The organism is Pseudomonas sp. Leaf15 (assembly GCF_001421425.1).
In the GTDB taxonomy this organism is placed as follows: domain Bacteria; phylum Pseudomonadota; class Gammaproteobacteria; order Pseudomonadales; family Pseudomonadaceae; genus Aquipseudomonas; species Aquipseudomonas salomonii.
Genome location: NZ_LMKI01000023.1, coordinates 461,374 through 519,044, shown reverse-complemented (window position 1 = coordinate 519,044; position 57,671 = coordinate 461,374). Strand labels below are relative to the sequence as shown.

49 protein-coding genes (2 of these 49 only partly in view) are annotated in these 57,671 nt (G+C 60.2%); 34 read left to right on the top strand and 15 right to left on the bottom strand.

From position 1 onward, the window contains the following. The 4 genes in view from ASE80_RS18600 to ASE80_RS18585 are tightly spaced (each overlapping or abutting the next) and all read left to right on the top strand, a layout consistent with a single transcriptional unit that may run on beyond the window. A protein-coding gene (locus ASE80_RS18600; protein WP_056860232.1) for an AAA family ATPase crosses the window boundary here: on the top strand, window positions 1-785 show its 3' portion. 331 nt of this gene lie to the left of the window's left edge; only the last 785 of its 1,116 coding nucleotides appear in the window; its start codon lies off the left edge, out of view; its stop codon occupies window positions 783-785. After that, window positions 782-1,225, top strand: coding sequence for a bpX5 domain-containing protein (locus ASE80_RS18595; RefSeq protein ID WP_056860231.1), 444 nt, complete (start codon window positions 782-784; stop codon window positions 1,223-1,225). Before ASE80_RS18600 ends, ASE80_RS18595 begins: the two co-directional genes overlap by 4 nt. Next, window positions 1,212-3,017, top strand: coding sequence for a hypothetical protein (locus tag ASE80_RS18590; protein WP_056860230.1), 1,806 nt, complete (start codon window positions 1,212-1,214; stop codon window positions 3,015-3,017). The genes ASE80_RS18595 and ASE80_RS18590 overlap by 14 nt, the downstream gene beginning before the upstream one ends. Further along, window positions 3,010-5,910 (top strand): bpX6 domain-containing protein, encoded by a 2,901-nt coding sequence (locus ASE80_RS18585; protein WP_056860229.1) that lies wholly within the window; start codon window positions 3,010-3,012, stop codon window positions 5,908-5,910. The genes ASE80_RS18590 and ASE80_RS18585 overlap by 8 nt, the downstream gene beginning before the upstream one ends. Here ASE80_RS18585 and ASE80_RS18580 read toward each other — a convergent pair. After that, a complete protein-coding gene (locus ASE80_RS18580) occupies window positions 5,897-6,796 on the bottom strand; it encodes a LysR family transcriptional regulator (protein ID WP_056860228.1) in 900 nt (299 codons plus the stop codon). The two genes, ASE80_RS18585 and ASE80_RS18580, sit on opposite strands and share 14 nt — an antisense overlap. 253 nt (window positions 6,797-7,049) lie before the next feature. Between ASE80_RS18580 and ASE80_RS18575 the strand changes: the two genes are divergently transcribed. The 8 genes from ASE80_RS18575 (at window position 7,050) to dctM (ending at window position 15,755) form a co-directional block, all read left to right on the top strand. Next, window positions 7,050-7,868, top strand: a complete 819-nt coding sequence (locus ASE80_RS18575; protein ID WP_056860227.1) for an FAS1-like dehydratase domain-containing protein — start codon at window positions 7,050-7,052, stop codon at window positions 7,866-7,868. A 28-nt stretch (window positions 7,869-7,896) separates the two neighbouring features. Further along, complete coding sequence (locus ASE80_RS18570; RefSeq protein WP_056860226.1) at window positions 7,897-9,060, top strand: acyl-CoA dehydrogenase family protein; 1,164 nt, start codon at window positions 7,897-7,899, stop codon at window positions 9,058-9,060. A gap of 10 nt (window positions 9,061-9,070) precedes the next feature. Next, a complete protein-coding gene (locus ASE80_RS18565; protein WP_056860225.1) occupies window positions 9,071-10,420 on the top strand; it encodes an MmgE/PrpD family protein in 1,350 nt (449 codons plus the stop codon). A 9-nt stretch (window positions 10,421-10,429) separates the two neighbouring features. After that, a complete protein-coding gene (locus ASE80_RS18560) occupies window positions 10,430-11,623 on the top strand; it encodes a CaiB/BaiF CoA transferase family protein (RefSeq protein WP_056860224.1) in 1,194 nt (397 codons plus the stop codon). Between the two features lie 14 nt (window positions 11,624-11,637). Next, window positions 11,638-12,453 (top strand): HpcH/HpaI aldolase/citrate lyase family protein, encoded by an 816-nt coding sequence (locus ASE80_RS18555; RefSeq protein ID WP_056860223.1) that lies wholly within the window; start codon window positions 11,638-11,640, stop codon window positions 12,451-12,453. A gap of 240 nt (window positions 12,454-12,693) precedes the next feature. Next, the gene (locus ASE80_RS18550; RefSeq protein ID WP_056860222.1) at window positions 12,694-13,677 is read left to right on the top strand and encodes a TRAP transporter substrate-binding protein; all 984 of its coding nucleotides are present in this window, start codon (window positions 12,694-12,696) and stop codon (window positions 13,675-13,677) included. A 165-nt stretch (window positions 13,678-13,842) separates the two neighbouring features. Continuing rightward, on the top strand, window positions 13,843-14,475 hold the full coding sequence (locus tag ASE80_RS18545) for a TRAP transporter small permease (protein ID WP_056860221.1): 633 nt from the start codon (window positions 13,843-13,845) through the stop codon (window positions 14,473-14,475). Then, complete coding sequence (dctM, locus tag ASE80_RS18540; RefSeq protein WP_056860220.1) at window positions 14,475-15,755, top strand: C4-dicarboxylate TRAP transporter large permease protein DctM; 1,281 nt, start codon at window positions 14,475-14,477, stop codon at window positions 15,753-15,755. Before ASE80_RS18545 ends, dctM begins: the two co-directional genes overlap by 1 nt. A 348-nt stretch (window positions 15,756-16,103) precedes the next feature. Here dctM and ampC read toward each other — a convergent pair whose 3' ends face one another. Next, a complete protein-coding gene (ampC, locus tag ASE80_RS18535) occupies window positions 16,104-17,246 on the bottom strand; it encodes a class C beta-lactamase (protein WP_056860219.1) in 1,143 nt (380 codons plus the stop codon). 131 nt (window positions 17,247-17,377) lie between these two features. Between ampC and ASE80_RS18530 the strand changes: the two genes are divergently transcribed. The 14 genes from ASE80_RS18530 (at window position 17,378) to ASE80_RS18470 (ending at window position 38,485) form a co-directional block, all read left to right on the top strand. After that, the gene (locus ASE80_RS18530; protein WP_056860218.1) at window positions 17,378-18,256 is read left to right on the top strand and encodes a LysR family transcriptional regulator; all 879 of its coding nucleotides are present in this window, start codon (window positions 17,378-17,380) and stop codon (window positions 18,254-18,256) included. 74 nt (window positions 18,257-18,330) lie between these two features. Further along, window positions 18,331-19,515: a DUF2252 family protein gene (locus ASE80_RS18525; RefSeq protein ID WP_056860217.1), complete on the top strand. Its 1,185-nt coding sequence runs from the start codon at window positions 18,331-18,333 to the stop codon at window positions 19,513-19,515. Window positions 19,516-19,814: 299 nt separating this feature from the next. Then, on the top strand, window positions 19,815-21,527 hold the full coding sequence (locus tag ASE80_RS18520) for a ShlB/FhaC/HecB family hemolysin secretion/activation protein (RefSeq protein WP_056860216.1): 1,713 nt from the start codon (window positions 19,815-19,817) through the stop codon (window positions 21,525-21,527). 30 nt (window positions 21,528-21,557) lie between these two features. Next, window positions 21,558-31,808, top strand: coding sequence for a two-partner secretion domain-containing protein (locus tag ASE80_RS31670; RefSeq protein WP_082463648.1), 10,251 nt, complete (start codon window positions 21,558-21,560; stop codon window positions 31,806-31,808). 2 nt (window positions 31,809-31,810) lie between these two features. Beyond that, window positions 31,811-32,365 carry a hypothetical protein gene (locus ASE80_RS18510; RefSeq protein WP_056860215.1) on the top strand — a complete coding sequence of 185 codons (555 nt, stop codon included), beginning with the start codon at window positions 31,811-31,813 and terminating at the stop codon, window positions 32,363-32,365. A gap of 146 nt (window positions 32,366-32,511) precedes the next feature. Then, window positions 32,512-33,180, top strand: a complete 669-nt coding sequence (locus tag ASE80_RS31470) for a hypothetical protein (protein ID WP_236708848.1) — start codon at window positions 32,512-32,514, stop codon at window positions 33,178-33,180. 640 nt (window positions 33,181-33,820) lie between these two features. Next, window positions 33,821-34,168: a hypothetical protein gene (locus ASE80_RS18500; protein WP_056860342.1), complete on the top strand. Its 348-nt coding sequence runs from the start codon at window positions 33,821-33,823 to the stop codon at window positions 34,166-34,168. A 125-nt stretch (window positions 34,169-34,293) separates the two neighbouring features. Further along, on the top strand, window positions 34,294-34,680 hold the full coding sequence (locus tag ASE80_RS30270) for a hypothetical protein (protein ID WP_177336526.1): 387 nt from the start codon (window positions 34,294-34,296) through the stop codon (window positions 34,678-34,680). A 121-nt stretch (window positions 34,681-34,801) separates the two neighbouring features. Beyond that, on the top strand, window positions 34,802-35,158 hold the full coding sequence (locus tag ASE80_RS30265) for a hypothetical protein (protein ID WP_164488404.1): 357 nt from the start codon (window positions 34,802-34,804) through the stop codon (window positions 35,156-35,158). A gap of 327 nt (window positions 35,159-35,485) precedes the next feature. After that, window positions 35,486-35,773, top strand: a complete 288-nt coding sequence (locus ASE80_RS18490; RefSeq protein ID WP_056860212.1) for a hypothetical protein — start codon at window positions 35,486-35,488, stop codon at window positions 35,771-35,773. Window positions 35,774-35,926: 153 nt separating this feature from the next. Continuing rightward, on the top strand, window positions 35,927-36,430 hold the full coding sequence (locus tag ASE80_RS30260) for a pentapeptide repeat-containing protein (RefSeq protein ID WP_082463647.1): 504 nt from the start codon (window positions 35,927-35,929) through the stop codon (window positions 36,428-36,430). Window positions 36,431-36,793: 363 nt separating this feature from the next. Beyond that, window positions 36,794-37,186 (top strand): DUF2846 domain-containing protein, encoded by a 393-nt coding sequence (locus tag ASE80_RS18480; protein ID WP_026013838.1) that lies wholly within the window; start codon window positions 36,794-36,796, stop codon window positions 37,184-37,186. 75 nt (window positions 37,187-37,261) lie between these two features. Beyond that, entirely contained in the window at window positions 37,262-37,744 is a 483-nt protein-coding gene (locus tag ASE80_RS18475) for an RDD family protein (protein ID WP_056860210.1), read from the top strand. 165 nt (window positions 37,745-37,909) lie between these two features. Beyond that, the gene (locus tag ASE80_RS18470; protein ID WP_056860209.1) at window positions 37,910-38,485 is read left to right on the top strand and encodes a hypothetical protein; all 576 of its coding nucleotides are present in this window, start codon (window positions 37,910-37,912) and stop codon (window positions 38,483-38,485) included. A gap of 220 nt (window positions 38,486-38,705) precedes the next feature. On the opposite strand, the gene ASE80_RS18465 is transcribed toward ASE80_RS18470, so the two are convergent. The 4 genes from ASE80_RS18465 to ASE80_RS18450 all read right to left on the bottom strand — a co-directional run bounded on the left by ASE80_RS18465 (window position 38,706) and on the right by ASE80_RS18450 (window position 41,858). Beyond that, entirely contained in the window at window positions 38,706-38,999 is a 294-nt protein-coding gene (locus ASE80_RS18465) for a DUF6124 family protein (protein ID WP_056860208.1), read from the bottom strand. A 230-nt stretch (window positions 39,000-39,229) separates the two neighbouring features. Further along, the gene (locus ASE80_RS18460) at window positions 39,230-40,030 is read right to left on the bottom strand and encodes a crotonase/enoyl-CoA hydratase family protein (RefSeq protein ID WP_056860207.1); all 801 of its coding nucleotides are present in this window, start codon (window positions 40,028-40,030) and stop codon (window positions 39,230-39,232) included. Between the two features lie 401 nt (window positions 40,031-40,431). Beyond that, window positions 40,432-41,319, bottom strand: a complete 888-nt coding sequence (yghX, locus tag ASE80_RS18455; protein ID WP_056860206.1) for a YghX family hydrolase — start codon at window positions 41,317-41,319, stop codon at window positions 40,432-40,434. Window positions 41,320-41,363: 44 nt separating this feature from the next. Beyond that, window positions 41,364-41,858 carry a PaaI family thioesterase gene (locus tag ASE80_RS18450; protein WP_056860205.1) on the bottom strand — a complete coding sequence of 165 codons (495 nt, stop codon included), beginning with the start codon at window positions 41,856-41,858 and terminating at the stop codon, window positions 41,364-41,366. Window positions 41,859-41,982: 124 nt separating this feature from the next. Here ASE80_RS18450 and ASE80_RS18445 point away from each other — a divergent pair, with 124 nt between their 5' ends. Beyond that, window positions 41,983-42,552 carry a YceI family protein gene (locus tag ASE80_RS18445; RefSeq protein WP_056860204.1) on the top strand — a complete coding sequence of 190 codons (570 nt, stop codon included), beginning with the start codon at window positions 41,983-41,985 and terminating at the stop codon, window positions 42,550-42,552. Here ASE80_RS18445 and ASE80_RS18440 read toward each other — a convergent pair. Next, on the bottom strand, window positions 42,549-43,439 hold the full coding sequence (locus ASE80_RS18440; protein WP_056860203.1) for a DMT family transporter: 891 nt from the start codon (window positions 43,437-43,439) through the stop codon (window positions 42,549-42,551). The genes ASE80_RS18445 and ASE80_RS18440 overlap by 4 nt on opposite strands. An 88-nt stretch (window positions 43,440-43,527) precedes the next feature. On the opposite strand from ASE80_RS18440, the gene ASE80_RS18435 reads away from it, so the two are divergent. Continuing rightward, a complete protein-coding gene (locus ASE80_RS18435; protein ID WP_056860202.1) occupies window positions 43,528-44,853 on the top strand; it encodes an aminotransferase-like domain-containing protein in 1,326 nt (441 codons plus the stop codon). A gap of 16 nt (window positions 44,854-44,869) precedes the next feature. Here ASE80_RS18435 and ASE80_RS18430 read toward each other — a convergent pair whose 3' ends face one another. Then, window positions 44,870-45,301: a nuclear transport factor 2 family protein gene (locus tag ASE80_RS18430; RefSeq protein ID WP_056860201.1), complete on the bottom strand. Its 432-nt coding sequence runs from the start codon at window positions 45,299-45,301 to the stop codon at window positions 44,870-44,872. Between the two features lie 258 nt (window positions 45,302-45,559). Between ASE80_RS18430 and ASE80_RS18425 the strand changes: the two genes are divergently transcribed. From ASE80_RS18425 to ASE80_RS18415, 3 genes are read left to right on the top strand one after another with little or no spacing between them, the layout of a single operon-like run. Then, the gene (locus ASE80_RS18425) at window positions 45,560-45,778 is read left to right on the top strand and encodes a DUF6434 domain-containing protein (protein ID WP_056860200.1); all 219 of its coding nucleotides are present in this window, start codon (window positions 45,560-45,562) and stop codon (window positions 45,776-45,778) included. After that, a complete protein-coding gene (locus ASE80_RS18420) occupies window positions 45,775-46,245 on the top strand; it encodes a RidA family protein (RefSeq protein WP_056860199.1) in 471 nt (156 codons plus the stop codon). Before ASE80_RS18425 ends, ASE80_RS18420 begins: the two co-directional genes overlap by 4 nt. Window positions 46,246-46,252: 7 nt before the next feature. Next, the gene (locus ASE80_RS18415; protein ID WP_056860198.1) at window positions 46,253-46,990 is read left to right on the top strand and encodes a CPBP family intramembrane glutamic endopeptidase; all 738 of its coding nucleotides are present in this window, start codon (window positions 46,253-46,255) and stop codon (window positions 46,988-46,990) included. 141 nt (window positions 46,991-47,131) lie between these two features. Here ASE80_RS18415 and ASE80_RS18410 read toward each other — a convergent pair whose 3' ends face one another. Continuing rightward, on the bottom strand, window positions 47,132-48,832 hold the full coding sequence (locus tag ASE80_RS18410) for an amidase (RefSeq protein ID WP_082463645.1): 1,701 nt from the start codon (window positions 48,830-48,832) through the stop codon (window positions 47,132-47,134). 55 nt (window positions 48,833-48,887) lie between these two features. Then, window positions 48,888-49,670: a helix-turn-helix domain-containing protein gene (locus tag ASE80_RS18405; protein ID WP_056860196.1), complete on the bottom strand. Its 783-nt coding sequence runs from the start codon at window positions 49,668-49,670 to the stop codon at window positions 48,888-48,890. A gap of 83 nt (window positions 49,671-49,753) precedes the next feature. Here ASE80_RS18405 and ASE80_RS18400 point away from each other — a divergent pair, with 83 nt between their 5' ends. Next, complete coding sequence (locus ASE80_RS18400) at window positions 49,754-50,059, top strand: DUF2834 domain-containing protein (RefSeq protein WP_056860195.1); 306 nt, start codon at window positions 49,754-49,756, stop codon at window positions 50,057-50,059. Between the two features lie 245 nt (window positions 50,060-50,304). On the opposite strand, the gene ASE80_RS18395 is transcribed toward ASE80_RS18400, so the two are convergent. From ASE80_RS18395 to ASE80_RS18385, 3 genes are read right to left on the bottom strand one after another with little or no spacing between them, the layout of a single operon-like run. Beyond that, on the bottom strand, window positions 50,305-51,228 hold the full coding sequence (locus tag ASE80_RS18395) for a sugar ABC transporter substrate-binding protein (protein WP_056860194.1): 924 nt from the start codon (window positions 51,226-51,228) through the stop codon (window positions 50,305-50,307). A gap of 42 nt (window positions 51,229-51,270) precedes the next feature. Beyond that, window positions 51,271-52,395, bottom strand: coding sequence for a phytanoyl-CoA dioxygenase family protein (locus ASE80_RS18390; RefSeq protein WP_056860193.1), 1,125 nt, complete (start codon window positions 52,393-52,395; stop codon window positions 51,271-51,273). After that, window positions 52,395-53,240, bottom strand: coding sequence for an SDR family oxidoreductase (locus tag ASE80_RS18385; RefSeq protein ID WP_056860192.1), 846 nt, complete (start codon window positions 53,238-53,240; stop codon window positions 52,395-52,397). Before ASE80_RS18385 ends, ASE80_RS18390 begins: the two co-directional genes overlap by 1 nt. A gap of 123 nt (window positions 53,241-53,363) precedes the next feature. On the opposite strand from ASE80_RS18385, the gene ASE80_RS18380 reads away from it, so the two are divergent. Further along, on the top strand, window positions 53,364-54,389 hold the full coding sequence (locus ASE80_RS18380) for a LacI family DNA-binding transcriptional regulator (RefSeq protein WP_056860191.1): 1,026 nt from the start codon (window positions 53,364-53,366) through the stop codon (window positions 54,387-54,389). A 33-nt stretch (window positions 54,390-54,422) separates the two neighbouring features. Beyond that, window positions 54,423-55,427 (top strand): inositol 2-dehydrogenase, encoded by a 1,005-nt coding sequence (gene iolG / locus ASE80_RS18375; RefSeq protein WP_056860190.1) that lies wholly within the window; start codon window positions 54,423-54,425, stop codon window positions 55,425-55,427. On the opposite strand, the gene ASE80_RS18370 is transcribed toward iolG, so the two are convergent. Both ASE80_RS18370 and ASE80_RS18365 read right to left on the bottom strand, forming a co-directional pair. Further along, window positions 55,424-56,584 carry a GGDEF domain-containing protein gene (locus ASE80_RS18370; protein ID WP_017138959.1) on the bottom strand — a complete coding sequence of 387 codons (1,161 nt, stop codon included), beginning with the start codon at window positions 56,582-56,584 and terminating at the stop codon, window positions 55,424-55,426. The genes iolG and ASE80_RS18370 overlap by 4 nt on opposite strands. Before the next feature lie 110 nt (window positions 56,585-56,694). Next, a protein-coding gene (locus tag ASE80_RS18365; protein ID WP_056860189.1) for an MFS transporter crosses the window boundary here: on the bottom strand, window positions 56,695-57,671 show its 3' portion. It continues 235 nt past the right edge of the window; the window shows 977 of its 1,212 coding nt (coding positions 236-1,212); its start codon lies off the right edge, out of view — the gene reads right to left on this strand; it ends in the stop codon at window positions 56,695-56,697.

Below are 57,671 nucleotides of genomic sequence, written 5' to 3'. Positions count from 1 at the left end.
TTCTCGATGAAGTCTTCCTGGGCTCGACCGCCATCCTTAATACCTTGCTGGGCGTGCTCAACGAGCGCCGCTTTCGCCGTGGCCATACTCAAATCCAATGCCCGCTGCGGGTGTGTGTCGGCGCGGCCAACGGCTTGCCGGACGATGAAGCACTGGCGGCATTTGGCGACCGCTTCCTGTTGCACCTGTTTGTTGAGTCGGTGCCGGACAATCAACTGGAAGCCATGCTGGCGGGCGGTTGGCAGTCGGAGCAGCGGCCGGTGCAACAGTTGCTGGGGCTGGCCCAGTTGGACACGCTGAGCCAGGCCCTGAAAAACGTCGACCTGGGCGCGGTGCGTCCAGCCCTGGCCCAGGCGATTCGGCGCCTGCGCGACGCCGGCATACAGTTGTCGGACCGCCGTATCGTCAAGTCTCAACGGCTGATCGCGGCCGCCGCGTTGCTGGGCGGGCGACTGCAAGCCAGCGAGGCAGATCTGTGGCCGCTGCTGTATGTGCTGCCCACTAAAGAAACTCAGCAGCATGGCCGCGAGGTGCTGCGCGACCTGTTTGCCGCGTCCAGCAACAGCCACTTGTTCAGTGCGGTCGAAGAGGCCACCTTGCAACCGATGTCGCGCTTGAATCGCTTGCTGGAAACTGCGCAAGACTACCTGGCCCGCAGCGAGCCGCCCGACAGCCCGGCGCTCGAAGGGCTGCTGCGCGAGATCGACGCCAACTTCAATAGCGAGACAATGCCGGAACCCTTGCAGCAGGTACGCGGGCAACTGTCCCGAATGCTGACGCCATGAGTACCGGCAACTACGCCTGGACCTGGCGCCCAAGGCAGGTGCCTGCCGAGCCTCAAGCCGCCGTCGCATGGGGCGACGCCGCGCGCCGCTTGCATGCGCGCCTGCTGCTCGCAGATGAACAGGCTGCTCGCTTGCACGCTACCGCCAATGGCGATGTATTGGTCGTCACTGGGGTGGCGGCGGATTTGCCGTGGGTCGATGGCGTCGAATACGCCGCAGTACACCCCGGCGCACCTGGCGTATGGCTGCCCACCAGTTGGGAGCCGACAGTGCCGGTAGACCTGCTCGGCCAGACGCTGTCGGCACGTTTCAAGCGCTCGCCCTTATTGTTGTGGCGCGAACCGCACGCCGTCGTGCCGTTGGATCGCCTGTTGCCGGTCACGGTTGAACACCTTCAGCGCATCGCGACGCATTGGGGAGCCAACCATGCAACTGCCTGAAGCCCTGCAACCTTGGCGCCAGTGGCTGGAGTGGTTTGCGCCACAGCATCTGCCGCTGTTCGCCGACTTGCTTGGGCGCCTTAACCCGATGCTGGGGCCACTGCGCGGCAGGCAGCAAGGCGGCGTGCCTGAGCCGGATGGCGTGGGTGATCTGCAACGCCGTGGGCCTTACGAGCGTCTGCTTTCCAGCGAATGGCTGCTGGCCGATGAAGTGCCGGATGAGTTTATGCGCCGGGCTGTCGGCGGCGAGCATATGTTCCTGGCGCCGCAGTACCGCGCCCGTGAAGCCAACCGCCTGATTGTCGTGCTGTTCGACGCCGGCCCGTTGCAGTGGGGTGCGGCGCGGCTGGTGCATATCGCCTTGCTGATGCTGCTGGCCCGGCGTGCCGAGGAGGCAGGGGCGCAGTTGCGTTGGGGCATCTTGCAAGGCGAGCCGCTGCTGCATGAATTCGATAGCGCAGGGCAGCTCAAGCAGCTGCTCAAGGCGCGCACCTATGAAAATGTCGCCCCGGCGCACTGGAACGCCTGGCAGGAATGGCTGGCCACGCAGGGTGAGGCGTTGGGTGAGTGTTGGACAGTCGGGCAACGCTTGCCCAAGGACACGACCAAGACTTGTACGCACCGGGTTCAGGTGCAGCGCAGCCTGGATGGGCACAGCCTGTCATTCGAGTTGCAGGCCGGTTCTATGCGGCGCGTGCTGCTGCCTATGCCGGATGAGGCGCACGCGGTGCAACTGCTCAAAGGCCAGTTTGACGATGAAGTCCAGGCGCCGCCGCCGAATCTCGCACGTGCGGTGCCACGCGTAGCTTTGACTTTGCCGCCGGTAATCTCCAGCGCCGGTAACTATGTGGCGCTGCGCCTGCTCGATGAGGCGGGCATGGTGGTGATCAAGCTGCCGCACAAAAACCAGAAAAAGTCGCTGGAGGTTCGACGCCGTCTGTGGGGCAAGCATCAGCGCGTATTGAGCACCACCTTTCACCACCGCAGCCTCGGCGCTGTGTTGAGCGACAACGACAGCCTGACATTCTGGAACATTCCCGGTATGCCCACCGTCGACAAGCCCCCCCGTGAACAGCTGCAACTGCCACCGGGTACCGCGACGTTCCTGCCGAGTGTCTGGCTGCACAGTCAGAACTCCGTGCGTGTGTACTTGCTCGACAGCCAGGGGCGGCTCGCCTACTGGAAGTCGCGACAACTCTGCCAGGTGGCGGATGACGTAATGAGCCTGGTGCAGGTCGACCCCTTGACCATCGCTTATGCGCGCAGCGAAGGCGGGCAGATTGTCGCGTATTCCGGGTCTGCTGACGGTTTACGCGCCAATGGTCATGCGGTCGGCTCGGCAGCGGGCGTCAGCCAGGTGTTGTTGGCTGCCAACTTTTACTGGCGCCAGTACTGCGGTGGTTGCGCGCTGCTGACCACCCAGGACGGCCACCAGAGTTGGCGCCTGGTGACCCATGAAAGCTTTCCGGCGAAACACGAACAGATCGACTTGGCGCCGGGCTGGAAAGCCATCGGCCTGCACCACGCGTTCGCCCAACGACAGCTCTACTCACTGGTGCTGCTGGGGCCGAACCAGCACAGCGTCGGGCTGTACGCCGAGGGGCAACAGCGCACGTTGTTTACCACTTCGGCGCCGATTGCTCGCGCGAGCTTTTGCCCCATGAGCGGCTTGATCGCCGTACTGACCACTGACCGCGAATTACTGGTTTACTCGGTTGGCGAGCGCTCCATGCGTTTGCAAGTGATGTGCAACCAGGCACCGCAGCTCACCCAGGAAGCTGCCAATGCTTGAGCCAGAACGAATGCTGATTCGCCGCCCGCTGCTCACCGGGCACCAACAGATTGACGGCCTATGGTTTGCCGCCGAGCGTTTTGATGAAGACGAGCGCAGGCGCCTGATTCTCAATTATTGGCAAATCGACGCGCGTGCCTACCGCTTTGCCGACGGCGACTTGCTGCAGTTCCACACACCTTGCCCGGTACACTGCGAAAGCCTGCACGGCTGGCCGCTGATCCGCCAGGGCCTGGGCTTGTCGTCTGCCGCGCTGCACCCTGAGGAATTGCGCGGGCTGCCCGTTGCCGACTTGTGGCTGGTGCGCGGCAGCCAGATCCATGCACTGCAGCTGCGCGATGCACACGTACTGACGCCCGGGCTGTGGCTCGACATCAGCACCTACACGCTGCTCGACACGTTTGACTGCCATACCCCGTTGCCGGCAACGCTGCCGGATGCAGTGATCACCGACCTGCGTGAAATCCTCGGTGGGCCGCTGGAGCCCGTCAGCCCGGAGCGTGACGCAATCATGCAAGCGCTGCGTGCGCGTGCGCGTGCGCGTCACACGTCGAGTAAAGGGGCTGGCGCCAGTGCATCGCCTGCGCAAAACAATACGAATAGCACCCGTGAAGTATCTTCCCCGGTGCTGAAAATCGTGATTGGCTTGCTGCTGTTGGGGGGGCTGATCCGCCTCTTCGGCCAGAGTGATGCTGCCGCCATGCTGGCCACGCACACACAGTCCCTCAGCGGTATGCTTCTGAGCGCGCTGATCTGGATGGTTGTGATTACCGCGCTGCTGTTCGGGTTGAACCGCTTTCTGCACCGTGGCGCCTCGGCACCCGCCAAAGCGGCGCCCCGGCCGGTTGCCCCTGCACCCGCTGACCCAAGTATCGCTGCGCGTGCCACCCCGCGCAGGCACAAACCTGCGGCATGGCGCCGCTTGTTGACCCGGCTGACCCAGCATTCCCAGCTTTCCAAACTGTATGGCAAACGCCAGGCCGCCTACATGCAGCGCATGTTGGAGATGTTCGAAGACGGCAATTTCGAAGAAGCCTTGCGTCACGCCATCCCTTTGAACGGCGGTGCCTCAAGCGGTGAACAGAGCTTTGGTACGCCTCAGCGTCGCGAGGATTTGAGCCTCAGCCAGCAGGATGGCCCGGCGCGCTCGATGCTGTTTGAAGACGACTTGACCGAGCATCTGCGCCAGGTGTACCGCCAGACTTTTGAGCGCCTGGACCGAGCCGGTCGTATTGAGGAAGCGGTGTTTGTCCTTGCCGAATTGCTCAAGGAACATCAGCAAGCTCTCGATTACCTGGAGAAACACGCGCGCTATCAGCAGGCCGCCGACCTGGCTCTGGCGTGGGACATGCCGCCGGCGGTGATCGTGCGCCTGCTGTGCCTGGCCGAGCAGTGGCAGCGCGCCGTGCTGGTGGCGCGGCGCGACAATGCGTTCGCCGACGCCGTGGTGATGCTCCAGGCCAAGTCGTCGGAAGCCGCCGACCGCTTGCGCCTGGAATGGGCCGAGTCGTTGATCGCCAAAGGCCTGTGGTTGCAAGCCGTCGATGTTATTTGGAGCCTGACCGCAGAGCGCCCACGCGCCGCGCAATGGCTGCTCAACGCCGAGGCGGCCGGCGGGCGCTTGGGTATTGAGGCACTGGTTAAACGCGCGATCCTGTTGCCCGAAACGCTGCACGCGTACGGGCCGTGGGTCGAGCAATTGCGTGACGACCCCGCGCGCGCCAGCGAACGCGCCGCACTGGCGCAGGCCTTATTGCTGCACAAGGCCAACACCACCGCCCTGGCCTGGCTGGCCGGTGCCACCGTGCAGGCGATTCTGGCTGATCAATTCAGCGATCAAGGCCAGCTGACGCATAACCAGCTACAAGCGCTGGTCAAGATGAGTCGCGATAAAGCGCTTGCGGCGGATTTGCCGGGCCAGGCGCTGAAGCGTACGCCCGTGGTCTCGCTGGAGCGTTTGGGTGAAACCCGCGAGTGGTCCGCGCCGGCCGCTGGCAGCCGGCCGATTTTCGACGCCGCGCCGCTTGAAGACCAGCGTTACCTGGTGGCGCTGGGCGAGGCGGGCGTGATGGTGGTGGATGCGGCGGGCACAGCGTTGTTTCACTTTGCTGTACCGGCGCAGAAAATCGTTATTGCCCATAGCCGACAGGTTGCGTTGGTGCTGATCTGGCGGGGGAATGTATGGCGCGTGAGCAAACTGGACCTGGTCAATCGAGTCGCCAAAGACCTCGGTATGCTGGCCATGGATGTCTATGCAAACGCCTTTGATGGCAGCAACTGGACCATCGGCAAAGGCCCGCAGTTGCGCGTGGTGGATGTTGATCGTGGCTTTGAAACGCTCTGGCATGTGAGTGATCTACCGGAGCCGGTGCGGGCCATCAAGGTGGATGAACACAACGAATACCTGTGGTTGTCGGCGCCGGGCGGGTGCCTGATGCTGTGGCATTATCGTCTGCCGGAGCGGCGTCTGGTCAGCCGCGAAAGCGCGTTTGACATCGTAGCGACGGACTTCCAGGTTCCCAGTGCCACTGCTGAATCGGCGCAGTATCTGATCAAACACGATGATGAAACGCCCGTTCTGGTACTTAAGCAGCGCGGGATTCGAAAGGGCTACAGGTTGCCCGGTAACTTGCCGGATGAAGAATGGGATGATTCCGTCAGCCCGTTTCTATTTGAGGACTGGCTGCTGATCAGTTATCGGGTTGAGCAGCAGGACACGTGCTGGCACGTGATCCACCGTGCCAGCGATCGGCTTTGCGTCACGTTGCACTGGCCGCAAGCGCCGGCCCAGCTTCGCCGCCTGGGGTCTGATCTGTTGTTGTTCGATGGGCAGGGCCGACTGAGCCATATCAATACCGATAACGCCAGCCAGCGCAACATCAGCCTGCACTGAGTGTGTCCGGCATCAAGGTGGCGATCAACGCCCGAATGGAGCCGGGCAACGCTTCCAACTCGCGCACCAGAATACTGCGCTCGCGAATCGCCCACGGCTCATCGAGCTTCACCGTCACCAGCTGCATGGTCCGGCTGTGTCGCACGGCGGCGGACTCGGGAATGATGCCGATGCCCACGCCGGCCTCGACCATGCGGCAGATCGCCTCGAAGCTCGACACCTGAATGCGCAGCGATAAATGCTTGCCCAGGCGATCGACGTGTTCACGTAAAAAACTCAATAACGTGCTGCCTTCATGAAGGCCGATGTGCTGGTAAGCCAGGGTTTGCTCCAGCGTTACCGAAGGCTGGTCGGCCAACGGATGACCGACGGGCACCATCAGCACCAATTCATCGGTGCTGAAGTGCAACACCTGCAAACCTGCGGCCTCAACCGGCCCGGCAATGATGCCCATGTCGCTGGTGCCATCAAGCACGCCACGCACAATATCGCGGGACAAACGCTCCTGCAGGTCGACGGTCACGCCCGGGCGCTGGGACAGAAAACCCGCCAGCACCTCCGGCAGAAACTCGGTCACCGCCGTGGTGTTGGCGAAGATGCGGATATGCCCGGCCGAATCCACGCCGTATTGGGTGAACTCGCTTTTGAGGTAGTCCACCTGGCGCATGATCAGCCGCGCATGGTGCAGCAGCCGCTCGCCCGCCGGGGTGATCTCCACGCCACGGCTGTCGCGGTACAGCAGGCGCGTATCCAACTGACCCTCCAACGCCTTGATCCGCGCACTGGCGGCGGCCGGCGAGAGGAACGCACGCCTGGCGCCCTGGGTGAGGCTGGGGGATTCGGCGATGTGGATAAACAGGCGCAGGTCGGCGAGATCGAAATGCATGCAAACCCCTATTTTGGCAACGGTGAGCTTCAAGTGTGGGAGCTGGCTTGCCTGCGATAGCGGTATGTCAGCACCGATGATGTTTCTGGTACACCGCTATCGCAGGCAAGCCAGCTCCCACAGGATATGAGGGCGGACTCGAAGTTGGCGTTCAGCATAACCGAACGCTGGTTTATTGAAATGCAAATTCTCAGAACGGGCAGGCGCTTGCATGATCCGGGGCAGACATTCACTGCCCGAGGACCTGCACCCGATGAGCGCTACTGATTGGATCGGCCGAAGCGAGACCGCCCACGACCACTTGAGCCATAACCTGCTCAAACGCATTGCCGCCACTTTTGGCGACGCTGTGCCGGAACAGGGCGCCGATTTGCCGCCGCTATGGCAGTGGTGCTTTTTCCAGGATCCACTGCCGGAAACGGCCTTGGGCACTGACGGCCACCCGGCCCGTGGCGGCTTCCTGCCGCCGGCCGACAACCGCAATCGCATGTGGGCCGGTGGGCGCATCGAGTTCCTGCACGCCTTGCGCGCCGGTGAGGCCGCCGCTCGCGTGTCGACCATCACCCAGGTCGAAGAAAAGACCGGGCGAACCGGCTCGTTGTTGTTTGTCACCGTGCGGCATGACTATTCCCAGGACGGTCGCCTGGCGATCCGCGAAGAACAGGACATCGTTTACCGCGAACCGACGCCGCCCAAACAGGGCAGCGGCGACGCCTTGCCCGAAGGCGAATGGCAGGAGTCGATCAGCCCCACGCCAACCCTGTTGTTTCGCTACAGCGCCGTGACCTTCAACGGCCACCGCATCCACTACGACTACCCCTATGTCACCGGCACCGAAGGCTATTCAGGCCTGGTGGTGCACGGCCCGTTGATCGCTACCTTGAGCCTGCGCGCGTTTTGCCGCGCCCATCCCGGCGCAGCTCTGCGCCGCTTTGCCTATCGCGGCGTGCGCCCGCTGATTGCGCCGCAGCCGTTTGCTGTGGGTGGGAGGGTGATTGAACACGGGGTTGCAGAACTGTGGGCTGGTAACGCAGACGGCCTGGCTCAGAAAGCCGAAATCCACTTCGAATAATCCAAGAACAACAGGCGGAGAGCCGTTAATGAACCCCAATGACAACGAAGAACTCAACGCCATCCGCGAAGGCGTGCGCGCCTTGTGCGCCGAGTTCGATGCCGCTTACTGGCGCAAGGTCGACGAACAAAAAGGCTTCCCCGAAACCTTCGTCAAAGCCCTGACCGACGCCGGCTGGCTGTCGGCGATGATCCCTGAAGCATACGGCGGCTCCGGCCTGGGCCTGGCCGAAGCCTCGGTGATCCTCGAAGAGGTGAACCGTTGCGGCGGTAACTCCGGCACCGTGCACGGCCAGATGTACAACATGTTCACCTTGCTGCGCCACGGCAGCGAAGCGCAAAAAAGCTTCTACCTGCCCAAGCTCGCCAGCGGCGAATTGCGCCTGCAATCGATGGGCGTGACCGAGCCCACCACCGGCACCGACACCACCAAAATCAAGACCACCGCGATCAAGCGTGGCGACAAATACGTTATCAATGGCCAGAAGGTCTGGATCTCGCGCATCCAGCATTCCGATTTGATGATTCTGCTGGCGCGCACCACGCCGCTGGCCGAAGTGAAGAAGAAGTCCGAAGGCATGTCGATCTTCCTGGTCGACCTGCGCGAAGCCATCGGTAACGGCCTGACCGTGCAGCCCATCGCCAACATGGTCAACCACGAAACCAATGAGCTGTTCTTCGACAACCTGGAGCTGCCCCTCGACAGCCTGATCGGCGAGGAGGGCAAAGGCTTCAAGTACATCCTCGACGGCCTCAACGCCGAACGCACGCTGATTGCCGCCGAGTGCATCGGTGATGGCCGTTGGTTTATCGAAAAGGCCAGTGCCTACGCCCGCGACCGCGTGGTGTTTGGCCGCCCGATCGGGCAGAACCAGGGTGTGCAGTTCCCGATTGCCGAGGCGCATATCGAAATCGAAGCGGCGGACCTGATGCGCTGGCGTGCCTGTGAGGAATACGACAGCGGCAAGAATGCCGGGGCCAGCGCCAACATGGCCAAGTACCTGGCCGCCAAGGCGTCCTGGGAAGCCGCCAACGCCTGCCTGCAAACCCACGGTGGTTTCGGCTTTGCCTGTGAGTACGACGTGGAGCGCAAATTCCGCGAAACCCGCCTGTACCAGGTCGCGCCGATCTCCACCAACCTGATCCTGTCCTACGTGGCCGAGCACTTGCTCGAACTGCCACGCAGCTTCTGAGGGCCTGACCATGAGCCATACCCACGCCTTGTGTCGGTTCCTTGCGGACCTGAACTACGAACAATTGCCGGAAAGCGTACTGGCACGCACCGAAGACCTGTATCTGGACTGGCTGGCCTCGGCGCTGGCCAGCCAAGGCACGCACCCGATCCCGTTGTTTGAACGCTATGCACAAAAAATGGGACCCAGCAGCGGTCCCGCCCAGGTGATCGTCAATGGCGGCAGCACCAGCGCGTATTTTGCCGCGCTGGTCAACGCCGCATCCTCGCACCTGGTGGAGCAGGATGACCTGCACAACAGCTCGGTGCTGCACCCGGCGACCGTGGTGTTTCCGGCCGCGCTGGCTGCCGCCCAGGACCTTGGCAAATCCGGCCGCGAATTGTTACTGGCCTCGGTGGCCGGTTATGAAGCCGGGATTCGCATCGGCGAATTCATGGGCCGTTCCCACTACCGCATCTTCCACACCACGGCCACCGTCGGCACCCTGGCGGCGGCAGTTGCCGTGGGCAAGCTGATGGATTTTAGCCAGGAGCAGTTCATCAACCTGCTCGGCAGCGCCGGTACCCAGGCCGCCGGGCTGTGGGAGTTTTTGCGCGATGCCGCCGACTCCAAGCAACTGCACACCGCCAAGGCGGCGGCGGATGGCTTGCTCGCGGCGTATTTGACGGCGGACGGGTTGACCGGTGCGCGCAATATTCTGGAAGGCGACCAGGGCCTGGCGGCGGGCATGTCCAGCGATGCCGAGCCGCGCAAATTATCGGCCGAGCTCGGTAGCCGCTGGGCGCTGCTGGAAACCTCGTTCAAGTTCCACGCCTCGTGCCGTCACACCCATCCGGCCGCCGATGCGTTGCTGGATCTGATGCAGCGCGAAGGGCTGTGCGCTGCCGATATCGCCACGGTTGAAACGCGTGTCCATCAAGGTGCCATCGACGTGCTCGGCCGCGTGACCACGCCTGCCACTGTGCATCAGGCCAAATTCTCCATGGGCACTGTGCTCGGCCTGATCGCCGTACATGGCAAGGCCGGACTCACCGAGTTCCACGAACGGGCGTTGACCGACCCCGCCGTTGCGGCCTTTCGCGACAAGGTCAGCATGACCCTCGACGCGGAAGTCGATGCCGCCTACCCGCAGCGCTGGCTGGGCCGCGTCACCGTCACCACGCTCGATGGCCGCACGCTGCAGGGCGCCATCGACGAACCCAAGGGCGACCCCGGCAACACCCTGAGCCGGGTGGAGCTGGCGGATAAATGCCAGCGCCTTACCCAATTCAGCGGCGCGCGCACACCCGCGCAGGCCAATGCACTGATCGAGAAGGTCTGGAGCCTGCGCGATGCAGCGTCCATGGCCGACTGGCTTTGAGGAAGCGTCATGACTAATCAACGACCGCTGGACGGCATCACCGTGATCAGCCTGGAGCACGCGATTGCCGCGCCATTTTGCACCCGCCAATTGGCAGACCTCGGCGCCCGTGTGATCAAGATCGAACGCCCCGGCACCGGTGACTTTGCCCGTGGCTATGACGAGCGCGTGCGCGGCCTGGCCTCGCACTTTGTGTGGACCAACCGCTCCAAGGAAAGCCTGACCCTGGACCTCAAGCAGGATGAGGCCGGCGACATCCTCCAACGCCTGCTGGCCGATGCCGACGTGCTGGTGCAGAACCTCGCACCCGGCGCGGCGGCGCGCATGGGCCTGTCGTTTGAGGCGCTGCATGAGCGTTTTCCGCGGCTGATTGTCTGCGATATTTCCGGCTATGGCGAAGGTGGGCCTTACGAGAAAAAGAAAGCCTATGACCTGCTGATCCAAAGCGAGGGCGGCTTTTTGTCGGTGACCGGTGGCCCAGGTGAAGACCAGATGGCCAAGGCCGGTTGCTCGATCGCCGATATTTCCGCCGGCATGTACGCCTACAGCGGCATCCTCTCGGCCCTGCTGCTGCGCGGCAAGACGGGGCAGGGCAGCCGCATCGACGTGAGCATGCTCGAAAGCCTGGTGGAGTGGATGGGCTACCCGATGTATTACGCCTTCGACGGCGCGCCCCAGCCACCACGGGCCGGGGCGGCGCATTCGACGATCTACCCGTATGGGCCGTTTCCCACCGGCGACGGCGGCACGGTGATGCTTGGCTTGCAGAACGAACGCGAATGGGCGGCATTCTGCGACAAGGTGCTGCTCACGCCTGAGCTGGCTACCGATGAGCGTTTCTCGGCCAACTTCAAGCGTTCGGCCAACCGTGAGGCGCTGCGCCAGATCATCGTTGACAGCTTTGCGCAGTTGGACGCGCAAGCCGTGATCCAACGCCTGGAAGACGCGCAGATCGCCAGTGCCAGGGTCAACGACATGCAAGGCGTGTGGGACCACCCGCAGCTCAAGGCGCGTGACAGCTGGCGCGAAGTCGCAAGCCCGGCCGGGCCGCTGCCGTCGCTGTTGCCGCCGGCGCGCAATGCCGCGTTTACCCCGCGCATGGACGCCGTTCCCGCCCTGGGCCAGCACAGCCAGGGCATTCTCGATCAGCTTGGGTTTACGCCGGAAGCTGTGGACGGCCTGCGCGCACGCGGCGTTATCTAACAAGGAATTCAATGATGCCAAAGCCCTTAGTTCGTTCGGCCCTGTTTGTGCCCGGCAGCCGCCCGGAGCGGTTTTCCAAAGCCCTGGCCAGTGGCGCCGATGCGGTGATTGTGGATTTTGAAGACGCGGTAGAAGAACCCCTCAAGCGTCAGGCGCGGGATAACCTTGGGGTGTTTTTGCACGCGCATCCACAGGCTCAGGTGTGGGTGCGCATCAACGCGCCGGAGCATGCCGAGCATTTTGAAGATGTGGCGTTCTGTAAAGCCCACGCCAATGTGGCGGGTGTGCTGCTGCCGAAGGTGGAAAGCGCCGCGCAGGTGGCGGTGGTGGCGGCTGCCGGCAAGGTGATCTGGCCGATTATCGAAAGCGCCAAGGGTTTGCTGGCGGTGGCTGAAATTGCCCACGCGCCACAGGTTGAGCGCCTGTCGTTCGGCGGGCTGGACCTGGCGCTGGACTTGAACCTGAGCAGCGGTTCTGCGGCTGCGCAGTTTGCGTTGGATCAGGCACGCCTCGCATTGATCGTACATTCGCGCGCTGCCGGTTTGGTGGCGCCACTGGACGGCGTGCACCCGGCCATCGACGACCCTGAAGGTTTGCGCCGCTCGATCCGGCACGCCTATGAAATGGGCTTTGCCGGGGCGCTGTGTATCCATCCCAAGCAGGTGACAGTGATTCATGCAGCACTGGCGCCCAGCGCCGAAGACCTGGCCTGGGCCAAGCGCGTGGTTGAGGCGGGTGCCCATGGTGCCGGGGCTTATCAGATGGATGGGCAGATGGTGGATGCGCCGGTGTTGTTGCGTGCGCAAAGGCTGCTGGCCGCCCGACTCTGACTGACACAACCGGGAGCAAAATGTGGGAGCTGGCTTGCCTGCGATAGCGGTGGGCCCGCCCATGAATCGACTGCCTGACACACCGCCATCGCAGGCAAGCCAGCTCCCACACTGGATCTTCATTGTTCTGAAGTATGGCGTTCGGCCTGGCCGAACGCAGGTATCTAAAATTCGAAATTCACTACACGCACCACATCAGGCACCTTGCCCTGTAACACAACAATAAGAAGGTGATTCCCCATGCTCAAGCTTTCTCGGGCGCTGCTGTGCGCCGCCACTTTATTCGCCGCGGGCCTGGCCCAGGCGGCCGACCCGATTGTGATCAAGTTCGCCCACGTGGTCGCCGAAAACACCCCCAAGGGCCAGGGCGCGTTGTTGTTCAAAAAGCTTGCTGAAGAGCGCTTGCCGGGCCGTGTGAAGGTCGAGGTATACCCCAACTCCTCGCTGTTCGGCGATGGCAAAGAGATGGAGGCGCTGTTGCTCGGCGACGTGCAGATGCTGGCGCCGTCCCTGGCCAAGTTCGAGCAATACACCAAGCAAGTGCAGATCTACGACCTGCCGTTCCTGTTCAATGACCTGGCCGCCGTCGACCGTTTCCAGGCCGCTCAGGGCAAGGCATTGCTGACCTCGATGCAGGACAAGAACATCCTCGGCCTGGCCTATTGGCACAACGGCCTCAAGCAACTTTCCGCCAATAAAGCCCTGCATGAACCCAAGGACGCCCGTGGCCTGAAGTTTCGCGTGCAGGCTTCCAGCGTACTCGAAGAGCAGTTCAAGGCGATCCGCGCCAACCCGCGCAAGATGAGCTTTGCCGAGGTGTACCAAGGCCTGCAGACCGGCACCGTAAATGGCACCGAGAACACCTGGTCCAACTATGAAAGCCAGAAGGTCAACGAGGTGCAGAAGTACTTCACCGAGTCCAACCATGGCCTGATCGACTACATGGTGATCACCAACGCCAAGTTCTGGAACGGCCTGCCACCGGATGTGCGCGGCCCGCTGGAGCAGATCATGGTTGAAGTCACCGTCGAGGTGAACAAGCAGGCCGAAGCGCTGAACCAGTCGGCCAGGCAGAAGATCATCGACGCCAAGACCAGCGAAATCATCGAACTGACCCCGGAGCAGCGCCAGCTGTGGCGCGAAGCCATGCGCCCGGTGTGGCAGAAGTTCGAGGGTGAGATTGGCGCCGACCTGATCAAGGCGGCGGACGCCTCCAACCAGTAGCGCACATCTAATGTGGGAGCTGGCTTGCCTGCGATGGCATCACCTGGGTTTACCTGAAAAAACCAGGTGATGCCATCGCAGGCAAGCCAGCTCCCACAGAGATCCGCTTCGACATTTCGAGCCGGTTTCCACCCTGACATCTCATTGGTCTCGCGAGGTTTTGCCATGCAAACGCTAAGGCGCGTCTGGGAGCACCTGGAGGAAGGGTTTATCGCCTTCCTGCTGGTCGCCATGACCCTGGTGACATTCGTCTACGTCATGCTCAACAACATCTACACGCTGTTTTTTGCCCTGTCTGACAAGTGGGCATGGAGCAGCAGTTTTTTCGGTGCCCTGGGCGACCACACCATGACCTGGGCCCAGGACATGACCTGGAGCGTGGCGCTGACCAAGGCCATGTTCGGCTGGCTGATTTTTTTCGGCATCTCTTACGGCGTGCGCACCGCCGGCCACCTCGGCGTGGACGCGCTGGTCAAGCTGACCAAACGCCCGGTGCAACGCCTGCTCGGCATGCTCGCCTGCCTGTGTTGCCTGGCCTATGCCGGGCTGTTCATGGTCGCCAGCTACAAGTGGGTGAGTGCCGTGATGAGCGCGCATATCGGCGCCGAAGACCTCGACCAATACGGCGTGGACGTGGGCGATATCGTGATCATCGTGCCCATCGGTTTTGCCCTGGTGTTTATCCGCTACCTGGAAATTTTCTACCGCATCTTTACCCACCGTCAGGTCGGGTTGGGGCTGGCCGACGAGGCCGGAGAGGCCAGCAAGTTGGCCGGCAGCCATGAGGAGCGTCACTGATGGCCGTGCTCTGTCTGTTTTTGCTGTTGTTCGTGTTTATGTTCCTCGGTGTGCCGATCGCGATTTCCCTGGGGTTGTCCGGTGCGGTGTCGATCCTGATGTTCAGCCAGGACTCGGTGAGTTCGCTGGCGATCAAGCTGTTCGAAACCTCCGACGCCTACACCTTCCTGGCAATTCCGTTCTTCCTGCTGTCCGGTGCGTTCATGACCACCGGCGGTGTGGCGCAGCGGCTGATCGACTTCGCCAACGCCTGTGTCGGCCACATTCGTGGCGGCCTTGCGATTGCGGCGGTGCTGGCGTGCATGCTGTTTGCGGCGCTGTCCGGTTCATCACCGGCGACGGTGGCGGCAGTCGGCTCGATTGCCGTGGCGGGCATGGTGCGTTCCGGTTACCCAAAGGAGTTCGGCGCGGGGATCATCTGCAACGCCGGCACCTTGGGCATCCTGATCCCGCCATCGATTGTGATGGTGGTGTACTCGGCCGCTACCGAAACCTCGGTGGGCAAGCTGTTTATGGCCGGTGTGATTCCAGGGTTGCTGCTGGGCCTGATGCTGATGGTCGCGATCTACATCGTCGCGCGCCTCAAGAAGCTGCCGGCGCAGCCACGCGCGACCTTCCGCGAGTGGCTGACCTGCGCACGCCGCGCGTTCTGGGGCTTGCTGTTGCTGGTGATCATCCTGGGCGGCATCTACAGCGGCATGTTCACGCCAACCGAAGCAGCGGCCGTGGCGGCGGTGTATTCGGCGTTTGTCGCGCTGTTTGTGTACAAGGACATGAAGCTGCGCGATTGCCCCAAGGTGCTGCTGGAATCCGGGCGCCTGGCGATCATGCTGATGTTTATCATCGCCAACGCCATGCTCTTTGCCCATGTGCTGACCACCGAGCAGATCCCGCAGGAAATCACCGCCTGGGTGATCTCCGAAGGCCTCACGCCGATCGGCTTTTTGATCATGGTCAACGTGGTGTTGCTGGTGGCCGGCAGCTTTATGGAGCCGTCCGCGATTGTGCTGATCCTGGCGCCGATCTTCTTCCCGATTGCCATGAAGCTGGGGATTGACCCGATTCACTTGGGGATTGTGATGGTGGTGAACATGGAGATCGGCCTGGTACACCCGCCGGTGGGGTTGAACCTGTTCGTGACCTCGGCGGTGACCGGCTTGACCCTCGGGCAGACGATTCGCGCGGCGTTACCGTGGCTGATGATCCTGCTGGTGTTCTTGATCATGGTCACGTACTTGCCGTTTATCTCGCTGGCGCTGCCGCACTGGCTTGGCATGTAACACGGTCTGAAAATGTGGGAGCTGGCTTGCCTGCGATCGCCATACGTTCGAAGGCACCCCGTTCCCCTGTGGCGAGCAGGCTTGCCCTGCGTTGGGCTGCGCAGCAGCCCCAAAACCAGGCGCTGAGTTCTTTCAGAAAGAATTTCAGTGCCCTTGCTGGGGGCTGCTGCGCAGCCCAACGCAGGGCAAGCCTGCTCGCCACAACAAGCGATGTACCGCAGACTTTGTTTTAACCGGCAGTTGTGTAGATACCTATGCTGAGATAGCGGTGGTTCAGTCAGCCAATTCGGTGACTGAAATACCGCTATCGCAGGCAAGCCAGCTCCCACATTTGGTTTTTGTCAGGGCTTAGTGGTCCATCGCGCTCAAGATCGCATAAGCCAGCTTCACCCGTTCGGCATTCGGGTAATTGCGGTTAGCCAGAATCACCACCCCCATGTCCTTGCTCGGCACATACGCCACATACCCACCAAAACCGCCGGTTGAGCCGGTTTTGTTGTACAGCACGTTGGCCGGTTGTGGCTGCGTCGGCGTCAGCCAATTGACCTTGTGCGGCTGCATCGCCATTTCGGTGGAGTTGCCATCCAGCAAGGCCTGCAGCGTGATCGGGTAGGGGTAGCGTTCCCAGCCCAGGCCCTGGGTCATGCCATTGACGGTGTAGTAACCCGCGTGAGTGCTCGCAATTGCTTGTTGCAGCGGTTTTTCCAGGGTCTCGGGGTGCAGGTTGGCGATCACGTAACGGGCGAGGTCCTGGGTGCTGGTCTTGATGCCGTAGGCTTCGCTGTCCAGGGCGCCGGGGCTGACGCGAATGGGTTTCAGATTTTTGTCATAGCCTTGCGCATATTGAGCGGTTTTGCTCGCCGGCACGCTGACGTGGGTGTTGGTCAGGCCCAGCTTGGGCAGCAAGGTTTTCTCCATGGCAAGGTTAAACGGCTGCCCCAGGCTTTGCGCCGCGAGGTAGCCGAACAAGCCGATGCTGGGGTTGGAATACAAACGCTGTTCGCCCGGCGCATACGCGGGTTTCCAGTGCTGGAAATAACCGAGCATGGCACCGGCGTTGTCGGCCGCGTCGGGAAACTGCAACGGCAGGCCACCCGGTGTGTAGGTCGCCAGTTGCAGCAGGCTGATGTGGTCGAATACGCCGCCGGCCAGGGCGGGCAGGTGCTGGCTGGCGGTGTCCGAGAGCTTGAGCTTGCCGGTGGCCTGGGCGTAGCCGCCGAGGGTGGCGGTGAAGGTTTTGCTGATCGACCCGATTTCAAACAGGGTGTCCTGGTTAACCGCCTGTTTGGTTTCCTTGGATGCAACACCGTAGTTAAAGTATTGGACTTTGCCTTGGTTAACCACGGCGATCGACAGGCCGGGAATCCCTTGCTGTTGCATCAGCGGTTTTACGCCGGCATCGACTACCGTGCGCAGGTCGGTGGCGGCCACGCAGCTGCCGGAGCTGATTAACAGGGCGCTGAACAGAAATTTTTGTAAGCTGTGATTCATGCGGGTTCGCTTCCATGTAAGGGATGTGCTGACGATCAAGGCCTGCGCAGGCGGGGCAAATCTAGGTGGATTTTGTTCGGCGGGCAAACGATGATATCTCGCATCAGCCATTAGTTAATTTAGGGTCACGCATGCTGCGCTCCCATTTACCGCTGAATGCGCTGCGGGCATTCGAGGCTTCCGCCCGGCATTTGAGCTTCACCCGCGCCGCCATCGAGCTGTGCGTGACCCAGGCCGCGGTCAGTCATCAGGTCAAAAGCCTGGAGGCGCAACTGAATGTCACCTTGTTCAAGCGCCTGCCACGCGGCCTGATGCTCACCCGCGAAGGCGAAACCCTGCTGCCGGTCGTGCGCGAATCGTTCGACCGTATTGCGCTGACTTTAGGCCAGTTCGAAGGCGGCCATTACCGTGAAGTGCTCACAGTCGGGGCGGTGGGCACCTTTGCCGTCGGTTGGTTGCTGCCGCGCTTGCCGGATTTTCAAAGCCGCTACCCGTTTATCGACCTGCGGCTGTCGACTCACAACAACCGCGTTGACGTCGCCGCCGAAGGCCTCGACTACGCGATCCGCTTCGGCGCCGGTGCCTGGCATGGCACCGAGGCTTGCCAACTGCTCGAAGCGCCGTTGACCGTGCTGTGCGTGCCGCAGATTGCCGAGCAATTGCACACGCCGGACGACGTGCTCAAACACACGTTGTTGCGTTCTTACCGCGCCGATGAATGGAACCTGTGGTTCCAGGCCGCCGGGCTGCCGGCCGACACGCCGGTGCCGCGCAGCATCGTGTTCGATTCGTCCCTGGCGATGATGGAGGCCGCGCAGCAAGGCATCGGCGTGGCCTTGGCACCGGCGATGATGTTCTCGCGGCAACTGGAGAGTGATGTGATTCGCCAGCCGTTCTCCGTGGGCATCAGCACCGGCAGTTATTGGCTGACGCGCTTGCAGTCGCGGGCCGAAACCTCGGCCATGGCCGCGTTCAAAGGCTGGTTGAAAGCGCACACCGCCCAGGCTTGAAGTTTTTATTCCTGAAACAAAATGAAACATTCGTGACGGGCTAACCTCTACCGTACCCCGTACCGAGTGCCTCCATGAAAATTCCGCGCCCCTCTGCCCGCATGCCCCACCTTATCCAACTGCGCAACCTGAAGATGGCCCGCTCGGCCCATGCCTATGTGCGCGGCAGCACGGTGCAGTTTTACGAGTGGCTGCACAGCCAGCCCGGCCGCCGCTTGCCCCATGGCCCGGCGATCTGGATCTGCGGCGATTGCCACGCGGGCAACCTCGGCCCCACGGGTGATACCAAAGGCCGTATCGACATGCATATCCGCGACCTCGACCAAACCGTGATCGGCAACCCGGCCCATGACCTGGTGCGCCTGGCGCTGTCGTTGGCCACCGCCGCACGCGGCTCGGACCTGCCGGGCGTAACCACTGCACGCATGCTCGAAGAAATGATGGTGGGCTACGAGCAAGCCTTCAAAGACAAGCCCGATGAAGCGCCGCCGCGCCCGTCCCAAGTCAAGGCCGGCATGCGCAGCGCCGTGGAGCGCACCTGGAAAAACCTGGCGCGTGAGCGCATCGAAAACGCGCGGCCGAGTATCCCGCTGGGCAAGCACTTCTGGTCATTGTCGCGGGCGGAAAAAAGCGCGCTGGAGAGCGTCTGCGCCTCGGATGAAATCCATCAGTTGGTGACCTCGCTCAAAGGCCGACCCAAAGATGCCAAGGTCCAATTGCTCGATTCGGCCTATTGGGTCAAAGGCTGCAGCTCCCTCGGCTTGCTGCGCTATGCCGCCTTGCTGGGTGTGGGCGACAAGGACGACCAGGAATATTGCCTGATCGACATCAAGGAAGCCGTCGGCGCCGCCGCGCCCCGGGCGGCACGCGCGAAGATGCCGCGCGACAATGGCCGGCGCGTGGTGGAAGGCGCCCGCCAGCTGTCACCGGGCCTGGGCGAGCGCATGCTGGCCACGCGTTTTCTCGATCACGGTTTTTTCATCCGTGAACTGCTGCCCCAGGACATGAAACTGGAACTGGATGAATTGAGCGAGATCGATGCCATGCACGCCGCCGGTTACCTGGCCCGCGTGGTCGGCATCGCCCATGCCCGCCAGATGGACCGCGATACGCGCAAGGAGTGGATGGCGGTGTTGCAGGAAAACCGCTCCAGACAACTGGATGCGCCGTCGTGGTTATGGACCAGTGTGGTGCAGTTGGTGGGCAGCCATGAGCAGGGGTATCTCAACCATTGTCGGCGGTATGCGTTGGAACACTAGAAGCGGGGCATCATCGGCGCGGCTATTTATTGGGTTAAGAAAATTCTTATTGGGTTAAGAAAATTCCGCTATTACTTAGGAATCTTCTTAGTTGATTAGTCGCTATCTTGAAAGTGTCAAGTGAATCTCTATTACCGCTTGTCGGAAAAGTGAGGTGTAAGAGGCGCGAACATCGACTTTATTCGCATATAAATCAATAAGTTAGTTGTTGTTTTGTGATGATTTTATGATTTGCCGGAATGTTGGCATATTCAAAGTTCGATGATAGCTTCCCGCCTTCAATTATCGACGGATCGAATATGCACTTGTCCACGCCATGGATTCGGCCATTACTGTGCCTGACAGTGTTGTGCCTCAGCGCCCACAACAGCGCCTTCGCCGCGACTAATCCAGGTGACCAGGACCTGATTCGCGACCGGCAAAACCGCCTGCTGGAAGAACAGCAGCGACGCCTTGAAGAACTCAAGGACCTGCCCGGCAAAGCGCTGAAACCGACGGCGCCCGCCACCCCGGTTGATACCCGTTGTTTCCCCATCCAGCACATCGAACTCAAGGGCGCCGACAACCTGTCTGTCGATGAGCGCGAGCGCCTGGCCAAGCCCTATGTCAACCAGTGCCTGGGGGTGTCCCAGCTGAATGAATTGCTCAAGCGCGTGACCGACTATTACATCGACAAAGGTCTGGTCACCAGCCGCGCCTACTTGCCGCAACAAGACCTGTCCAGCGGTCGTCTGCAAGTATTGGTGGTGGAAGGCAAGCTCGAAGGGGTTAAAGGCGCCGACAACAGCAAGCTGTCCGAGCGCGAGTTGGCCATGGCTTTTCCCGGCCATAGCGGCGACTTGCTCAACCTGCGAGAAGTCGAGCAGGCCATCGATCAGCTTAATCGTTTGCCGTCCAATCAGGCACAAATGGAACTGGCGCCCGGCACTGTGGTGGGCGGCAGTACGGTGCTGGTCAAGAACAACCCGCAAAAACCCTGGCGTGCCAGCCTGTCGCGCAATAACGATGGGCAGCGCAGCACCGGCGAACAACAGTGGGGCACCGGCTTTGAGTGGGACAGCCCACTCGGCCTGGCCGATCAACTGGTGCTGCGCGGCGGCCATGACGCCATCAGCGACCATCAAAAAACCTCTAAAAACGCCATGCTCTACTACAACGTGCCGTGGGGCTGGTGGAACTTCAGCTACAGCTACAACCAGAGCGATTACCGCTCGGTGGCCCAGGGCGACGGCTTTGACTTCAAGCAAACCGGCGACAGCCAGAACCACCAATTGCGCGCCGAACGGGTGATCCACCGCGACGCCCTGAGCAAAACCTCGGTCAACGTTGGCCTGGCGCACCTGCGCACCAACAACTACATCAATGACAGCCACCTCAAAGAGAGCAGCAACCGCCTCAGTGAGTTGCAGTTGGGCATCAACCACGGGCGCCGGATTGGCAGCGCCTTCGTCAACCTCGACGTCGGCATGCAGAACGGCACCGGCGCGTTCGACGCCCAGGGCAATCACAACCCCGGCCCGGGCGTGCCGGATGCGCGCTACCGCAAATACACCGCCACCGTCAGCTACCTGCAACCGTTCAGGCTGTGGGGCGAGTCCTTCAGTTTCACCAGCCTGGCCACCGGCCAACGCAGTGAAGACGTGCTGTTCAGCCCGCAGCGCATGAGCCTCGGCGGTTCCTCGTCGGTACGCGGTTACAAGGACCAGCAACTCAATGGCGACAGCGGCGGCTACTGGCGCAACGACCTGCGCTGGAGTCGCCCGGTGACGCTGGAGTGGCTGCGCCCGGTGTTCGGTGAGTACGGCGCCAGTGTTGGCTATGACCAGGGCGTGATTCGCAATGCGCGCTACAACGGCGAAGTACACGGCCGGGTCTCGAGCAACTCGCTGGAGCTGTTTGCCCGAGGCCAATACGTGAGCACCAGCGTGACCTTTGCCCACTCGCTGGAACGACCGGCCACGCTGCTTGAGCGCGAAGCGCCGATCTACTTCCGCATGGATTTTTTCCTCTAATTCAACGCCCCGTTGCATCGAGAATTTGAAATGGATGTTCGCCAGTTTGCCTTCCTTGTTCGCCAGCCTTCGGCTGCCCTGAAAAGCCGTGACGCGTTCCTGGGCCTGCCCAAACGTGGCTTGGCCCTGATCCTGGCCAATGCGCTGTTCTGGCAGCCATTGCTGGCCCAGGCCGAAGGCATTGTGGTCAGCGCACCGGGCACCAGCGTCGGCCAGGCCGGCAATGGCGTGCCGGTGGTGAACATCGCCGCGCCCAATGGCAGTGGCTTGTCCCACAACCAGTTCAAGGACTACAACGTCGGCGCCAATGGCGTGATCCTCAACAACGCCACCGCCATCACACAGTCAACCCAGTTGGGCGGGATCATCCTCGGCAACTCCAACCTGCAAGGCCGCGCGGCCAATATCATCCTCAACGAAGTCAACGGCGGCAGCCCCAGCCAGTTGCGCGGCTACACCGAAGTGGCGGGGCAGTCGGCCAAGGTTATCGTGGCCAACCCTTATGGCATCACCTGCAGCGGCTGCGGGTTCATCAATACGCCGAACGTGACCCTGACCACCGGCAAACCGGTGCTCGATAACGGCCGCCTGGACCGCTACCAGGTCGATGGCGGCGCCGTGACCATCGACGGCCAGGGCTTGAACGCGAGCAACGTGGACCGCTTCGAAATCATCACCCGCTCGGCCAGGATTAATGCGCAGATCAACGCGCGCAACTTGACCGTGGTTGCCGGGCGTAACGACGTCAACGCCCAGACCTTGAACGCGACGGCACGTGCCGATGACGGCAGCGCCAAGCCGGAATTGGCGATCGACTCGTCGGCATTGGGCGGCATGTACGCCGGTGCGATCAAACTGGTGGGCACCGAAGCCGGTGTGGGCGTGAAGCTCGACGGCACCCTGGCAGCCAGTGGCGGCGATATTCAACTGGATGCCAACGGCCACTTGAGCCTGGCGCAGACAGCGGCCACCGGCAACATCAACGTCACCGCGCAGAGCGTCAACCTGACTGATAAGGTTTACGCCGGTAACAATGTGCAGGTCACCAGCGCCCAGGCGCTGGTCAACCAGAAGAGCCTCGCCGCCCGCGACAGCATCACCCTGGCCAGCAATGGTCAGGTCACCAACAACGGGATTATCGAGGCGGGCGTCAACGCCGATGAAACGCGCAATGCCAACGGCGATGTCAGCGTGTCTGCGGGCAGCTTTAAAAATACCCAAGGCGTGGTTGCCAGCCGCACCCTGACAGTGACGGCTGCACACAACCTCGACAACCAGAACGCGACCTTGAGCGGCGCGAGCGCAGTGGTCAACGCTGGCCAAGTGGATAACCGTGGCGGTCGCGTGCTGGGCACGGCATCGCTGAAGGTCAATGCCACGGGCCTGGATAACCGCGCCGGTGGTGTGTTGCACAGCGACAACAGCACCGACGTCACGGCGGCCACCCTGCAAAACCAGAGCGGCCGCGTGATTGGCCTCAATTCCCTGACGCTGATTGCCGGGCAAGTGGGCAATGAAAACGGCCTGCTGGCCAGCCAGCAACAGGCCCACGTAACTGCTGGCCTACTGAGCAACCAGGCAGGCGAAATCTCCGCCAACCAAACCAGCGTTACCGCCACCACCCTGGATAACCGCGCCGGCAAACTGCTGGGCGCCAACCTTAATGTGCTCGCCAGCGGCGCAATCGACAACCGCCTGGGGATCTTCTCGGCCACCAGCCTGCTGACCCTGCAGGCCGCCAGCCTGGACAACAGTGGCCAAGGCACCGTCGCGAGCCAGGGCAACCTGACCGCGAACATCACCGGGCTGTTCGATAACCACAATCAAGGCAATCTGGTCAGCCAGGGCGCCCAACAGGTCAGTGTCGGCCAACTTAACAACGCCCAGGCCGGGCTGGTGTCGAGTAAAAACACTCTGGTACTGCACGGCGATACCCTGGCCAACCAGGGCGGCCTGGTGATTGCCGACGGGGCGATGACCCTTACCGGCGGCAGCGTCGACAACAGCCAGCAAGGCGTGATCAGCAGCAAGGCCAATACCCGCGTCGAACTCGCCAGCCTCAACAACAGCACTGGCGGCCGACTGAGCAGCGACGGCGGCCTGAGCCTCAGCGCCAGTCAAATCGAAAACGGCGCCGGGCGGATCAGCGCCAAGGGTGACCTGCTGGCAACCGTCGGCGTGCTCAACCAACAAGCCGGCGAATTGGTCAGCGAAGGCGTGCTGAGTTTTACCGGCACCGCCCTGGATAACCGCAACGGCGGCCTCATCGCTGCCACCCGTGGCGTCGACTTGTACAGCCCGAGCATTCTCAACCAGCAGGGTGAAATCTCCAGCCAGGCCCGCGTGCGGCTGGGTGCCGATCAACTTACCAACAGTGGCGGCAAGGTCATTGGTGACGGCGGCCTGGTGCTCACCGTGCAACGCCTGCTCAACCAGAACAACGGCCTGTTGGCGGCGCGCCAAAGCCTGGAATTGAACGGCGGGCAACTGGACAACAGCCTGGGCGGCCGCGTGATCAGCCAAACGGGCGTGAACATCAACCTGAGCGGCGATCTGCTTAACCAAGGGCAGGGCGTGTTACTCAGTGACGGCGCGTTAACCCTCAATGCCGGCACGCTGAACAACAGCCAGGCCGGTGTGATCAGCGCCAAACAACAGCTTGACCTGCGCAGTGCGAGCCTTGACAACAGCCAGCGCGGCAGTATCAGCAGTGACGCCGGGATCCTGCTTAAAACCGGGCAACTGGACAACAGCCAGCAAGGCTCGATCTTCGCCAAGTCCGCGCTGCAGGCAAACCTTACCGGGCTGGACCAGCATGACCACGGCGAACTGGTCAGCAATACTGCCATCGACCTGGACCTGAATCACGGGCAACTGATCAACCGTGACCACGGCCTGATTGCCACACCCGGCCAATTACTGCTGCGCAACCTCGGCAGCGTCGACAACAGCCAGGGCGGCGAGCTTTCCAGCACGCAATCCTTTGCGGTGGTGGCCGACACGCTGAACAACCGTGGCGGCAAAGTCATCAGTGGCGACAGCTTGCAGGTGCGCATCGCCCAGGCGCTGGATAACAGCGTCGAAGGCGTGGTGTCGGCCAAGAACCTCTTGCAGGTGGCGGCGGGCAGCCTTGACAACCAGGCCGGTGGCGCGATTGCCAGCCGTGGCGCTTTGGACCTCAGGGTCGCTGGCGCCCTGGACAACCGTAATCAGGGCCTGATCAGCGCGGCGACCACGTTGGATGCAACGGCGGGCGCATTGAACAACAGCGACAAAGGCCGGCTCTCGGCCGGCACTCGCCAAACCCTCAGCACCGGCGCGCTGGATAACAGCCAGGGCGGGCAACTGGTCAGCGATGGCAGCCTCACACTGACGGCGGCCGATGTCAGCAACCGCAACGGCGTGATCGGCAGCCAGCAGGCCTTGAGCCTGAACGTCGCCAACCTCGACAACACGGCGGGCCTGATCAACAGCCAGGGCGATCTCAGCCTGGCGGGGCAGCGTGTGGACTCAAGCCTTGGCGGTGAAGTCTCGGCCAAGGGCAACCTGCAACTGGTGGTGCAACAGCTGATCCAGCGCCAGGGCCGCCTCATCGGCGAGCGCGCCGTGGCCATCGACCTGCAAGGCGGCGACCTCGACAACAGCGCCGGCCTGATCAGCGCCAAGGGGCCGCTGAGCTTTGCGCGCCTGGCCAACCTGACCAACCGCGAACAAGGCGAAATCTCCAGCAATATCGGGTTCAGCGTGGCGGCCCAGCGTATCGACAACAGTGATCGCGGGGTCATCCTCAGCACCGATCAACTGCGCGTCGAGGCGAACACCCTGATCAACGCCAACAAAGGCCTGATCTCCGGCTGGAACGGTTTGACCGTGGCCGGCGGCAGCCTCGACAACAGCGCCGAAGGTACGCTGTCGAGCAAAAACGGCAGCCTGCAAGCCCACCTCAGCGGCGCCCTCGATAACCACGCGGCGGGCGCCCTGGTGAGCCAGGGCCTGCAAACCCTCAGCGCGGCGAGCCTCAACAACGCCCAAGGCATCATCTCCAGTCAGGGCGATGTGGGCCTCAGCATTGCCGGGCGCCTGGATAACAGCAACAACGGCTTGATTTCCTCCAGCCAATCGCTGGGCTTCAACCACGCCCAAAGCCAGCTCCTCAACCGTGGCGGCCAGATCAGCGCGGCCAACATCAGCCTGATCGGCCAGAGCCTGGACAACAGCGCCGGCCAACTGATCAGCCAGGGCAGCCTGCAAGGCACCCTCAGCGGTGCACTGATCAACGCCAACAATGCACGCCTGGCCAGCGGCGGCGCGTTGCTGCTGAACGCCGCCAGCCTCGACAACCGTGGCGGCCAACTGGTCAGCCAAAACCGGCTCGACCTGACCCTCGCCAACGGCGATTTGGACAACAGCGGCAAAGGCACCCTCGCCAGCCAGCAGGACCTGCTGATCAAACTGCTGGCCGGTGACGTCAACAACCAGCAAGACGGCCTGATCTACAGCCAGAAGGGCAAGCTTGAGCTTGCCGCACGCACCCTCGATAACCAGCAGGGCACCTTACAAAGCCAGACCGACAACCTGCTGCGTCTGAGCGGCGCCCTCAACAACCAGGGCGGCCGAGTCGACAGCCTCAGCGGCAACCTGGACCTGAACGCGGCCAATGTGGCCAACACCCGCGGCGGCATCCTCAACAGCGGCAAAGGCTGGATCAAACTGGTCAGCGGCCTGTTCGACAACGGCGGCGGCATCACCCAGGCGCAATCGCTGGATATCGACGCCAAGGGCGGTTTGCTCAACCAACTGGGGCACCTGTCGGCCCTGGGCGGTGAAAACCGCATTGTCACCAGCAGCCTGAACAACCAGGGCGGCGGCGTGTATGCCAACACCTTGCTCAAGGTCACGGCCACAGACTTCGATAACCAGGGCACGGCGGCCAACAACGGTGGCAAGGTTGGCGCCCGCAGCATCGACTTCGGCCTCACCGGCACCTTGAGCAACCGCTTCGGCCTGATCGAAAGTGACGACACCCTGCGCCTTGCCGCGCAAACCCTCAACAACGCCGGTGGCAACCTGCGCGCCATGGGCCGCGCGGGCAACACCGATATCAACGTGTCGGGCCTGTTCGATAACCGCTCCGGCGCGCTGGAAAGTGCCAACGAAAATCTCAACCTGCAAGCCGGCAACCTCGACAACAACGGTGGCCGCATCGTGCACACCGGCAGCGGCAAATTCGACCTGACGTCTGATCAAGTCACCCGCGCCGGCGGCAGCTTTGTCACCAACGGCCAGTTGGACATCAAGGCAGCGAGCTGGACCAACAGCAGCGTGATCCAGGCCGGGCGCTTGAACCTCGACATCGGCCAATTCACCCAGACCGCCAGCGGCCAATTGTTGGGCGCGCAAAGCCTGACCGGCACGGGCGACACCTGGACCAACGACGGCCTGCTGGCCAGTGACGGCAGCCTCAACCTCACGCTCAGCGGCGGCTACAGCGGCAACGGCCGGGTCAGCAGCCTCGGCGCCATGACCCTCACCAGCGCCAGCATGGACCTGGGCGAAAACGCCCGCATTGCCGGCGGCGCGGTCACCCAGGTCAACAGCAGCACCCTGAACAACCACGGGCGCCTGACCGCCCTCGGTGACCTCACGGTAAACGCCACCACCCTGAACAACTACGGGACTTTGGGCGGCGCAGAAAAAGTCCGCCTCAACGCCACCCACCTGCTCAACGACAGGGGCCTGCTGTTCAGCGGCAACGACATGACCTTGCGCGCCAACGATGTGCGCAACAACTACGGCGACGTCTACAGCCTCGGCGGCCTGGACATTGCCCGCGACGATGCGGGCGCGCGCAGCAGCCTGATCGAAAACGTCTCCGGCAGCCTGGAAAGCGCCGGCAACATGCGCCTGCTGGCCGACACTTTGAGCAACCGCCGCGACCAGTTCAGCACGCAAAAGAAACTGGTCTCGGGCAACCTCGATATCTATTCCAACGACTTCTGCAAAGGCAAAGGCTGCGAGCTGTACTTCACCTCCGTAGAGAAATACGAAGACGTGCTGGTCGGCAGCTCGGCCTCGGCGTTCATCAACGCCGGTGGCGACTTGACCGTCGGCAGCCAGACCTTCGATAACCTCTACAGCTCGGTGTCTGCCGCCAGGAACATCCTGATCAACACCGACGTGCTGACCAACCGTGGCGCGGCAGGCGGCGAAGAAGTGCACCTGAATTCGGGCTTTTATACCCGTGACCGCAGCTTCTACAACACCTTCATGGAGCGCCAGAACCAGTTCAACGTCTATAACAACCCCAACTCCGGCGACTACCGCCCAGGTGAGATGACCCTGGCCAAGATCATGGCCGGCATTGGTAACTTTTACGAAACCAGCACCTACGTGGTGCCGACCGCTGGCAGCGTTATTGCCCAGGCGGTGATCCAGGCGGCTGGCTCGGTGACGGTCAACGCCACGCAAAAAATCGACAACAGCGTGATTCGCCCTAACGCCACCGACATCAAGGCCCCGGCGCAAAACCACGACACCAACTCCGACGTGTTCGCCTCCACGGTGAAACCGGCGATTACCGCGCAACTGCCGCCAGACTTGGCTCAGCGCCAGGTCAACCCGGCCACCTTGCCCGGCTTCAGCCTGCCCACCGGCCAGAACGGCCTGTTCCGTTTGAGCGGCCAACAAGCCAAGGCGGACAGCGCCGCCAGCGCCTCCACAGGCACTGGCGACTTCAGCGTCGGCGGCCGCCAGATTGCCGACAAAGACCGCGAAAAACCGCTGGACTACAGCGCCGTGCAAGAGCGTGGTTTCAGCGTCGATGGCCAGCCACTCAGCGGCGCGGTCACTGGCCAAGGCCCGCTGAACCTGGACAGCCGCGCGCCGTCGGTAACCCGCGTGCAAGGGCTGCCGCAAATCGCCGCGGTCGACAACAGCCACAAATACCTGATCGAAACCAACCCGGCGCTCACCGACCTCAAGCAGTTCATGAGCTCCGATTACCTGCTGGGCAAACTGGGCTACAACCCTGATACCGCCTGGAAACGCCTGGGCGATGGTCTCTATGAGCAAAGCCTGATCCGCGAAGCCGTGGTGGCCCGCACCGGCCAGCGCTACATCGATGGCATCGCCAGTGACGACGCGCTGTTCCGTTACCTGATGGACAACGCCATCAGCTACAAGGACTCGCTCAAGCTGCAACTCGGCGTGTCGCTGACCGCCGAGCAAGTCGCGGCGCTGACCCACGACATCGTGTGGATGGAAGAAGCCGAGGTCAACGGCCAAAAAGTCCTCACCCCAGTGCTCTACCTGGCCCAGGCCAACAACCGCCTGGCGCCCAACGGCGCACTGATCCAGGGCCAGGACGTGAGCCTGATCACCGGCGGCGACCTGCACAACAGCGGCACCCTGCGCGCCACCAATAACCTGAACATGGTGGCCGGCAACATCGACAACAGCGGCCTGATGCAAGCCGGCAACCGCCTGGAAATGCTCGCCACTGACTCGATCCGCAACACCCGTGGCGGCATCATTAACGCCCGCGACATCAGCGCCACCGCCGTGACCGGCGACATTCTCAACGAGCGCACCGTCACCACCTTCAAGCAAGAAGGCGAGGGCTACCAACTGCGCAACGACGTGGCCAGCGATGCCTCGCGCTTCGAAGCCACCGACACCCTCAAGCTCAACGCCGGGCGCGATGTGCTCAACATCGGCAGCGACCTCAAGGCCGGTGGCAACGCCAGCGTGACCGCCGGGCGCGACGTGGTCATCGCCAGCCAGACCGAACAGGACGACTACGCCTACCAACGCCGCCGCGTCAAAGGCACCGAGCAAACCACCCTGCAATACGGCTCGAACGTGGACGTGGGCGGCAACCTCGCCATCGACGCCCGCCGCGACATCGCCGTGGTCGCCAGCACCGTCAGCGCCGCCAAAGACCTCAGCGTCAAAGCCGGCGAAAACCTGACCCTGGCCGCCGCCGCCAACGAACAACACGACTACTCCAAAGGCAAAAAAGGCGGCACCAAAACCACCACCCAACTCGACACCGTCACCCAACAAAGCGCCGAACTCAAAGCCGGCGGCGACCTCATCGCCATCGCCGGCACCGACCTGACCCTGGTCGCCAGCAAAATCAGCGCCGGCAACGAAGCCTACGTACACGCCGACAACGAACTGAGCCTGCTGGCCGCGCAAGACAGCAACTATTCGCTGTACGACATGAGCAAAAAGGGCGGTTGGGGCAGCAAGAAAACCCAGCGCGATGAAGTCACCCAGGTGACGAATGTGGGGAGTGAGATCAAGACCGGTGGCGACCTGACGTTGCAAAGCGGCGGGGACCAGAAGTATCAAGCGGCGAAGCTCGACAGTGGCGGGGATATTGCGATTGTCAGTGGTGGGGCGGTGACGTTTGAGGCGGTGAAGGATTTGCACGACGAGAGCCACACCAAGAGCAAGGGTGACCTCGCCTGGACTAGCTCCAAGGGCAAGGGCAACACCGACGAGACTCTACGCCAGACGCAAATGGTTGCAGAAGGCAACGTCGTGATCAAAGCCGTCGATGGCTTGAAGATTGATATCAAGCAGATCGATCAGAACACGGTTAGCCAGACGATTGATGCGATGGTTAAGGCCGACCCGCAGTTGGCTTGGCTGAAAGAGGCCGAGAAGCGCGGAGATGTGGATTGGCGCCAGGTTAAAGAGCTGCATGAAAGTTTCAAATATAGCAATTCAGGCTTAGGCGCCGGCGCGCAAATCATCATTGCAATCATCGTGACGTACTTCACGATGGGTGCCGCCAGCGGTGCAATTGCTGCTGCAGGGACGGGGACGTCGATGGCAGGGGCGACGGCTGCAGCCACCGCTACCTCTGCTGCGGGCTGGGCCAATGCTGCGGGCAGCGTCGTTCTCGGCGGCATGGCGAGTAACGGTGCAATCAGCACCATCAATAACCGTGGCAACCTGGGCGCTGTCTTGAAGGATGTGACTTCAAGCGATGCGATGAGAGGCTATGTGGTGTCCGGTGTCACTGCTGGCTTAACCGCTGGTGTTTATGACAAGTGGACCAGCACCCAGACCAGTACTTCCACCGCACTACCCAACACTGGCGCGGTAGCTACCACAAGTCCACTGAGTACCTGGCAAGGCGTGGGGCAGTTCACGGCCAACCAAGCACTGCAAAACGGAACATCAGTCTTGGTGGATCGCGCGCTCGGAGGGGAAGCCCGTCTTGGGGAGGCGTTGCAAAATAGCTTGGCCAATGCATTTGCGGCTTATGGATTTAACCTTGTCGGGGATGTTTCCAAGGGCCGGTTTACAGAGGGGGGCATTACCAAGATTGGGTTGCATGCCTTGATGGGCGGGTTGGCAGCTGAGGCGTCTGGAGGCGACTTCCGCACAGGCGCGCTGGCGGCTGGCGTAACTGAAGCATTGGTAGATAGCCTCGCCAAGAACTACGCCGATATGCCCGATGACCAGAAGAAAGGTTTGCTGGTCATGAATTCGCAGTTGATTGGTGTGCTTGCGGCTTCGGTACTAGATGGTGCTGATGCGAAAAGCCTGCAGACGGGGGCATGGGTAGCAGGCACTGCGACCCAGTACAACTATCTGAATCATCCAGAAGTAGATGATTTGGTGAAAGACTTAAAAGGATGTCGGGGGGCGGGAGATCCTGATGCATGTCGATCGAAGGTCACCGCGAAATATGAGGGCGTCAGTGATACTAAAACCGGCAGACAGATGCTGGGTTGCGAGGATTACTCAAGCTGTAATGCGTTGCGAACGGATGTCGAAGGTGGTACGAAAGCACTCGACACCTATGACGTTAGCGGTGATCTGAATCCGAAGGAGAAGGAGATTGTTCAAGGCTTCATAGATAAAAATCAGGATGATCTACGTCTGACGGTGCAGAAAACGACCCAGGCTACGAATGCGGAAATTGCTGGTATCGTTCTTTCGGGAGGGCTGGGGGCTGGCGCTAAGGCTGTTGCTGAGTCTGCTGGTGCAAAAGCAACATCGATTGAGTTTTTGCCGAAAGTTACGCGCAATAGTGCAGGACAGATAGAGGCCAACATTACTCAGGGCAGCGCCATAAAGACACTTGAGTCTAATGGTTATAAAAAGACAATTTCTCAGGATGGCTCAGTTACTGTGTTAACTAATGGACAGAAGACCTATCGATTCTATCCATCTTCAACGTCCACGGGGCAACCTTCCGCCTCGTTGACTATAGAAGGGGTGAAAAAACCAACTGCGAAAATCAGGTTTTCAGGAGAGTAGTCATGGCTATTTTGAAAATTGAAGATAAAGAATTGAATTCTTTTCTTGATAGGCTGTCAGGTGTCATAAATTTTAATAAAGACTTGCCGATGAATGTTTTTGTTGGTGACGGATTTCTGTTTTGGTTTTTTGAGAGACCATTGCTCTGCTTTTTTGAAATTTTTTCGGGGTTGGTATCGAATAGCGTTTCCAGCTTTAAGTCAGATGTATTTATAAAGTTTTCAGGAGGCGAGCGATTAGGGAACTCTTGTTTTTCCTTCGATGGAAGCGATTTAGAGAGCGATGTTCGTTGGCTGAGTAAAAAGTTTGAAAGTTTTTTTGATGGAAAGGTTGGTTATCCAATAGTTCTATGCGATAGCGCGTGCAAATGGATTGCCTTTGAAAGTGCATATGAGGAATTTGGCGTTGTTGCTGTGAAAAAGTCAGAGCTTCAAGAGGGTTTTTACGAGTATTTAAACTCTAATTTAATCTCGATGGATGAGTTGGCTAAGCTGGCATCCGCTCGCACCGCGGAAGGTATAATCGCAAAGGCTCTGATATCTTCCTATTCTAGCTAGTCGGTGCACAAGGCGCAGGCACCCTTGCTAACGCAGAGAGAGGGACGTTAACAGATCGAAAAATGGGGTCAGACAGCTATTCTTCTGACGGTTCACTAAACGTGGTCTGACCCCAATTTTCTTCTGCTAAGGTTGTTAAGGCTGAGTTGACGGTAGCAAAAGGAACTGGGGCTGTTGTAGATGACACGATCAAGGCATTACCAGCCCCAAGACAAATAGATGCATCGTGGAGCGCGAGCACTTATAATAAAGGCGGTTTGATGACAGGTATTGAGCATGTATTCTATCGCCATGGACCTGACTCAGGATTTGCGAATGTTAGTAAGTTCTCGCAAGGAACATCTGTTAAAGATGTCTCTAGTTATGTTGATAACGCACTGAGATATGGGAAGGTAACGCCTAATGGACCAGGTGGGCACGTTATTGAGTACAACGCAGGTAAGGTGATTGGAACAAACGTCTCAGGCGCTCCAACATCGACAATCAAAATAAATGTTCGGGATGGTGTGATTCAGACTGCATTCCCGTACTGGTTAGGAATGGTTATGAGCAGTGGCGGCACACTAATAGAACGATTTGTCATCCAAGAGTTGGACGACAGCGTTCGCTCTATTTTGAAAAATGCCTTTGATGAGCGGATGCGCTCAAAGAGCGTTCTGCTCAGGGAGTTCGAGTTTAATAGCTTTGACGTTTCTTTGGACTTTGGAAAAGGCATCGTCACATTGCAAGATGTTCTTTCCGCTGGAGAGAGTAGCTTTCTTGATATACCGATACGTGATTTTATCTCTGCTTGCGGTTTGAATGTCTCCTGTTAATTGTAGAAGCCTAGATGTGATCTGACACCGGCCTAGCGCCGGTGTTTTTGCATCCGATCTGCGGGGAAAAAGGGGGCCGGGGAAAAGGGCACAGATTTATTTGATTTTCATAGGGTGTTTGTGTCTAAGTGAGGAGAATTTATTTAGGTGTGGTGTGTTTTTATTGGGTTCATATGTGTTTTTTGTTTGAGGTGTTAAAAACTGGCTCTTTAATAAGTTGGCTTTTATTTTTTAAATCTTGGGCTCTGAGCTTAGCAAGATCGGGCGGCTCTATGCCGCCCGAATTAATTTATAAGTCTTGCGAAATCAACCTTCGCCCGATCACATCCATGAGATCGCAACCATCACGCAATGGAATGGCCAGTAACAGCGCAAAGTCGTGAAGGACAATCGCATCACTGCTGATTTCCTCGCGAAATGCCAGGTTTTCCAGAAACTGAGTTACTGCACGAATGCGGTAAGGGGAAAAATGGGGTCAGACCACTATTCTTCTGGCGGAGCACTAAACGTGGTCTGACCCCAATTTTCTTGTTTATGGGACCATCGGGTAAGGCTGCTAATTTTCAGAGCACGTTCCAGGTTCTTGATGATGGAAGTCGTAAACTCAGCACAGTCATACCGCTTCACTGAGGAGGTCGTAATGAAATTTCCAAGCACAGATGATTTTTTGGAAGAGTTCGGTATCCAGCCTATTGAGGTTGATCCAAACTTGGCGCTATGTCGTTATATCCAGAAGTCTAAAAATAGCGAACTTGAGGTTGATGTTTCTTTTAGTGCTGTGATGAAGTCATTCCAAGTCGTGCTTAGGCTTTCCACTCAAGAGCTAGCAGTTATTTCGTCCGAGAGCGTCAAGTCTATTGAGTTAGTGCGAGATGAGTCTGGGGCTGGGATTCATGTTGTCTTTGATATGTCTGAATCACTGTCAGAGGCGAGGGTGATATTCGAACCTGAGGTGAGTTGCCGATGGTGGACGTTACACAAAGTATAAGAATGAAATAGGAGGGGATTGGTAAAAAGAAAAATGGGGTCAGACTACTATTCTTCTGACGGAGCACTAAACGTGGTGCTGACCTCTATTTTTCTGCAGAGTGCATCAAAGGGCGGTGTTAGGTAATGAACTCTCCTAGACTTATGGTTGCCTGGCTGTTAACAGTGCTCGGGAAGAAATTACTGTCAGTAAATGCTCTATTCCATGTTTTCTCTTTCGAGAGGGATTCTGCCCCTCAAGAGGTTGGCCTTCTATTTGAAAGTTCTGAAATTGGGAAGCTCTATGGCGGGCCTGATGGTGCGTCTATCTGTTTTTCTTTGAATCCGATTTCAAACTGCGATCTAGGTGAATACGGTAGGCAAGATATTTTTAATATTTCTGGTGAGCTTTATTTCTCCAATGTTGTAGGAAGAAGGTTAGTGTCGGCATCGCTTGTGCAGTCCTTAGCAGAAGACGTAGGGAAAATGGGGTCAGACCACTATTCTTCCGGCGAGGGCCCAACGGGGAAGTAATCGCTAAGGGAGAAATGGGGTCAGACCACTATTCTTCTGGTGGAGCATTAAACGTGGTCTGCCCCCTATTTTTTCAAAGAAATTTTTCAGGTGAGGTTGTTGTTCCTCGGAGTGCACTTAAGTGAAATTAAATATCGACTTCCCTGAAAACATGATCACGGATGAATTACTCAGGCAGGAACGAATACCCTGCTTTTGCAAGGTTTCAAAAGAATTTGAGATTTCGTTTTCGGATACTGTTCCTGAGTCATCGGGGGTGGTATCAGAATGGGATCGTAGAGAGCTGGAGTTAAGAGCCGTCGCAGGGGCGGGCGGTCGATATACGCATTTTGCTAATGGTTTGATTACATTGCAGAAGATTAATGAAGGCATTTACAAGATCCTTGATCTTGAGATGTATTATAGAAGTTACGGCTGGTGCGCTGTCTTACGCGGTGGGGAGTATGCGCCTCCCGGAAATTTTTGGGATGAAGAGTAAAGACTTTCTGATGAATGCTAGGCTAGGGATTCAATTGCATGAACGGATTCTCCTAGTCGAATTTCGAATCCAATCATTGATATGGCTTAACTGACATTGGAAAAGGGGACGGATTTATTTCTCACCCATCTGCTAGGCTGTGATTTTCTAAAGAAAAATGGGGTCAGACCCTGAGGGGAGAAATGAGGAGAAATGTGGTCAGACCTTTATTCTTATGGCGGAGCATTAAACGTGATCTGACCCCTATTTTTCACTTAATAAGAAGGGCGGCGAGCATCTCCCAGCGATCAAGAACATTGAAATTCTAGATAAGAAGTGGGAGGTCTTATGGGTAGCTCCTGGTTTGATGAAAACGTAAAACCACTTTTGACGGGGTTTTCTCTAGAGTACTCAGCATTTGCTGATGGAGATTTTGGTGACCTTAAAAGGATAGAGCTGGAAGGTTTTAACAAGTTAGGAACTGTCGAATTTTGGTCTAAAGGTTGGGTGGGTGTGGATATATATGACTTAGCTCTTGATGATCAGGTTATGAATATGTTGCTCTCTCCAGAAGATGGGGGATCTGTTTTTCAGGCATTTGATAGGTTTATAAAAATATTGATGCAGGATAGGTGATGGTGCAAAAGGAGTGTCGGAAAAATTGGGTCAGACCGCTATTCTTTTGGCGGAGCACTAAACGTGGTCTAATCCCTGTTTTTCTGTTTTTCTGTTTTTCTGTTTTTCTGTTTTTCTGTTTTTTGAAATTTCACCTTTGGACTGGGATAGCAGATGATTACAGTAAAGTTCGAGACAGGTGAATGCCTAGAGCTTCCTATTGAAACCTTTGTTGGTGCGGATCTTAAAGGTATTAGTTTTCATCGTGCGATATTTGAAGGCTTAGATTTTTGTAAGGCCGACTTTACAGGTTGTGATCTGAGGAATTCTGTATTTTATTTTTCTGTATTGAATGATGCGAGAATGATAAATGTTTCGCTGATTAGTGCGATATTAGTCGGATCCAAAATGAGAGGTGTTGACCTTTCTGGGTCTTTACTTATGTATTCTGATTTTTCTAAGGTCGACTTTAGCTTGGCAAGCTTAAAAGGTGCCACCGTAGTTGGGGGGGACTTTCGAGACGTTGAGTTTTCAGGTGCGGACGTCACTGTTGTCGGGCTGGATCAGTGTAATCTGGAGGGGGCTTCGTACGATGATCAAACTATATGGCCGGAGAATTTCAATCCCGAAGAACATGGTTTAATAAATAAGAGGCGAAATGGGGACAGATTTATTTAAGCAACAAAGGGTCTCGGAAAACTAAATAGAAGAAGCGGGTTGCTTTTGCACTCTCTTGTCAGGTCGCCAAACCTGATCGCCATATGGGCGACGGGCCGGACTACAAGCCCCGCGCCTAAACCCCCGCAAGGCATCAAAGTGCTGGTCCACGCACAACGCTTCACGTATTCGTCCCCGCGGCCGATACCCTGGCGATGATTAAACGCATCAAAGAACCCGCGCCAGCCAATCGCCGGCGCTCTCAACCCGCTCTACCGTCACACCACAAGGAAGAAGTACATGATCAAGCTGTTCTGCAAAGCTGCTGTTGTATTGTCCCTGGCCACGCTGTTTGGCTGCTCCTCGACGCCGTCAGTGGAGAAGATGCAGGCGGACGTGGCGAACTACTCGTTGCCCAAGGCCGCCGTCGCCGATAAAGGCCTGGTGTATGTCGTGCGCCCAAGCAACGTGGGGATGATGGTGCGGTTCAACGTGTTCCTGGATGACAAGGAAGCCGACTCGGAGATGGGTTACAACCGTGGTAACCAGTACATTTATTTCTTCGTGTCGCCGGGCCAGCACGTGATCAGTTCCAAAGCTGAAAACTGGGCTGACATGCCGATCAACGTCAAGGCCGGTGAGGTGGTTTACCTCAAGCAGGAAGTCGAAATGGGCTTCGCCGTGGCGCGCAACAGCCTCAAAGTGCTGAGCGATGTGGAAGGCCGTTATCTGGTCAAGGACGCGTCGTTGGGTACCATTGCAAAAGAAAGCAAGTGAGTTAAAAAACGCTTGAGGCGGCCGGGCGTTGAGCTTGGCCGTTGTTGCTGTTTACATAAGCCGGAGTGACACCGTATGGACGCAATTACCCCCGCTAAACGGCCGACCATTTTGGCCAGCATCGGCCGTCGCCTGCTGGCCCGAATCATCGACTCTGGCATCGCGGTGCTGATCTTTTTCATCGTCAAGTTCGGCGCCGAGGTGCTGTCTGCGTTCGTCCCCGCCGTGACGGTCAAGGGCGGGTTCCTTGTGGCGTTTTTCGCAGGTTTTGCCTACCTCTTGCTCGCAGACGCGCTGCCCAATGGCCAGAGCCTGGGCAAACGCTTGCTGAGCATCGCGGTCGTCGACCGTAAAACCCGTAAGGGCTGCCGCATTTCTCAGTCATTCACCCGCAACGCCGGGGTGCTGGTGATCATCGATTGGGTTTGGATTTTTCTTGAGTCCAGAACCCGCCTCGGCGATATGTTCGCCAAGACCATCGTGATTCAAACCGGCAACTTGACCAAGGTACGCAGTCTTGCCGACATCTACGACGACGGGAAGCCCGGCACTGCTTGAGGGTAGTAGCTCTGGTTCCAACGTGTTGGTTAAAAGGCTCTGGGGCGAAAAGGGGACAGATTTATTTAAGTAACAAAGAACTCAGAAAATTAAATAAATCCGTCCAATTTTTCAAAAAATGGGGCCGAACCATTAATTTTCCCTCTCACCTTCAAGGACTGAAAAATGACTGAAAATTTATTCGCGACGCCTACGGCCAATCTTGAAGTTACCCCGCAGACTACGCCAGAGTTTTATGTCGTTTCTGAGCGAAAGCTGTTTATTTTGTCTGTCTTGAGTTGGGGCCTTTATATGTATATCTGGTCCTACAAACATTGGAGCAACTACAAGAAAGCCACCCAGGACGATATTTGGCCTTGGGCACGCGGGCTGCTGTGTATTTTTTTCGTTCATAAGCTGTACCGGCGCGCCGACCATCAGATTCGCATCACTGGCCGCTCGTATATTTTTGATTATGAGCAGTGGGCGACGATGCTAGTGGTGATCACGGTGGTGGCACATATCGTAGACAGAATGTCTGACCATATTGAAAACATGGCAGCACTTGCCGCCTGGCTTTTTATCGCGATCCCGCTGCGGGCTTACCTGATGCAAAAGGGCCAGGCGATGCTCAACTTTGCGGCGGGTGATGCTGAGGGTGCGACTAACTCCCGTTTTAACTTCGGGAACTACCTGATCATGGCGCCAGGCATAGCGCTGTGGGGAGTGATGCTTTATATCACGCTACGTTCGTACTTTTGAAGTGGAGGAAATGGGGGCAAATCCTAACAACGTCCTGATTCTTCCTTATAAAAATCAATAAGTTGTAATTGTTTAAAAAACCTTCCTGAGTCGGCAAGTTGGCTCGGGAAGGAATGTGCTCAGTTCGGCTTGCCTGCGAAGGCGGTGTATCAGTCATTAATCCGGCACTGACACACCGCCTTCGCAGGCAAGCCAGCTCCCACAGTGGGTTTGTGGTGTGTCAGCAGGTTTTGGGTTGCAGGCACTCCAGTGCACGTTCGGCCAGGGTTTGAGCCATGTCGATCAGGTGTTCGGTGGCACCGGCCATGTGGCGTTGATCGCCTGTCAGACCTTGAGTGGTGTCGGCTGCGGTGGCGGCTGCGCAGCGCAGCAGGTCGCAGAGTTGGGCGAGGGCGTCTTCGAAGCTGAGGTCGTGATGCACTGTTAAGGACTGCGGTGAGGCGGGTTGCAGGTAGTGGCTCAGGGCGCGTTCAAATATTTCGCGGCTGGGGGTGAAGCGTGTTGAATTGCTCATGCATAAGCTCCTGATAAGGGGCCTACTTGTTTCAGGTTTCCACACCTGTTCGCTGATAGGCAGCGACAGCGCACAGGCTAGCCAGTGGCATGAGCAGGCGCAAGGCCAAAGGGCTGCTTAGGAAGCTTCCTGCACGTTAAAGGGATATGGATTGCTGGCCTTTGACACTGCATGTCGATCAGCCAGCACCCACACTCCAGATTGCGGCATCGGGCATTCCCGAGCCAGGTCTAATTTCCTTGATAAACAGCCGGTCGCCCTTCAGCTTCCGCCTTGCGCCCCTCCTGGAAGTCCTTGGATTTGTACAGCGTCGAGCGTTGCACATCCAATTGGGACAGCGCGTCGGCTTGCGCGGGGTCGATCACGCGGTGCGCGGAGGCCAGCGTGGCTTTGATTCCCAAGGGGCCGTTGGCGGCGATCTTGTTGGCCAGTTCGATGGCTTTGTCGAGGGCGGGCTGTGGGTCGGCGATCGCTTGGACGGTGCCCATGCGGTAGGCCTCTTGGGCTGACCAATGATCGCCGGTGAGCATGTAGCGCATGGCGTTGCCCCAGCCGGCTTCGCGCACGAAGCGCACTGTGGAGCCACCGCCTGGGTAACGGCCGTGGGTATTTTCGTCCTGGCCGAAGTTGGTGTTGTTTGCCGCGACGCGCAGGTCGGCGACCAGGAACAGTTCATGCGCCATGTTCCAGGTGTCGCCGTGTACCGCGACGATCAGTGGTTTGGTGAGGCCGGGCATTTTTTTGCCGAGCGGGTCGATCTGCCCGTCGCCGAGGGTTACGCCGCCGGCGCTGGCGACGGCCTTGAAGCCCTCAACGTCAAGGCCCTGGGAGAAGTTGTCGCCATGCCCGAACAGTACAGCGGCGCGCAGTGAGGGGTCATGGTCGTAGTCGTAGTAGGCCTTGGCGAGGGCCAGATAGGCTTCTGAGTCGAGTCGGTTCTGGATGTCGGGACGGTTGATGCCAATCAGCACGATCTGGCCGCGGCGCTCGACGGTAATCTTGTGGGAGGGGGTTGTTGAGATATCGAGCATTTTGACTGTGTTAGTCGGTGGTTCGGTTTTGTCGGCAGATTGTGCAAGGACAGACCCCGTGAGCAGAGAAAGGGCTGAAAACATGACGATCTTGTGGAAAAGTCTTTGCATCGGTACTTCCTTCTCTGGCCTGGGCTGTGCGGATGGTTTTCCGTGCCAGGAAGGTTAGAGGGCGCAGTGAGGCAGCTGTAGGCGGTGGGCGGGACTAACATTTATTCCGGGGTGGAATAGTGGTTGGGTTGCTTTGGGGGTGTCAGGCAAAGTATTGGGTGCTGATAGACCGCCATCGCAGGCAAGCCAGCTCCCACAGTAGATAGGGGTTGCCTGACATCCCCAATCCAACTGTGGGAGCTGGCTTGCCTGCGATTGGGCCGGGCCTGCTTCCACAGTTTGAATCGGGGCTAGGCCAGGTATTTGCGAAACCAGCCCAACGTGCGCTCCCACGCCAGATTCGCCGCCGCCTCGTCATATCTCGGCGTCGAATCATTATGAAAACCATGATTGGCACCCTCATAAATAAACGTCTCATAGGTCGTGCCCGCCGCCTTCAACGCCTGCTCATACGCCGGCCAACCCTCGTTGATTCGCGTGTCCAGCTCGCCGTAATGCAACATGATCGGCGCCTTGATGCGGGGCACGTCCTTGGCGTCGGGCTGCCTGCCGTAGAACGACACCGCTGCGCCCAGTTCGGGATACGCCACCGCCGCCGCATTGGTCACGCCGCCGCCGTAGCAGAAGCCCGTGATCCCGACTTTGCCGGTGCTGCTGTCGTGGTGCATCAGCCATTCGATGGCGGCGAAGAAGTCGTTCATGAGCTTGGTGGGGTCGACTTTTTGTTGCAGTTCCACGCCTTTTTCATCGTTGCCGGGGTAGCCGCCCACAGAGGTTAGGCCGTCGGGTGCCAGGGCGATGAAGCCGGCTTTGGCCAGGCGTCGGGCGACGTCTTCGATGTAGGGGTTCAAGCCTCGGTTTTCGTGCACCACCACCACGACGGGCAGTTTGCCGCTGGCCTTGGCCGGGCGTACGAGGTAGCCGCGCACGGTGCCGTTGCCTTTGGGCGAGGGGTAGGTGATGTAGTCGGCGACGATGTCCGGGTCGGTGAATTTGACCTGTTCGGCCAGCGCGTAGTTGGGGCTCAGGGCTGCCAGCAGGGCCGAGGCGGTGAGGCCGCCGAAGGTGAACAGCGCGGCGCGGTCGAGAAATTCGCGGCGGTTGAGCTTGCCGTGGGCGTAGCCGTCATAGAGTTCCAGCAGTTCGGGGGCAAAGTCTTTCGCGGTGAGACGAGTCATCGGAGCAGTCCTCGATTAGCGGTGGTCATCACTGTAGACCAGGATCAACTGTCGCGACCATGGGCGGCGGCGGCCAGTTGGCCGGTGTCGACGCGCACGAACACCGAGTCGCCGAGGGCGGTGAGTACGTCACCGGCGTACACCTCGCAGACCACGCGGCTTTTACGCCCCACGTCGCCTTCAACTCGCGCGCGCAGGGTCAGCGTCACGCCCATGGGCGTGGGTTTGATAAATTTAATGCCCAGGTTACCGGTCACGCAGTCGATGCGCGGCAGGCTGCCGGGTTCACGCTGTTCGTTGCGGTAGTGGTAGGCCATGGCCGTCCAGTTGGAGTGGCAGTCGACCAACATGGCGATCAGGCCGCCGTAGACTAGGTCCGGCCAGCCGCTGTACTGGGCTTCGGGCAGGTGCTCGGCGATGACGTGGACACCATCGGCATCCCAACGGCTCTTGATGTGCAGGCCATGGGGGTTGCTGCCGCCGCAGCCGTAGCAGATGCCTTCGGGCGCGGTGATGTCCTGCAGGGAAGGGGTGTGCATGCAAAGTCCTTATTGTTTCTTTTGGCGACTACTCTGTTTAGCAGGGCACGCTGCGAAAGGGAATAAAACCATGGCATGGCGTGTTAGCTCAGCACATCTGTTCATTTGCCTTGCGGAGTGTTGCATGAAGCGTCGAATGCCCCTGTGTGTAAGCCTGGCGGTGCTCCTTGGTGTGTTTCTCGGCAGAGCGCAGGCCGTGGAATACAAAGACGTCAACCGCACCGCCAGCCAGATCAGTTTTACCTTCCAACAATTCGGGCAGCGGGTGTATGGCACCTTCAGTGACTTTGAAGGCACCCTGACCTTCGACACGCAAAAGCCCGAGGCGGCCCATGCGTTGCTCAAGATCCAACTGGCGAGCATCGACGCCGGCAGCCAGGACGCCAATACCCAGTTGCAGCAACCGGCGTGGTTCGACACCGCGGCTTATCCTGTGGGCGTGTATGAGTCCAATGGCGCCACGGCGCTGGGCGATAACCGCTACAAAATCACCGGCAACCTGACGATCAAGGGCATCACGCGGCCGGTGGATATTGATGTGGTGCTCAAGGAGCAAAGTGGCATCGGCGTGTTTGACGGCGCGTTCATCCTCAAGCGCGGCGACTTCAAGATTGGTGAAGGTGAGTGGGCGGGCAACAGCGTGGTCTCTGACGATATCAACATCAAATTCAAGATGGTCGCGCCGCAACGCTAGCGGGCGAACTGCTTGGCCCCGGCCACACAGCCGATCACCGCAACCGTCACCAGCAGCATGCCCAGGCTGACCTGCTCATGCAGCAGGCCCGCCGCCAGCGCCAGGCCGAAAAACGGTTGCAGCAACTGCAACTGGCCGACCGCAGCGATGCCACCCTGGGCCAGGCCGCGATACCAGAACACAAAGCCGATCAGCATACTGAACAGCGACACATAGCCCAGGCTCAGCCACGCCGGCAGACTGATGCCCGTGAGGGTTGCCGGCGCCAGCATCACGCTCAACGGCGCCACCACCGGCAACGACACCACCAACGCCCAGCAGATCACTTGCCAGCCGCCCAGGCTGCGCGACAACGTGGCGCCTTCGGCATACCCCAGGCCGCACACCAATACGGCAAGCAGCATCAGCACGTCACCGGCCGGCGCGGCGCTCAAGCCTTGGGCAACCGCGTAGCCCATCACCAGCAGGCTGCCGAGAATCGAAAACACCCAGAACACCGGGCGCGGCCGCTCGCCGCCTCGCAGTACACCAAACACGGCGGTGGCCAGCGGTAGCAGGCCAATGAAGACGATGGAATGCGCCGAGGTCATGTATTGCAGCGCCAAAGCCGTGAGCAGTGGAAAGCCGATCACCACGCCCAGGGCGACGATCACCAGCGGCCCCCATTGGTGGCGTGCGGGGCGTTTTTCCCTGAACAACCCCAACAACAGCAAGCCGAGCACGGCGGCAATGGCGGCGCGGATCATGGTCAGAAACACCGGGTTGAACTCCATCACCGCCAGGCGCGTGGCCGGCAAGGAGCCGCTGAAGATGACCACGCCGATGAAGCCGTTGATCCAGCCGTGGGCGCTGGCGTCTGCTGCGGGGAGACTTGAGGTGCGTTCCATGGCTAGGACTCGAAGTAGGTGGTTGCGTAAAGGCCATCCTAGGGATCAAGATTAAGACAATCAAAAAATTGTCATGGATACATCACCTATGCCGCGCGCCCGCTACAAGTCGCTGGTCGACGCCTTTGCCCATGACATCCGCAGCGGCGCACTGGCGCCCGGTACACGTCTGCCCACTCACCGGCAATTGGCCGCCGAGCATGGCTTGGCGTTGGTTACCGCGAGCCGGGTGTACACCGAGCTGGAAGCCATGGGCCTGGTCAGCGGCGAAACCGGGCGCGGCACCTTTGTGCGGGAAATCGCGTTGCCGCCGGGGCAGGGCAGTGGGCAGATGAATGTGGCCACCGGCATGCTCGACCTGAACTTCAATTACCCCTCACTGCCCGGCCAGGCAGACCTGCTGCGCACCGCTCTGCGCCAATTGGCGCTGTCGGGCGACCTGGAAGCGTTGCTGCGTTACCAGCCCCACGCCGGCCGCTTGCACGAGCGCGCTGCTGTGGCACGCCATCTATTGAACCGAGGCCTGGCGGTTGAGGCGGAGCAGGTGCTGATGGTCAGCGGCGCCCAGCACGGCCTGGCGGTGACGATGATGGCGTTGCTCAAGCCTGGGGATGTGATTGCCGTGGATGCGCTGACCTATTCAGGCTTCAAGGTGCTGGCCGAAACCCTGCACCTGGAAATCGTCGCCATTCCGGTCACCGCCAGCGGTCCGGATCTGGCGTTCCTGCACGCGCTGTGCCGCAAGCGCCCGGTGCGTGCGGTGTACAGCATTCCAACCCTGCATAACCCGTTGGGTTGGGTGATGAGCCTTGCGCAACGCGAGCAACTGATTGCCATCGCGCGTGAGCACCATCTGATGCTGATTGAGGACGCGGCCTACGCGTTCCTGGCCGAGGATGCGCCACCGCCGCTGGCCACATTGGCGCCTGAGTGCACGGTGTACGTAGGCGGGTTATCAAAAAGTGTCGCCACGGGTTTGCGCGTCGGGTTTATCGCCGCGCCGCCAGCCTGGGTAAAAAAGCTCGAGCGCACGATCATGGCCACCACCTGGAATGTGCCCGGTGTGATGAGCGCGATTGCGGTGGCCTGGATCGAGGACGGTACCGTCGCGCAACTTGAAGCACAAAAGCGCCAGGATGCACGGGCACGCCAAGCCTTGGCTGCGCAGCTGCTCAAGGGCGTGCCTTACATCAGCCATCCGTGTTCGTATTTTTTGTGGTTGCCGCTGGGGGACGAGGCGCGGGCCGATCAGGTGGCCATGGCCTTGCAGCGTGAGCAGATTTCCGTGTCCACCGCCGAGCCGTTTGCGGTCTCGGCCACGGTGCCGCACGCGCTGCGCCTGGCGCTGGGTTCGGTGAGCATGGCCGCGTTGGGTGAGGCGCTGCTGAAGGTCCGGGAAGCGGTGCGGTGGTGAGCCGCACCGCTTGGCGTCAGTATTTGTACGCCTGGCGCCCGATCAGCAGCCAATGGCCTTTTTGCTTCTGCCAGACCTGGAAGTTGTCGATATCGGTCGGCACTTCGACGCCGCTGTTCACGGCCAGGGCGTGAAAGTGGTTGCGTACCAGCGCGGTGTCGCCGTCCAGGGTGATGGTCTGGTTTTGCATTTCGAGGGTTTTGAACGCGCTGGTGTGGGTTTCCAGGTCAGCGATAAATTGCGCTTTGTTCTGCACCTTGCCGCTGGAGTGGCCATAGGTGAGCTTGTCGGACGTCAGGGCGTGCAGCGCCTTGAGGTCCAGGTGCAGCATGGCTTGGGTCAGTTGGTCGACCGCTTGGGCCACGTCCTTTTCGGCGGGGGCAGGCGCAGCTGCGACGTAGCCGGTGAACAGGCACAGAAAACCGATCAGCACTTTGACGTTTGGCATGGGTGTTTCCTTATTGTTGTTGGGGGTGAACACGACAATTTAAGTCGTCGTACAACCATGCAATATTTTCGAGCGGGAAAGAAAGTGAAATTTTGAAATATCTCGAAAAGATTAGGTTTGATGACGTTATAAACAGCTCGCGTTCTTGTACGACGTCCCAACACATCAAATAAGTGCGGGCGGCACACCATGTCGCTTCCAGCACCACAAGCCGATCGCTATGCTACTGCGCAAATAACAAACCACCCGAGAGACAACATGGATTTTGACTGGCACAGCGACGTCATCACCCGCGCCACTCCCGTGACCCCACACTACAAAAATACCCAGAACGTTCGCCGTTTCATGCTTGAACACTGTGGCCCGACGTTCAAGTTCGACCGGCCGTTCATGGCCTGGATCCGCAACGACTTGCCCAAAACCCTGGGCGATGTGGTGGATGAGTGGCAACGCCGCAACGAGGACACACGCCCATGACCCGCGACGAAAAATACCAGGCTGCGCAGGAGCGCATTGGCTACCGGCTGGAAGAATTCAAAATCGGCGGCAACTACACGCCGTGGGTGCGCGATGGCAACCAGCTGTACATCAGCGGCCAGATTCCGCGTGTCGGCGACACCGTTATGCTGCCGGGCAAGGTCGGCGAAAGCCTGACCCTGGCCCAGGCGCAAATCGCCGCCAGTATCAGCGCGTTGCGTTGCCTGGGGTTGCTCAAGCAGGCGCTGGGTTCGCTGGATCAGGTCAAGACCCTCGCGCGTATCACCGTGTATGTGCGCAGCGCCGAAGACTTTGATCAGCAGAGTGAAGTGGCCAACGCCGCGTCGGACCTGTTCCACGAAATCCTCGGCGCTGCCGGTGTGCACACGCGCACGTCGGTGGGGGTGATGCAGTTGCCCAAATCGGCGGCCGTCGAGATCGACATGATCGCTGTTGCACACGATTGAACCGGCGATGATCACCCAAGGGCTTGAGGTACTGATTGACTACTCCGTGCACTTGGCGCCGGGCCTGCTGCTGTTTGGTGCGTGGTTCGCGTTGACGCCAAGGGCGCAGGTGGCGATGCGCATCCTGATCCTGCTGGCGGCGTTTGTGCTGATGCGCGATGTGATGACGCCGCTGGGCATGTGGGCGGTGAGCCGCGATGTGCAGATCGCGTTCAGTGGCAATGCCTTCGTGCTGGCGGCGCTCGGCGGGCTGTCGGTGCTGCTGATCATGCTGCTCTCACGCCTGGCACCGGAGTTGTGGCGGTTGATGCGTTGGTCCATTGGCAACCCGTTGGTTGGCATGGCGGTGGGGGTTGTGGTCGGCTGTTTGATCGGCGTGCCGCTGCGGGTTTACCAAGGCATTGATGCAAGCCAGTTCCACGGCTACTGGGTGTGGTTGCCGGGCATGGTGGTATTGGCCTATGGCGCCAATGCGTTGGAGGAGGTGCTGTTTCGTGGTTTTTTGCAGGGTTATCTGGAGCAACAGGTTTCGCCATTGCGCGCGGCATTGATCAGCGGCGTGGCCTTTGCAGCCTGCCATGGGTTCCTGGCCTTAAGCGTCACCCAACTGGGCTGGCCAGTGTTGCTGTTCACCCTGCTTGAAGGGTTGGCCTGCGCGCTGGTGCGCATGCGTTACGGCGTACTGCCCGCAGCACTGGCCCACGGCACCGCGATCCTGCTGATCGCCGTGCCCTACATGGCCTGATATTAAAGCCTTGATCGTTCCCACGCTCCGCGTGGGAATGCAACCCTGGACGCTCTGCGTCCGCTCTTGAAGTCGTGACGCGGAGCGTCACAGAATGCATTCCCACGCGGAGCGTGGGAACGATCAGTGATCCCACAATTTTTACAGCGGTGGTGTGCGCGGCGGGATCAGGCGTTTGCTGCCGGTGGCTTCGAACGCGCTGGCAAAGCTCAGCAGCGCCGAGTCATCGTACGCGCGGCCGGCAAAGGTCAGGCCGACCGGCATGCCGATGTCGGCCATCACGCCCATCGGCACGGTGACGGTGGGCACGCCGAGGTGGCGGATGGCGAGGTTGCCGTTAGCGACCCACACGCCATTGCTCCAGGCGATGTCGGCACTGGCTTCATTCACGTCGGCATCTGCCGGGCCTACATCGGCCACAGTCGGGAACAACACCGCATCCAGCCCAAGCCTGTCCATCCAGTCTTCCAGGTCGATGCGCCGGGTTTGCTCCAGGCCGCGCAAGCCGTCCGGCACGGTGCTGATCTCGTTCCACGGCGTGATGCCGCGCTGGGCCATGCGCACGTATTCGTCCATGCCGGCGGCCAGGTCATCTTCACGGTTGGGCAGGGTGCCCGGGTCGTGCGGGAAAATCTTCGGCCCGTCGACATCCGCCAAACGGTTGAGCGCCGGGTCGTTGTTGGCGCGCAGGAAGTCGTCAAAAGCCCAGGCCGACAGTTCCCACAATTCGTCGTGCAGAAACTCCTTGGAGACCAGCCCACGGGTAAACACGGTTGGCGCGCCAGGGCGATCGCCTTCGCAGTTGGACACCAGCGGGAAATCCACCTCGATCACTTCAGCACCGGCAGCTTGCAGCGCCTGGCGTGCATCTGCCCACAGGTCGATCACGCTGGCGCGGGTGTTGATCTTCTGCCCGGTCGGCCCGCCGATGCCGGGCTTTTCACTGGTGCCCGCCTCAGGGTCGGCATTGATGTACATGCGCGGCACGCCGAAACGCTTACCGGCGAGGGCTTCGCGGCCCACAGCCAGGTCGGCGTAAGACGCGGGGCGCACCGACGCCACGCTCGGGATCGGCACCCAGGGTTGCAGGCGCCACAGGTCGCCACGGGTGTCGGGGTCTTCAGCGACCACCACATCCAGCACTTCCAGCAGGTCGGCCATGGTGCGTGCATAGGGCACCACCACGTCCATGGTCGGCGTGAGCGGCCAGTTGCCGCGCACCGAAATCACCCCACGGGACGGTGTGTAGGCGCACAACCCATTGTTGGACGCCGGACCGCGCCCGCTCGACCAGGTTTCTTCAGCCACACCAAAGGCGGCGAAGCTTGCCGCCGTGGCGGTGCCCGCGCCGTTGGACGAACCGGAGGCAAACGGTGCAGTCAGGTAGTCGGCGTTGTAAGGGCTTTCGGCACGGCCATACACACCCCGCTGCATCCCGCCATTGGCCATCGGCGGCATATTGGTCTTGCCCAGGCAGATGGCGCCGCCCGCTCGCAGGCGTTCGATGGTGAAGGCGTCGCGCTGCGCAACCAGCTTGGCAAAGGCCGGGCTGCCGGATGCGGCCGTGAGGCCCTTGACCAGGTAGCTGTCCTTGGCGGTATAGGGAATGCCGTCCAATGGCCCCAACGTTTCGCCCCTGGCCCGGCGCGCATCGGACGCCTCGGCTTCTTTAAGGGCTTCGGGGTTGCGCACCACCACGGCGTTCAAGGCGGTGGCGGTCTGCGGGCCGTCGTAGGCATCAATCCGTGCCAGGTAGGCGTTTACCAGTTCAACGGCAGTGGTCTGGCCGGTTTCAAGCGCCGCGCGCAGTTGGGCAATGGAGACTTCGGTAACTTGCATCACGTTTTTTTCGCCGCCTTCAAGTGGGAGGTATGGCGGCAGTCTACGGACAGATATTTCACAAAACCAGCGCGGCATGCTTCGCGTAGGCGGCGCGCATCACTTGCCACGTCGGCTCGTCAGCTGGAATCAGATGCTCGATACGCAGCGACGTGAGGGTGATGTCCTGGGGCATGCCGAACGTGGTGAAGGTCGACAGAAAGCTCAGTTCGCCCTGGGGTGAGCGGATGCGCGTCAGCGCCAAGGGCGGCATGTGTTCGGGCGGTTCGGTGTGGGTGGGCGTCGGCAGACTCGCTAATAAAACCGCCAACTCAGGATTGCCCAGCGCCTCACGGCTGGCGCGTTGCCAGGCAAGCGTGCGGATCTCTTCGGCGTTGATCAGGTGGTCGCCCAAGCCGCCGGTTTGCAACAGCGTGGTCAGCAGATTCAGCCCGTCTGCCGCATCCGGTTCAAGCCCCACCCGTTCAAACAGAACGCCGGTACTGGCATTCGCCGCCAGCACTTGCCACTGGCTGTCCAGCAGAATCGCCGGGGCGGGGTTGTTGGCGTGCAACACATGGCTGACGGCTTCGCGAATCGCGGCCATGGCCGGTGAGGCGAGCGGGGTGGCGGTGTAGCGTGGCGCGTAACCGGCGGCGAGGAACACGCGATTGCATTGCTCAAGCGGCACATCCAGCGCGGTCAATAAGTTGTGCAGCGTGCCCGGGCTCGGCTTGGCGCGGCCGGTTTCGATGTAACTGAGGTGGCGTTGCGAAACCCCGGTGATCAAGGCCAGGTCCAGCTGGCTGAGCTTGGCGTGGCGACGCAGTTGGCGCAGCTGGTCGCCGGCAGTGGTGTCCATGGCGGGTTCATAACCTGTGAGGTCATTGCGAGGGCCAAGACCTTATCACTATCGTGAGCTTCATTCACTTCAAGGAAGAGACCATGCACAGACCCTCTATTGCCCTGGTCGGGTTAGTTGGATTTTCACTCTATACGCTGGTGACGATGCTCACCGCCGAGCAATCGCTGCTGGCTTTCGGGTGGCAATTGATGTCGCGGCCGGACACCGCACAGGTGGTGATCGACCTGTACCTGATGGCGGTGCTGGCGTGCGTGTGGATGTATCGGGATGCGCGTGGTCGCGGGCGGTCGGTAGTGTCTGTGCTGCCGTATTTTGCGCTGACGGCGGTGTTTGTTTCGGTGGGGCCGTTGCTTTATATCGTCGTCAATGGGTTGCGCAATGAATGACCTGCTGGCTATCTACGCAGGCTGCGTGCTCCCCTGGCTGAGCGAGCTTACTGTGGCTAGCGGGCTTACTGTGGCGAGCGGGCTTGCCCCGCGTTGGGGCGCGAAGCGGCCCCGGTAGAGCCACCGCGTTCTCCAGTCAGTACGCGGCGTAGGGTTTCAGGGCCGCTTCGCAGCCCAACGCGGGGCAAGCCCGCTCGCCACAACAAGCCCGCTCGCCACAAGAAAACTTGGCCATAGGCAAGGGCTTAGGGGTTCAAAAACGCCTGGTAATTGTCTTTGGTGATCTGCTGATAAGGAATGGTCAGCTCAGCCACATAGGGTTCCTTCTTGACCATCTTCACCGCCAGATCAATCGAGCCAACGGCCTGGCCTTTGTTGTCCTGATACACCGTCACCAGCAACTGGCCCTTCTTCACTGCGTCCAGCCCCGCTGCGCCGCCATCGCTGCCGGCCACCAGGATGTCCTTGCCCGGTTGCATGCCCGCCTGGCTGATCGCCATGGCGGCGCCAATCGCCATTTCATCTGCATTCGCCGCCACGGCATCGATTTTGCGTCCGGACACAATCCAGTTGCTCATCAGGTCAATCGCCTTGCCGCGCTGCCATTCGGCGCTTTGCTCCTCGACAATCTTGATGTCCGGGTAATCCTTGAGCACCGTCTTCACCCCCAGCGTGCGGTTGTGCGTGGCGTTATTGGACAGCAGCCCGAGCATGATCGCTAGGTTGCCTTTGCCGCCCATTTTCTCTGCCAGATAGCGCATCTGGATTTCCCCGGCCTTGATCTCATCCGAGCCAACATAACCCACGCCCGGCGGCACGTCCTTGAACTCCGGGCGGCGGTTGACGTACACCAGCGGGATCTTGGCCTGCTGGGCATTGACGGTCATTTTCTGCGTGGCCGCCGTGTCCACCGCGTTGACGATAATCGCGTCCATGCCCTGGGCGGTAAAGTTCTGCACCTGATTGAGTTGGCGCACCACATCGCCCTGGGCGTCTTCAAATTGCAGGGTCACGCCGGGTAGCTCCTTGGCGTGGGCCGCCATGTAGTCACGCATCTGTGCGAGGAACACGTCGTCGACCTGGGCGATGCTCACGCCGATACGTATATCCGCCCAGGCCCAGGGCGTAACAGCGAGGGTCAGCAGTGCTGCGAGGAGTTGCTTCTTCATGGTTATGCTCCGTTTTTTTTGTTGTTGTAAAAGCAGTGGGATTCACGCCTGGCGCTTGGCCCGCAGTTGCGCCACGGCAGCGGCGAAGTCTGAATAGGGCCAGCGTTCGTCAAGGGCTTGTTGCATTAATTGCTGCCCGGTTTGCGGGGCTAGCCCGTGCAAGGGCGGGTCGGTGTCGAGGTTGGTGGGGAAGGAATAGCCGTCGGCCGTACAGGCGATCACCGCTTCGGCATTCAACGCAGGGTTGGCCAGCAGCACCGGGTACACCGCGAGCATCATGCGGTCGCGGTCGAGGGCTTCCATGGGCTTGCCGAACGCCGAAGAGATTTGCAGCAGGTTGGCCATGCGCCGGTGGTGGGTGGTGCGGTTGGTGCCCGCCGCGTGGAACAGCGCCGGGTTGAAGAACAGCAGGTCGCCCTTGTTCAGCGGCAGTTGCACGGCGTGCTGCTGGAAGTAGTCGATAAATTCTGCGCGGCGCCAGGCCAGGTAACCCAGCGGGTATTGCTGGGAGAAGGGCAGCAGTTGGGTCGGCCCGCTTTCCAGCGGCATATCCGAATGGGCCACCGCACCTTGCAGCGTCAGGTATTGCGACAACAGGTGCAGCGGCAGCGGAAAGCGTTCAACCACCTCAGTGGTCTGAAAGCCCAGGTGATAGTCACGGTGCGGCTGTTGCGCCTGCCCGCCAGGGTGGACCACGTTCACCTGAGCGGTCATCTGAAAGCTCGGCCCCAGCCACGCTTCGGCGATCAAACCGAGCAGCGGGTTGGCGTAGTACTCGGCAAACGATTCCGGCGACTGCAGCGCGGCTTTCTGCAGCGAATTCCAGATGCGCCCGTTGCTGCCGGCCTGGGCAAAATGGTCGGCGGCCACGCCTTGCGCAGCCTCGTGGGCAAAGATCGCCTCGAACACCTGGCTATGGCGATCGACCACCGCCAGGTCTTCATAGGCCTGGCGCACCACCATCACCCCAGGCCCGTCGCGGAACAGGTGATGCAGCTCATCCATGACGCGCAGGCGTTCGCTGTTGCGTAAAGTGCCGGCCTGATAGATCGGCACATTGCTCACCACCTCGGCACACAGCGGGTAGTCCTCGGCGTTGGTCCGTTGGGCGCAAATACGGCTGAAATCCGCCAGGCGCACCGCTGCGCCGGTCACGAACGCCGACATTACACACCTCCCGGCAGGCTCAACGCCTGGTGTGGTTGCGGGCTGCCGCTGTCGGTGCAGCCGACCACGCCTTGCTCCAGGTCGATCACTGAGCCGGTCATCATCCCCGCTTCACGCGAGAGCAAAAACGCCACGCTTTGCGCCACTTCTTCGGGCTTGAGCAGCCGCCCGAACGGCTGCGCGCGCTCGGCCTCGGCCAACCAGCCGTCCTGCGCGCCGTGGTATTGGCGCTGGATCTGATCCTCGTGAGGCGTGTCCATCCAGCCGATATTCAGGCCATTCACGCGGATGCGATTACGCAATGCGCTGAATGCCACGTTCTTGGTCAATATCGCCAGCGCGCCCTTGGACGCCGCATAGGCGCTCAAAAACGATTGCCCGCCATGCCCGGTGATGCTCTGGATATTCACCACCGCGCCTTCCACGCCGGTGCTGATCATCAGCTTGAGTGCTTCCTGCATCAGAAAAAACGGCGCCCGCACGTTCACCGCAAACAGCCGGTCAAACAGCTCGGGTGAGGTGTCGAGAATGGTGCCGCGATCCGACATGCCGGCGCAGTTCACCAGCCCGTGCAGGGTGCCGAAGTGGGTGCGGGCCGCGTCGATGATCGCGCGGCAATCCTCGACGTTTTCCAGGTCGGCCTCGACAAAAAATGCCTGGCAATCGAGCTGTGCCAGTTGCCGGACCTGTTCTTCGCCCTCGGCGCGGCGGCGCCCGCAGATGATCAGCCCGGCAGCGCCACGCTGCGCCAGGGTATGCGCCACGGCAGCGCCCAAACCCTGGGTGCTGCCGGTGACGACAAAGTATTGGCCGTTGAATGCGCTGGCGAGATCGGTGTGAGGCATGGGGTTCTCCTGAACTTTTTGTTGTTTTGTCGGCCTGGCTCGACGCCGGGCAAAACTGAGACTAGCATTGCAAAACCTCAGTAACGCCCAAAAAAGACCTCAAAAACACCTCAGGCGAACCGCATGCTCGAACGCGCAAAACATTTCTCCATCAAGCAACTCGCGACCCAGGCCGGTGTGAGCAAAGCCACGGTCGACCGCGTGTTGCACCAGCGTGGCAGCGTGCATGCGCAGACCTCTCGGCGCATCGAGCAGGCGCTGGATGAGTTGGAGGCCCAGGAAAAAAACGGCCTGGCAGTGGGGCGCACGTTTCACGTCGATGTGATCATGCACACGCCCCAGCGCTTCAGCGCGGCGGTGCAGGCGGCGATTACTGCGCAATTGGGCAGCCTGGCGCCGTTTCGCATCGCGCCGCGTTTTCACCTGTTTGAAGAAATCGAACCCCAGGCCATGCACGACCAGCTGCTGCGCTGCCTCGATACCGGCAGCCAGGGCGTGGTGCTCAAGGCGGCGGATGAGCCGGCGGTGAATCAGGCCGTCAAGCAACTGATCGCGGCGGGCATTCCCGTGGTGACCCTGGTCACCGACCTGCCGCAAAGCGAGCGCATCGGCTATGTGGGCATGGACAACCGCACCGCCGGCCAGACCGCGGCCTACCTGATGTCGCGCTGGCTGCCCGCGCAACCCCAGGACGTGGCGGTGGTGATCGGCAGCGAACTGTTCCGCGGCGAAGAAGAACGCGAGATGGGCTTTCGCGCCTGGCTGCGTGGGCGTGCCGCGCACCTGCGGGTGCTGGATATCAGCGGCGGTTACGGCGTGTACGACCGCACCTTTGAGCGCGTCACCCAGGCCCTCAAGCAACACCCCGACCTCAAGGCGGTGTACAGCGTCGGCGGCGGTAATCGCGCGATTGTCGACGCCTTCGCCGCCCTCGAGCGCCCGCTGGAGGTGTTTATCGGCCATGACCTGGACGAAGAAAACCGCCAGCTGCTGCTGGAAGAAAAAGTCGCCGCGATCATCGACCACAACCTGCAGATCGATGCCCGCAGCGTGTTTTTGCACATCCTGCAATACCACCGGCTATGGAAGGCCGGGCCGATTGCGCCGTCACAGGTGCAGATCGTGACACCGTTCAACCTGCCGGACTGAAGCTCCCTCAACAACAATTCCAGGAGTTCGACCATGCTACGTATTGCCGTTTTAGGTGCCGGGCGCATCGCCAGGATCCACGCCGCCAACGTCGCCGCTCACCCCAACGCCACGCTGGTACTGGTGGCTGACCCCTGGCGCGAAGGTGTCGACGCGCTCAGCACGCAATTAGGTTGCGAAGCGGCCTATGACTGCGCCGCCGTGCTTGCCCGCCAAGATATTGATGCCGTGGTGATCGGCACGCCCACCGACACCCATATCGACCTGCTGCTGGCGGCGGTGGCCGCAGGCAAGGCGGTGCTGTGCGAAAAGCCGATCGACCTGGATATCGCCAAGGCCCGCAACGCCGCTCAAGCCGTCGAGCGCCTGGGCGGCAAGGTGATGCTCGGTTTCAACCGGCGTTTTGACCCCGACATGCTGCGCCTGCGCCAGGCGCTGGACGCCGGCCAGATCGGCGCCGTGCGCCAGGTGATCATCACCAGCCGCGACCCCGGCCTGGCGCCGCGTGACTACCTGGAACACTCCGGTGGCATCCTGCGCGACATGACCATCCATGACTTCGACACCGCCCGCCACCTGCTCGGCGAGGAACCGGTGGAAGTCAGCGCCTTCGCCAGCCGCCTGGTGGACCCGAGCCTGGCCGACATCGACGACTACGACAGCGTGATGGTGCTGCTGCGCACCGCCTCCGGCAAGCAATGCCACATCAACTGCTGTCGCCAGGCGGTGTATGGCTATGACCAGCGCGTGGAAGTGTCCGGCGCCACGGGCGTGCTGCTCACCGACAACCACCGCCCCAGTACGTTGCGCCATTGGAGTGCCGACCACACCGAAGCGCTGGAGCCGTTGCAGCACTTTTTCCTCGAACGTTACGCAGAGGCTTATCGCAATGAGCTGGCACAGTTCATTGATGCGCTGAATGCGGGTCGAGAGCTACCGACCAGTGTGCGTGATGGCCTGTATGCCTTGCACCTGGCCGATAGTGCATTGGAGTCGGTGAAGACCGGGCGCAGCGTAGCGGTGCATTACGACCTTTAGCCGAACGTGCCGGTCTGGTCCACCAGACGAATGCTGTCGCGCCCGCCACGCTTGGTTTCGTAGAGCGTGGTGTCGCCTTGTTCGATCAGCGCGGCCAGGCTTGCCGGTGGTTGGTCGAACAGGTTGGCGCCGATGCTCAAGGTCACCGGCGCCGGCGTGGTAAAGGTTTCAGCGGCGACTTGCTGGAACTGTTCACGCAAGCGGCTGCCCAGCTCGACAATCTGCTGGGTCGAGGTGTTGTTCAGTAGAATCAAAAACTCGTCCCCACCCAGGCGCGCAGCTAACGCACTTTGGGGTACGACGCTGCGGATCATCTCGCTGAGGGCGATGAGCAAACGGTCGCCGGCGGTATGGCCGTAGAGGTCGTTGACCCCTTTGAAGTTGTCGATATCGATCAACAGCACGGCGCCTGGCTGGGCCGACGAGACTTGCGCCAACAGGCGGGGCGCTTGCAGGTCAAGGGCGCGGCGGTTGAAGAGCGCAGTGAGTGGGTCGCGGGCCGCCAGCCGCGCGATGTGCTGCTCGCGGCGGTAGCGTTCGGAGCCGGTCATCGACAGCGCGATCAACATGATCGCCATCGCACCTTCCACCAGGGACACCTGGATGATTTCGCCCTTGAAGGCAGCCAGGTCAATCAGTGTGCCGGGGATCATCACTGACAACGCTTTAGCTACATAAAACGCGCCATGGATCAGCAGCACATAGCGCAACTGCACCGCGCCGATGCTGAGTGATTTGCCGTGCGGGCGCAGCAAAAAGCTGGCGCGCAGAGTCGGCGCTGCCACCAGCAGCGACTGCACCGCCAGCATGGCTTTGGACCATGGGAGCTCGGCTGGAAGCATCAGCATTCCCAGCCACACCAGCAGCATCAACAGCCATAGCGGTGAAAGGCGCGCCTGGGTAAAACGCGCCACGCCGAGCAGGAACAGAAAGTGCGCAGTCACCAGCAAGCCGTTGGCGAACCAGATGCCGATCATTAACAGGCCACTGCCGCGCAGCAACGCCAGGGTGGAGCCGACGCTGATGGTCGCAAAACCTGCAGCCCAGAACAGCAGGGAAGCCTCGCGTACGCTGCGCCATTCAATGGCCAGATACAACGCGGCAGCGGCGGCCAGCGCGATGGTCAGAATCAGAATCGTAGGAGGGTCGAGCGTCATGTCGTGCCGGGCTGCCTGGGTGTGCGCTTGAAAATCGGGATTGTAAGCGCACACGCAGGTTTTTCAGAGCATTCCGGCTAATAGCACACGGCCAGCCGATAATCGGCGGGTCAGACGCCTTTGGTCGAAGGCAGCAATATCGTCAGGATGCCCGCCAGTGGCAGGAACGAGCAGATCTTATAAACGTACTCAATGCCGTGGTTGTCAGCGAGCAAGCCCAGCAGCGCAGCACCAATGCCGCTGAAGCCGAACATCAGGCCGAAGAAGATACCGGCGATCATGCCCACATTGCCCGGCACCAGTTCCTGGGCGAAGACCACGATGGCCGAGAAGGCCGAGGCGATGATAAAGCCGATGACCACGCTGAGTACGGCGGTCCAGAACAGGTCGACGTAGGGCAGGGCCAGGGTGAAGGGCGCCGCGCCGAGGATCGAGAACCAGATGACTTTCTTGCGCCCGATCTTGTCGCCAATCGGGCCACCGGCGAAGGTGCCCACGGCCACCGCGCCAAGGAACAGGAACAGGTACATCTGCGAACTGGCCACCGACAGCTGGAACTTCTCGATCAGGTAGAACGTGAAGTAGCTGGTCAGGCTGGTCATGTAGAAGTATTTGGAGAACACCAGCAGCGCCAGCACCACCAGGGCAAAGGTCACGCGGCCTTTGGACAGGCCATGAGTGGCCTTGCCACCTTGCTTGAGCTTGAACAGGTTGAGGTGGTTGCGGTACCAGCGGCTCAGGCCGTACAGCACCAGAATCGCAAACACGGCGAACAGCCCGAACCAGGCGATATGGCTCTGGCCGTAAGGAATGATGATCGCCGCCGCCAGCAACGGGCCGAAGGCACTGCCGGTGTTGCCGCCGACCTGGAAGGTCGATTGCGCCAGGCCATAACGCCCACCGGAGGCCAGGCGTGCGACGCGCGAGGTTTCCGGGTGGAAGGTCGACGAGCCGACGCCCACCAGGGCCGCCGCCAGCAAAATGGCCGGGAAGGTGCCGACAAACGCCAGCATCAGAATGCCGATCAAGGTGCACACCATGCCGGCCGGCAACAGCCAGGGCTTGGGGTGGCGGTCGGTGTGGTAGC

Excerpts from the sequence above, each read along its gene's own strand:
- ASE80_RS18425 (WP_056860200.1), top strand. The coding sequence starts at position 45,560 with ATGGATTTTGACTGGCACAGCGACGTCATCACCCGCGCCACTCCCGTG.
- ASE80_RS18465 (WP_056860208.1), bottom strand. The coding sequence starts at position 38,999 with ATGAGCAATTCAACACGCTTCACCCCCAGCCGCGAAATATTTGAACGC.
- ampC (WP_056860219.1), bottom strand. The coding sequence starts at position 17,246 with ATGAATCACAGCTTACAAAAATTTCTGTTCAGCGCCCTGTTAATCAGC.
- ASE80_RS31670 (WP_082463648.1), top strand. The coding sequence starts at position 21,558 with ATGGATGTTCGCCAGTTTGCCTTCCTTGTTCGCCAGCCTTCGGCTGCC.
- ASE80_RS18580 (WP_056860228.1), bottom strand. The coding sequence starts at position 6,796 with ATGCATTTCGATCTCGCCGACCTGCGCCTGTTTATCCACATCGCCGAA.
- ASE80_RS18370 (WP_017138959.1), bottom strand. The coding sequence starts at position 56,584 with ATGACGCTCGACCCTCCTACGATTCTGATTCTGACCATCGCGCTGGCC.
- yghX (WP_056860206.1), bottom strand. The coding sequence starts at position 41,319 with ATGACTCGTCTCACCGCGAAAGACTTTGCCCCCGAACTGCTGGAACTC.
- ASE80_RS18490 (WP_056860212.1), top strand. The coding sequence starts at position 35,486 with ATGGGTAGCTCCTGGTTTGATGAAAACGTAAAACCACTTTTGACGGGG.
- ASE80_RS18590 (WP_056860230.1), top strand. The coding sequence starts at position 1,212 with ATGCAACTGCCTGAAGCCCTGCAACCTTGGCGCCAGTGGCTGGAGTGG.
- ASE80_RS18380 (WP_056860191.1), top strand. The coding sequence starts at position 53,364 with ATGCTCGAACGCGCAAAACATTTCTCCATCAAGCAACTCGCGACCCAG.
- ASE80_RS18405 (WP_056860196.1), bottom strand. The coding sequence starts at position 49,670 with ATGGACACCACTGCCGGCGACCAGCTGCGCCAACTGCGTCGCCACGCC.
- ASE80_RS30260 (WP_082463647.1), top strand. The coding sequence starts at position 35,927 with ATGATTACAGTAAAGTTCGAGACAGGTGAATGCCTAGAGCTTCCTATT.
- ASE80_RS18430 (WP_056860201.1), bottom strand. The coding sequence starts at position 45,301 with ATGCCAAACGTCAAAGTGCTGATCGGTTTTCTGTGCCTGTTCACCGGC.
- ASE80_RS18555 (WP_056860223.1), top strand. The coding sequence starts at position 11,638 with ATGCCAAAGCCCTTAGTTCGTTCGGCCCTGTTTGTGCCCGGCAGCCGC.
- ASE80_RS18565 (WP_056860225.1), top strand. The coding sequence starts at position 9,071 with ATGAGCCATACCCACGCCTTGTGTCGGTTCCTTGCGGACCTGAACTAC.
- ASE80_RS30270 (WP_177336526.1), top strand. The coding sequence starts at position 34,294 with ATGAACTCTCCTAGACTTATGGTTGCCTGGCTGTTAACAGTGCTCGGG.
- ASE80_RS18595 (WP_056860231.1), top strand. The coding sequence starts at position 782 with ATGAGTACCGGCAACTACGCCTGGACCTGGCGCCCAAGGCAGGTGCCT.
- ASE80_RS18510 (WP_056860215.1), top strand. The coding sequence starts at position 31,811 with ATGGCTATTTTGAAAATTGAAGATAAAGAATTGAATTCTTTTCTTGAT.
- ASE80_RS18390 (WP_056860193.1), bottom strand. The coding sequence starts at position 52,395 with ATGTCGGCGTTCGTGACCGGCGCAGCGGTGCGCCTGGCGGATTTCAGC.
- ASE80_RS18385 (WP_056860192.1), bottom strand. The coding sequence starts at position 53,240 with ATGCCTCACACCGATCTCGCCAGCGCATTCAACGGCCAATACTTTGTC.
- ASE80_RS18500 (WP_056860342.1), top strand. The coding sequence starts at position 33,821 with ATGAAATTTCCAAGCACAGATGATTTTTTGGAAGAGTTCGGTATCCAG.
- ASE80_RS18445 (WP_056860204.1), top strand. The coding sequence starts at position 41,983 with ATGAAGCGTCGAATGCCCCTGTGTGTAAGCCTGGCGGTGCTCCTTGGT.
- ASE80_RS18450 (WP_056860205.1), bottom strand. The coding sequence starts at position 41,858 with ATGCACACCCCTTCCCTGCAGGACATCACCGCGCCCGAAGGCATCTGC.
- ASE80_RS18570 (WP_056860226.1), top strand. The coding sequence starts at position 7,897 with ATGAACCCCAATGACAACGAAGAACTCAACGCCATCCGCGAAGGCGTG.
- ASE80_RS18475 (WP_056860210.1), top strand. The coding sequence starts at position 37,262 with ATGGACGCAATTACCCCCGCTAAACGGCCGACCATTTTGGCCAGCATC.
- ASE80_RS18400 (WP_056860195.1), top strand. The coding sequence starts at position 49,754 with ATGCACAGACCCTCTATTGCCCTGGTCGGGTTAGTTGGATTTTCACTC.
- ASE80_RS18520 (WP_056860216.1), top strand. The coding sequence starts at position 19,815 with ATGCACTTGTCCACGCCATGGATTCGGCCATTACTGTGCCTGACAGTG.
- iolG (WP_056860190.1), top strand. The coding sequence starts at position 54,423 with ATGCTACGTATTGCCGTTTTAGGTGCCGGGCGCATCGCCAGGATCCAC.
- ASE80_RS18415 (WP_056860198.1), top strand. The coding sequence starts at position 46,253 with ATGATCACCCAAGGGCTTGAGGTACTGATTGACTACTCCGTGCACTTG.
- ASE80_RS18420 (WP_056860199.1), top strand. The coding sequence starts at position 45,775 with ATGACCCGCGACGAAAAATACCAGGCTGCGCAGGAGCGCATTGGCTAC.
- ASE80_RS18480 (WP_026013838.1), top strand. The coding sequence starts at position 36,794 with ATGCAGGCGGACGTGGCGAACTACTCGTTGCCCAAGGCCGCCGTCGCC.
- ASE80_RS18550 (WP_056860222.1), top strand. The coding sequence starts at position 12,694 with ATGCTCAAGCTTTCTCGGGCGCTGCTGTGCGCCGCCACTTTATTCGCC.
- ASE80_RS18560 (WP_056860224.1), top strand. The coding sequence starts at position 10,430 with ATGACTAATCAACGACCGCTGGACGGCATCACCGTGATCAGCCTGGAG.
- ASE80_RS18585 (WP_056860229.1), top strand. The coding sequence starts at position 3,010 with ATGCTTGAGCCAGAACGAATGCTGATTCGCCGCCCGCTGCTCACCGGG.
- ASE80_RS18435 (WP_056860202.1), top strand. The coding sequence starts at position 43,528 with ATGCCGCGCGCCCGCTACAAGTCGCTGGTCGACGCCTTTGCCCATGAC.
- dctM (WP_056860220.1), top strand. The coding sequence starts at position 14,475 with ATGGCCGTGCTCTGTCTGTTTTTGCTGTTGTTCGTGTTTATGTTCCTC.
- ASE80_RS18575 (WP_056860227.1), top strand. The coding sequence starts at position 7,050 with ATGAGCGCTACTGATTGGATCGGCCGAAGCGAGACCGCCCACGACCAC.
- ASE80_RS18525 (WP_056860217.1), top strand. The coding sequence starts at position 18,331 with ATGAAAATTCCGCGCCCCTCTGCCCGCATGCCCCACCTTATCCAACTG.
- ASE80_RS18460 (WP_056860207.1), bottom strand. The coding sequence starts at position 40,030 with ATGCTCGATATCTCAACAACCCCCTCCCACAAGATTACCGTCGAGCGC.
- ASE80_RS18440 (WP_056860203.1), bottom strand. The coding sequence starts at position 43,439 with ATGGAACGCACCTCAAGTCTCCCCGCAGCAGACGCCAGCGCCCACGGC.
- ASE80_RS18530 (WP_056860218.1), top strand. The coding sequence starts at position 17,378 with ATGCTGCGCTCCCATTTACCGCTGAATGCGCTGCGGGCATTCGAGGCT.
- ASE80_RS18395 (WP_056860194.1), bottom strand. The coding sequence starts at position 51,228 with ATGAAGAAGCAACTCCTCGCAGCACTGCTGACCCTCGCTGTTACGCCC.
- ASE80_RS18545 (WP_056860221.1), top strand. The coding sequence starts at position 13,843 with ATGCAAACGCTAAGGCGCGTCTGGGAGCACCTGGAGGAAGGGTTTATC.
- ASE80_RS18470 (WP_056860209.1), top strand. The coding sequence starts at position 37,910 with ATGACTGAAAATTTATTCGCGACGCCTACGGCCAATCTTGAAGTTACC.